The 57,671-nt window shown below is 59.7% G+C and carries 47 protein-coding genes, 2 tRNA genes and 1 pseudogene (1 of these 50 running past the window's edge); 18 read left to right on the forward strand and 32 right to left on the reverse strand.

Annotated features, from left to right (window positions below):
- On the reverse strand, positions 1 to 79 hold the start of the coding sequence (locus ACSQ2W_RS17470) for an invasion associated locus B family protein (RefSeq protein WP_113003845.1). Its footprint begins 554 nt before the window's first position; the window shows 79 of its 633 coding nt (coding positions 1-79); it begins with the start codon at positions 77 to 79; its stop codon lies beyond the left edge, outside the window.
- A gap of 294 nt (positions 80 to 373) precedes the next feature.
- On the opposite strand from ACSQ2W_RS17470, the gene ACSQ2W_RS17475 reads away from it, so the two are divergent.
- Positions 374 to 2,179 carry an extracellular solute-binding protein gene (locus tag ACSQ2W_RS17475; RefSeq protein WP_436087822.1) on the forward strand — a complete coding sequence of 602 codons (1,806 nt, stop codon included), beginning with the start codon at positions 374 to 376 and terminating at the stop codon, positions 2,177 to 2,179.
- A 100-nt stretch (positions 2,180 to 2,279) separates the two neighbouring features.
- Positions 2,280 to 2,945 (forward strand): DsbA family oxidoreductase, encoded by a 666-nt coding sequence (locus tag ACSQ2W_RS17480; RefSeq protein WP_436087391.1) that lies wholly within the window; start codon positions 2,280 to 2,282, stop codon positions 2,943 to 2,945.
- A gap of 63 nt (positions 2,946 to 3,008) precedes the next feature.
- Here ACSQ2W_RS17480 and mfd read toward each other — a convergent pair whose 3' ends face one another.
- Together mfd and ACSQ2W_RS17490 are read right to left on the reverse strand one after the other, a co-directional pair.
- The gene (mfd, locus tag ACSQ2W_RS17485) at positions 3,009 to 6,518 is read right to left on the reverse strand and encodes a transcription-repair coupling factor (RefSeq protein ID WP_436087392.1); all 3,510 of its coding nucleotides are present in this window, start codon (positions 6,516 to 6,518) and stop codon (positions 3,009 to 3,011) included.
- On the reverse strand, positions 6,515 to 6,832 hold the full coding sequence (locus ACSQ2W_RS17490) for a succinate dehydrogenase assembly factor 2 (protein WP_436087393.1): 318 nt from the start codon (positions 6,830 to 6,832) through the stop codon (positions 6,515 to 6,517). Before ACSQ2W_RS17490 ends, mfd begins: the two co-directional genes overlap by 4 nt.
- Positions 6,833 to 6,948: 116 nt before the next feature.
- Here ACSQ2W_RS17490 and recG point away from each other — a divergent pair, with 116 nt between their 5' ends.
- Positions 6,949 to 9,051, forward strand: a complete 2,103-nt coding sequence (recG, locus tag ACSQ2W_RS17495) for an ATP-dependent DNA helicase RecG (RefSeq protein WP_436087394.1) — start codon at positions 6,949 to 6,951, stop codon at positions 9,049 to 9,051.
- On the opposite strand, the gene ACSQ2W_RS17500 is transcribed toward recG, so the two are convergent.
- The 4 genes from ACSQ2W_RS17500 to glmU all read right to left on the reverse strand — a co-directional run bounded on the left by ACSQ2W_RS17500 (position 9,038) and on the right by glmU (position 13,609).
- Positions 9,038 to 9,754 carry a DUF502 domain-containing protein gene (locus tag ACSQ2W_RS17500; protein WP_436087395.1) on the reverse strand — a complete coding sequence of 239 codons (717 nt, stop codon included), beginning with the start codon at positions 9,752 to 9,754 and terminating at the stop codon, positions 9,038 to 9,040. The two genes, recG and ACSQ2W_RS17500, sit on opposite strands and share 14 nt — an antisense overlap.
- Before the next feature lie 10 nt (positions 9,755 to 9,764).
- Positions 9,765 to 10,271, reverse strand: coding sequence for a GNAT family N-acetyltransferase (locus tag ACSQ2W_RS17505; protein WP_436087396.1), 507 nt, complete (start codon positions 10,269 to 10,271; stop codon positions 9,765 to 9,767).
- Entirely contained in the window at positions 10,268 to 12,094 is a 1,827-nt protein-coding gene (glmS, locus tag ACSQ2W_RS17510) for a glutamine--fructose-6-phosphate transaminase (isomerizing) (protein WP_436087397.1), read from the reverse strand. Before glmS ends, ACSQ2W_RS17505 begins: the two co-directional genes overlap by 4 nt.
- 159 nt (positions 12,095 to 12,253) lie before the next feature.
- Entirely contained in the window at positions 12,254 to 13,609 is a 1,356-nt protein-coding gene (glmU, locus tag ACSQ2W_RS17515) for a bifunctional UDP-N-acetylglucosamine diphosphorylase/glucosamine-1-phosphate N-acetyltransferase GlmU (protein ID WP_436087398.1), read from the reverse strand.
- Between the two features lie 185 nt (positions 13,610 to 13,794).
- Between glmU and ACSQ2W_RS17520 the strand changes: the two genes are divergently transcribed.
- Complete coding sequence (locus tag ACSQ2W_RS17520) at positions 13,795 to 15,540, forward strand: hypothetical protein (RefSeq protein ID WP_436087399.1); 1,746 nt, start codon at positions 13,795 to 13,797, stop codon at positions 15,538 to 15,540.
- Between the two features lie 3 nt (positions 15,541 to 15,543).
- Here the strand turns inward: ACSQ2W_RS17520 and ACSQ2W_RS17525 are convergent, their stop codons facing one another.
- Positions 15,544 to 17,190, reverse strand: coding sequence for a Na/Pi cotransporter family protein (locus tag ACSQ2W_RS17525; protein ID WP_436087400.1), 1,647 nt, complete (start codon positions 17,188 to 17,190; stop codon positions 15,544 to 15,546).
- Positions 17,191 to 17,571: 381 nt separating this feature from the next.
- Here ACSQ2W_RS17525 and ACSQ2W_RS17530 point away from each other — a divergent pair, with 381 nt between their 5' ends.
- The 6 genes from ACSQ2W_RS17530 to ACSQ2W_RS17555 all read left to right on the forward strand — a co-directional run bounded on the left by ACSQ2W_RS17530 (position 17,572) and on the right by ACSQ2W_RS17555 (position 23,275).
- On the forward strand, positions 17,572 to 19,467 hold the full coding sequence (locus tag ACSQ2W_RS17530; RefSeq protein WP_436087401.1) for a SurA N-terminal domain-containing protein: 1,896 nt from the start codon (positions 17,572 to 17,574) through the stop codon (positions 19,465 to 19,467).
- 17 nt (positions 19,468 to 19,484) lie between these two features.
- On the forward strand, positions 19,485 to 20,498 hold the full coding sequence (trpD, locus tag ACSQ2W_RS17535) for an anthranilate phosphoribosyltransferase (RefSeq protein WP_436087402.1): 1,014 nt from the start codon (positions 19,485 to 19,487) through the stop codon (positions 20,496 to 20,498).
- 11 nt (positions 20,499 to 20,509) lie between these two features.
- Positions 20,510 to 21,325: an indole-3-glycerol phosphate synthase TrpC gene (trpC, locus tag ACSQ2W_RS17540; protein ID WP_436087403.1), complete on the forward strand. Its 816-nt coding sequence runs from the start codon at positions 20,510 to 20,512 to the stop codon at positions 21,323 to 21,325.
- Complete coding sequence (moaC, locus tag ACSQ2W_RS17545) at positions 21,325 to 21,813, forward strand: cyclic pyranopterin monophosphate synthase MoaC (protein ID WP_436087404.1); 489 nt, start codon at positions 21,325 to 21,327, stop codon at positions 21,811 to 21,813. The genes trpC and moaC overlap by 1 nt, the downstream gene beginning before the upstream one ends.
- Positions 21,813 to 23,036: a molybdopterin molybdotransferase MoeA gene (locus tag ACSQ2W_RS17550; protein WP_436087405.1), complete on the forward strand. Its 1,224-nt coding sequence runs from the start codon at positions 21,813 to 21,815 to the stop codon at positions 23,034 to 23,036. Before moaC ends, ACSQ2W_RS17550 begins: the two co-directional genes overlap by 1 nt.
- 92 nt (positions 23,037 to 23,128) lie before the next feature.
- Positions 23,129 to 23,275: a hypothetical protein gene (locus tag ACSQ2W_RS17555; RefSeq protein WP_436087406.1), complete on the forward strand. Its 147-nt coding sequence runs from the start codon at positions 23,129 to 23,131 to the stop codon at positions 23,273 to 23,275.
- Positions 23,276 to 23,454: 179 nt separating this feature from the next.
- Here ACSQ2W_RS17555 and ACSQ2W_RS17560 read toward each other — a convergent pair whose 3' ends face one another.
- From ACSQ2W_RS17560 to pcsA, 12 genes are all read right to left on the reverse strand, one after another.
- Positions 23,455 to 24,729 carry a hemolysin family protein gene (locus tag ACSQ2W_RS17560; RefSeq protein WP_436087407.1) on the reverse strand — a complete coding sequence of 425 codons (1,275 nt, stop codon included), beginning with the start codon at positions 24,727 to 24,729 and terminating at the stop codon, positions 23,455 to 23,457.
- Positions 24,730 to 24,912: 183 nt separating this feature from the next.
- Positions 24,913 to 25,677, reverse strand: coding sequence for a FadR/GntR family transcriptional regulator (locus ACSQ2W_RS17565; protein ID WP_436087408.1), 765 nt, complete (start codon positions 25,675 to 25,677; stop codon positions 24,913 to 24,915).
- A gap of 12 nt (positions 25,678 to 25,689) precedes the next feature.
- Positions 25,690 to 26,658 carry a galactofuranose ABC transporter, permease protein YjfF gene (gene yjfF, locus ACSQ2W_RS17570; protein ID WP_436087409.1) on the reverse strand — a complete coding sequence of 323 codons (969 nt, stop codon included), beginning with the start codon at positions 26,656 to 26,658 and terminating at the stop codon, positions 25,690 to 25,692.
- Positions 26,655 to 27,653, reverse strand: coding sequence for an ABC transporter permease (locus ACSQ2W_RS17575; protein WP_436087410.1), 999 nt, complete (start codon positions 27,651 to 27,653; stop codon positions 26,655 to 26,657). The genes yjfF and ACSQ2W_RS17575 overlap by 4 nt, the downstream gene beginning before the upstream one ends.
- Positions 27,650 to 29,173, reverse strand: a complete 1,524-nt coding sequence (gene ytfR, locus ACSQ2W_RS17580; protein WP_436087411.1) for a galactofuranose ABC transporter, ATP-binding protein YtfR — start codon at positions 29,171 to 29,173, stop codon at positions 27,650 to 27,652. Before ytfR ends, ACSQ2W_RS17575 begins: the two co-directional genes overlap by 4 nt.
- 210 nt (positions 29,174 to 29,383) lie before the next feature.
- Entirely contained in the window at positions 29,384 to 30,346 is a 963-nt protein-coding gene (gene ytfQ / locus ACSQ2W_RS17585) for a galactofuranose ABC transporter, galactofuranose-binding protein YtfQ (protein WP_436087412.1), read from the reverse strand.
- A gap of 168 nt (positions 30,347 to 30,514) precedes the next feature.
- Entirely contained in the window at positions 30,515 to 31,585 is a 1,071-nt protein-coding gene (locus tag ACSQ2W_RS17590) for a BMP family ABC transporter substrate-binding protein (protein WP_436087413.1), read from the reverse strand.
- Positions 31,586 to 31,625: 40 nt separating this feature from the next.
- On the reverse strand, positions 31,626 to 32,546 hold the full coding sequence (locus tag ACSQ2W_RS17595; protein ID WP_436087414.1) for an ABC transporter permease: 921 nt from the start codon (positions 32,544 to 32,546) through the stop codon (positions 31,626 to 31,628).
- Positions 32,546 to 33,640, reverse strand: a complete 1,095-nt coding sequence (locus tag ACSQ2W_RS17600) for an ABC transporter permease (protein WP_436087415.1) — start codon at positions 33,638 to 33,640, stop codon at positions 32,546 to 32,548. The genes ACSQ2W_RS17595 and ACSQ2W_RS17600 overlap by 1 nt, the downstream gene beginning before the upstream one ends.
- Positions 33,630 to 35,216, reverse strand: coding sequence for an ABC transporter ATP-binding protein (locus ACSQ2W_RS17605; protein ID WP_436087416.1), 1,587 nt, complete (start codon positions 35,214 to 35,216; stop codon positions 33,630 to 33,632). The genes ACSQ2W_RS17600 and ACSQ2W_RS17605 overlap by 11 nt, the downstream gene beginning before the upstream one ends.
- A gap of 42 nt (positions 35,217 to 35,258) precedes the next feature.
- Positions 35,259 to 36,236 carry a quinone oxidoreductase family protein gene (locus tag ACSQ2W_RS17610; RefSeq protein ID WP_436087417.1) on the reverse strand — a complete coding sequence of 326 codons (978 nt, stop codon included), beginning with the start codon at positions 36,234 to 36,236 and terminating at the stop codon, positions 35,259 to 35,261.
- Positions 36,237 to 36,245: 9 nt separating this feature from the next.
- Complete coding sequence (gene pcsA, locus ACSQ2W_RS17615; protein ID WP_436087418.1) at positions 36,246 to 36,971, reverse strand: phosphatidylcholine synthase; 726 nt, start codon at positions 36,969 to 36,971, stop codon at positions 36,246 to 36,248.
- A 281-nt stretch (positions 36,972 to 37,252) separates the two neighbouring features.
- Here pcsA and ACSQ2W_RS17620 point away from each other — a divergent pair, with 281 nt between their 5' ends.
- Positions 37,253 to 38,458: a UbiH/UbiF family hydroxylase gene (locus tag ACSQ2W_RS17620; RefSeq protein WP_436087419.1), complete on the forward strand. Its 1,206-nt coding sequence runs from the start codon at positions 37,253 to 37,255 to the stop codon at positions 38,456 to 38,458.
- Between the two features lie 11 nt (positions 38,459 to 38,469).
- Here ACSQ2W_RS17620 and ACSQ2W_RS17625 read toward each other — a convergent pair whose 3' ends face one another.
- Entirely contained in the window at positions 38,470 to 39,219 is a 750-nt protein-coding gene (locus ACSQ2W_RS17625; protein WP_436081471.1) for a cytochrome c biogenesis CcdA family protein, read from the reverse strand.
- A 196-nt stretch (positions 39,220 to 39,415) separates the two neighbouring features.
- Here ACSQ2W_RS17625 and ACSQ2W_RS17630 point away from each other — a divergent pair.
- Positions 39,416 to 39,491, forward strand: a tRNA-Lys gene (locus tag ACSQ2W_RS17630).
- Positions 39,492 to 39,918: 427 nt separating this feature from the next.
- Here ACSQ2W_RS17630 and ACSQ2W_RS17635 read toward each other — a convergent pair.
- The 6 genes from ACSQ2W_RS17635 to ACSQ2W_RS17660 all read right to left on the reverse strand — a co-directional run bounded on the left by ACSQ2W_RS17635 (position 39,919) and on the right by ACSQ2W_RS17660 (position 45,755).
- Positions 39,919 to 41,856, reverse strand: a complete 1,938-nt coding sequence (locus ACSQ2W_RS17635) for a M10 family metallopeptidase (protein ID WP_436087420.1) — start codon at positions 41,854 to 41,856, stop codon at positions 39,919 to 39,921.
- Between the two features lie 544 nt (positions 41,857 to 42,400).
- Positions 42,401 to 43,387: a GlxA family transcriptional regulator gene (locus tag ACSQ2W_RS17640; RefSeq protein WP_436087421.1), complete on the reverse strand. Its 987-nt coding sequence runs from the start codon at positions 43,385 to 43,387 to the stop codon at positions 42,401 to 42,403.
- Between the two features lie 180 nt (positions 43,388 to 43,567).
- Entirely contained in the window at positions 43,568 to 43,735 is a 168-nt protein-coding gene (locus tag ACSQ2W_RS17645) for a hypothetical protein (RefSeq protein WP_436087422.1), read from the reverse strand.
- Positions 43,736 to 43,891: 156 nt separating this feature from the next.
- Complete coding sequence (locus ACSQ2W_RS17650; protein WP_436087823.1) at positions 43,892 to 44,965, reverse strand: D-alanine--D-alanine ligase family protein; 1,074 nt, start codon at positions 44,963 to 44,965, stop codon at positions 43,892 to 43,894.
- Positions 44,966 to 45,330: 365 nt separating this feature from the next.
- Positions 45,331 to 45,407: transfer RNA gene (locus ACSQ2W_RS17655), tRNA-Arg, on the reverse strand.
- A gap of 42 nt (positions 45,408 to 45,449) precedes the next feature.
- A complete protein-coding gene (locus ACSQ2W_RS17660) occupies positions 45,450 to 45,755 on the reverse strand; it encodes an ETC complex I subunit (RefSeq protein WP_436087824.1) in 306 nt (101 codons plus the stop codon).
- Positions 45,756 to 45,980: 225 nt separating this feature from the next.
- Here ACSQ2W_RS17660 and ACSQ2W_RS17665 point away from each other — a divergent pair.
- Positions 45,981 to 46,118 (forward strand): annotated as a pseudogene (locus ACSQ2W_RS17665) (cold-shock protein); the annotation flags it as partial.
- A gap of 94 nt (positions 46,119 to 46,212) precedes the next feature.
- Here ACSQ2W_RS17665 and ACSQ2W_RS17670 read toward each other — a convergent pair.
- From ACSQ2W_RS17670 to ACSQ2W_RS17690, 5 genes are all read right to left on the reverse strand, one after another.
- The gene (locus ACSQ2W_RS17670) at positions 46,213 to 47,601 is read right to left on the reverse strand and encodes an enoyl ACP reductase FabMG family protein (protein WP_436087423.1); all 1,389 of its coding nucleotides are present in this window, start codon (positions 47,599 to 47,601) and stop codon (positions 46,213 to 46,215) included.
- 313 nt (positions 47,602 to 47,914) lie between these two features.
- Positions 47,915 to 48,184 carry a hypothetical protein gene (locus tag ACSQ2W_RS17675; protein ID WP_436087424.1) on the reverse strand — a complete coding sequence of 90 codons (270 nt, stop codon included), beginning with the start codon at positions 48,182 to 48,184 and terminating at the stop codon, positions 47,915 to 47,917.
- Between the two features lie 369 nt (positions 48,185 to 48,553).
- On the reverse strand, positions 48,554 to 50,773 hold the full coding sequence (locus ACSQ2W_RS17680; protein ID WP_436087425.1) for a tetratricopeptide repeat protein: 2,220 nt from the start codon (positions 50,771 to 50,773) through the stop codon (positions 48,554 to 48,556).
- Positions 50,774 to 51,167: 394 nt separating this feature from the next.
- Entirely contained in the window at positions 51,168 to 51,506 is a 339-nt protein-coding gene (locus tag ACSQ2W_RS17685) for a hypothetical protein (RefSeq protein WP_436087426.1), read from the reverse strand.
- A 145-nt stretch (positions 51,507 to 51,651) separates the two neighbouring features.
- On the reverse strand, positions 51,652 to 52,203 hold the full coding sequence (locus ACSQ2W_RS17690; RefSeq protein WP_436087825.1) for a tyrosine-type recombinase/integrase: 552 nt from the start codon (positions 52,201 to 52,203) through the stop codon (positions 51,652 to 51,654).
- A 280-nt stretch (positions 52,204 to 52,483) separates the two neighbouring features.
- Here ACSQ2W_RS17690 and ACSQ2W_RS17695 point away from each other — a divergent pair, with 280 nt between their 5' ends.
- From ACSQ2W_RS17695 to dinB, 5 genes are all read left to right on the forward strand, one after another.
- The gene (locus tag ACSQ2W_RS17695; RefSeq protein ID WP_436087427.1) at positions 52,484 to 52,732 is read left to right on the forward strand and encodes a hypothetical protein; all 249 of its coding nucleotides are present in this window, start codon (positions 52,484 to 52,486) and stop codon (positions 52,730 to 52,732) included.
- Between the two features lie 31 nt (positions 52,733 to 52,763).
- Positions 52,764 to 53,000: a hypothetical protein gene (locus ACSQ2W_RS17700; protein WP_436087826.1), complete on the forward strand. Its 237-nt coding sequence runs from the start codon at positions 52,764 to 52,766 to the stop codon at positions 52,998 to 53,000.
- 578 nt (positions 53,001 to 53,578) lie between these two features.
- On the forward strand, positions 53,579 to 54,166 hold the full coding sequence (locus tag ACSQ2W_RS17705) for a 3'-5' exonuclease (RefSeq protein WP_436087428.1): 588 nt from the start codon (positions 53,579 to 53,581) through the stop codon (positions 54,164 to 54,166).
- A 156-nt stretch (positions 54,167 to 54,322) separates the two neighbouring features.
- Positions 54,323 to 56,389, forward strand: coding sequence for an ATP-dependent helicase (locus ACSQ2W_RS17710; protein ID WP_436087429.1), 2,067 nt, complete (start codon positions 54,323 to 54,325; stop codon positions 56,387 to 56,389).
- A 97-nt stretch (positions 56,390 to 56,486) separates the two neighbouring features.
- Positions 56,487 to 57,554: a DNA polymerase IV gene (gene dinB / locus ACSQ2W_RS17715; RefSeq protein WP_436087827.1), complete on the forward strand. Its 1,068-nt coding sequence runs from the start codon at positions 56,487 to 56,489 to the stop codon at positions 57,552 to 57,554.
- Positions 57,555 to 57,671 lie beyond the last annotated feature (117 nt).

Genomic DNA, 57,671 nt, shown 5'->3' on the forward strand with positions numbered 1-57,671 from the left:
CAGGCATCGCGGCAACGGCGACAGCGCCGGCAAACGCCGAAAGTGCGGCCTTTTTGGTGAAGTTCGACTTGAAGATCATAACGATATCCGTCTCCTGAATTCCGGTGTCTCTAGCGGTCTCGCGCCGCGTGTCATCTATGGTCAGCCGCCCGCTCTCCTGTTGGGCAAATAAGGCAATTGCATGACCCTCGTCTCCGGCAACACCTGTTACAGTGAGCGGGCACGGATATCCAGTCTTTCCTCATTTTTTTTACGATCGGCCGTGGGGCTGCGCCAGCTTTTTTAAAGTATCTGGCGGTTGGAAATACCGGTCAACGTGCTAGTTTGCCGTGATTCATAGAGTAGACGACAGCAGGAGGCGGGCTTGCGCGCATTGTTCTTAGGGTTGATTTCGCTCATTGCCGCGTTCGGCACAGGCGTCGCGGCAAAGGCAGAACCGGTCCACGGCATCGCCATGCACGGGCAGCCCGCCCTGCCCGCCGATTTCAAGAGTTTCCCTTATGTCAAACCGGACGTGAAGAAGGGCGGCCGCGTGGCCTATGGCGTCGTCGGCACGTTCGACAATCTCAATCCCTTCATCCTGAAGAGCATGCGCACCACTGCGCGCGGCATGCTCGACCCGGAATACGGCAATCTCGTCTATGATTCGCTGATGCAACGTTCCCGCGACGAAGCCTTTTCGCTTTACGGTCTGCTTGCCGAAACCGTGGAGTGGGACGACGATCGTAGCTTCATCCAGTTCAACCTGAATCCGAAGGCCAAATGGGCCGATGGTCAGCCAGTGACGCCAGAAGACGTCATCTTCACCTTCGAACTGTTTCGCGACAAAGGCCGCGTGCCGTTCAGCACGCGGCTGGCGAAGGTCGAAAAAATGGAAAAGGTCGGCGACCGCAGTGTCCGTTTCACTTTCAACGACGAGGCCGACCGCGAATTTCCGTTGTTGATCGCCATGACGCCGATCCTGCCGAAGCACGCGACGGATGTGGCAACCTTCGGCCAGACGTCGCTCAAATTTCCCCTCGGCTCCGGACCATACCGTGTGGCGGAGGTCAAGCCCGGCGAGCGGATCGTCTACAAACGCAATCCAGACTACTGGGCAAAGGATCTGCCCAGCAAGGTCGGCTTCGACAACTATGACGAAATTTCCGTCGAATATTTTCTCCAGGACAATTCGCTGTTCGAGGCCTTCAAGAAGGGTGTAGTCGATATCTATCCGGAAGGTAGCCCGACCAAATGGACGCGCAGCTACAATTTCCCGGCGGTCCAGTCGGGCAACGTGATCAAGGATACGTTCACGCCGAAGACGCCATCCGGCATGCTCGGCTTCGTCTTCAACACCCGCCGGCCGATGTTCGAGAATATCAAGCTGCGTCAGGGGCTGGCCCTCGTCTTCGATTTCGAATGGGTCAACAAGAACCTGTTCGACAACGCCTATACCCGCACGCAGAGCTTCTGGCAGAACTCGACCCTGTCCTATCTCGGCGTCCCGGCGGATGATCGTGAACTCGGCCTGATGGGCGACATTCGCAACCGAATCAATCCGGCAATACTCGACGGGACTTACCGCCTGCCCGTTACCGATGCCTCCGGCCGCGATCGCAACGTGCTGCGCGAAGCCGTAACGCTGCTGCGCGAAGCCGGCTACAGCATCAAGGACGGCAAGATGATCAACGAGAAGGGCGAGCCGCTCGCCTTTGAGATCATGACCCAGAACGAGGGCCAGGAAAAACTGGCGCTTGCCTACCAGCGCTTCCTCGCAGCCCTCGGCATCACCGCGTCGGTGCGCACCGTCGACGATTCGCAGTACCAGCAGCGCAGCCAGTCGTTCGACTATGACGTGATCGTCAAGTCGTTCCCGTCGACGCTTTCGCCCGGTATCGAGCAGGTCGGCCGCTGGTCTTCCGAATCACGCGACCGCCAAGGCAGCGAAAACTTCGCGGGTGCCGCAGATAAGGATGTCGACCGGCTAATCAGCAATATCCTCCAGGCCAAGACGACCGAGGATTTCATCGCCGCCGTTCGGGCTCACGATCGGCTGCTGATCAACAATTCCTATCTCGTGCCACTGTACCATGTCGCCGCGCAATGGGTGGCGCGCGCCAAGCATATCGGCCGCCCGAGCGTTGTGCCGCTCTATGGCTACCAACTGCCGGCCTGGTGGGACGAAACTGTGCAGTGATGCGGATTTGAGCTCGGTATACTTTTGGTAACGCATTGAAACCGGAAAGGCCTGCGACTATGTCGCGGGCCAATGGTCTGCAACAGAAGGAACCGGCACCATGGATCTCGTAAATATCGACGTTGTCTCGGACGTCGTCTGCCCCTGGTGCTATCTCGGCAAGGCGCGGCTCGATCAGGCGATCGCCAATGTGGCCGACGATATTCATGTGACGGTGAATTGGCGTCCCTATCAGCTCAATCCCGACCTGCCGCCTGAAGGCGTCGATCACAAGGCGCATCTCGCTGCCAAGCTCGGCGGCCAAGCGGCCGTCGATCGCGCGCATCAGATGCTGACGGGGCTTGGCCAGCAGGACGGCATCGCATTTAAGTTCGACGCGGTGAAAATCAGCCCGAACACGCTCGATGCGCATCGGCTGATCCGCTGGGCGCTGACCGAGGGCCTGGAGATGCAGAGCAAGGTTGCCTCATTGCTGTTCAAGGCAAATTTCGAACAGGGCCGCAATGTCGGCGACCACGCTGTTCTGCTCGATATCGCCGCCGAAGCCGGCCTCGATCGCAACGTCATCGCCGCGCTACTCGCTTCGGATGCCGACAAGGACGCCGTGGGCGAGGAAATCGAGATGGCGCGCGGCATGGGCGTGACCGGTGTGCCCTGTTTCATCATCGACAGCAAATATGCGGTGATGGGCGCACAATCCGTTGACGTCCTGACCGATGCGCTGCGGGATATCGCCAAGACGAAGGACACGGCTCACATCAACTGATCGAGAGGCGTTTTGACTGTTTGAAAGCCGCGCGAAACCTTGCGCGGCTTTTTTGCTTGGCGCTCAGGTGCCCTTCGCCAGACCCGCTAACTGCGTCATGACAACGGCGGCACCCGCCAGCCGTTTTTCCGGCGTGGGAAAGTCGCGCTGGAAGAAGATGCTGTGGTCGGGGCGGATCTTCGCCATGATGCCCTGCTTGGCGATATAGCCGACGAGCGCGCCGGGATTGGGGAATTCCCGGTTTCGGAACTGCACCACGACACCCTTCGGCCCTGCATCGAGTTTTTCGACATTGGCCGTGCGGCAGAGCGACTTGATGTAGACGATCTTCAGTAGGTGCTGAACTTCAAGCGGCAGCGGGCCGAAGCGGTCGATCAGCTCCGCACCGAAGGTGTCGATCTCGGAAAGCTCGGTGATTTCGCCGAGACGGCGGTAGAGGCCAAGGCGCAGATGCAGGTCCGGCACGTAGTCGTCCGGGATCATCACCGGCGTTCCCACGGAAATCTGTGGCGACCAACCGCTGTCGGCGATCTCCTCGTCACCCTTCAGCTCGGCAACGGCTTCCTCCAGCATCTGCTGATAGAGCTCGAAGCCGACCTCCTTGATATGGCCGGACTGCTCGTCTCCGAGCAGGTTGCCGGCGCCGCGAATGTCGAGGTCGTGGCTTGCCAGCTGGAAGCCGGCGCCCAGCGTATCGAGCGACTGCAACACCTTGAGGCGGCGCTCGGCCGTGCCGGTCAGCGTCCGGTTGACCGGCAGCGTAAACAGAGCAAAAGCGCGCACCTTGGAGCGGCCGACGCGGCCTCTCAGCTGATAGAGCTGCGCCAGGCCGAACATGTCGGCGCGATGCACGATCAGCGTGTTGGCTGTCGGCACGTCGAGACCGGATTCGACGATCGTGGTCGAGAGCAGCACATCGTAACTGCCTTCGTAGAAGGCGTTCATGACGTCCTCGAGCTCCGTCGCCGGCATCTGGCCGTGGGCGACGGCAACCTTCAACTCCGGCACGTCGGATTTGAGAAAATCATGGATTTCCGCGAGATCGGCAAGGCGCGGGCAGACGTAAAAGCTCTGGCCGCCGCGATAATGCTCGCGCATCAATGTTTCGCGGATCACCAGCGCATCGAAGGGTGAGATGAAGGTGCGCACCGCCATGCGGTCGACCGGCGGCGTGGTGATCAGCGACAGCTCGCGCACGCCGGTCAGCGCCAGTTGCAGCGTGCGCGGGATTGGTGTTGCCGACAGCGTCAGCACATGCACGTCGGATTTCAGCTCCTTCAGCCGCTCCTTGTGCTTGACGCCGAAATGCTGTTCCTCATCGATGATCAACAGGCCGAGATTGGCGAAGTTGATCGAGGCGCCTAGAAGTGCATGCGTGCCGACGACGATGTCCGTCTTGCCCTCGGCGACTTCCTTCTTGGTCAGCGCCAGTTCCTTCGAACCGACGAGGCGCGAGGCCTGGGCGATGCGCACCGGCAGGCCGCGGAAACGATCGGTAAAGGACTTGAAATGCTGGCGAGCAAGCAGCGTCGTCGGCACGACGACGGCCACCTGAACGCCGTTCATCGCGGCCACGAAGGCGGCGCGCAACGCGACTTCGGTCTTCCCGAAGCCAACGTCGCCGCAGACGAGACGGTCCATCGGCCGGCCGGCACCGAGATCCTCGCGCACCGCTTCGATCGAGTTTAGCTGGTCTTCGGTCTCGTCATAGGGGAAGCGAGCGGCAAATTCGTCATAGAGCCCGTCCGGCGTGGTCAGCGCCGGCGCATGCCGGGTCAGCCGCTCGGCGGCGATGCGGATCAGACCGCCTGCCATGTCGAGCAGGCGTTTCTTGAGCTTCGCCTTGCGCGCCTGCCAGGCAACGCCACCGAGCTTGTCGAGGATCGCGTCAGAGCCTTCCGATCCGTAGCGTGACAAAAGCTCGATATTTTCAACAGGCAGGAAAAGTTTCGCGTCGTCGGCATAGACAAGCTCGAGACAGGCATGCGGCGCGCCTGCGGCTTCGATGGTACGCAAGCCAATGAAGCGGCCGATCCCGTGCTCGGCGTGGACGACGATGCTGCCTTCGTCAAGGCCAGCGACCTCGGCAATGAAATCGGCGCCGCGCTTGCGACGCTTTGAACGGCGCACCATTCGGTCGCCGAGAATATCCTGCTCGCCGATGACGACGAGATTGCCGATCTCGAACCCGCTCTCGAGGCTCAGAACGGCGGAGGCCGCCTCCCCCGGCTTCAGAGCTTTCAATTCCGAAAGCGCCTTCACGGGCTTGATGTTCGCAAGCCCGTGCTCGGCCAGCACCTGCAGCAGACGGTCGAGCGACCCTTCCGACCAGCCTGAAATCAGCACCTTGTCGCCTTTGGCGCGCCGGTCGGCGATATACTTGACGGTCTGGTCGAACACGTTGACCCGCTCGGCGTCGCTCGTCCCTTCGGTCGCATTCTTCGCCCATCGCACGCCCAGCCGCGCATCGACGGTCATAACCTGCCGCGCCTCGCCTTCATGCTCGCTGAATGGCGAGAGGCGAACGGCGTTGCGCGAGATCAGTGCAGCATTGAAGTCTTCAGCACCGAGGTAGAGCAACTCCGGCGGCACCGGCTTGTAGGGTGTGCCCTGCGATATCTGAGCCTTTCCCGGCGCAGCGGAGGATTGGCGGGCCTCGTAATAGTCCTTGACCAGCTTGACGCGCTCGGCGGCGGCTTCGCGAGCGACGTGATCGGTGACGATATGAAAGCCGGCAAGATAGTCGAACACGGTATCGAGCCGGTCGTAGAACAGCGGCAGCCAATGCTCCATGCCGGCATAGCGCCGACCTTCGGAAACCGCCTGATAGAGCGCATCATCGCGGGTCGCCGCGCCGAACATCGACAGGTATTGCTTGCGAAAATGGCTGATCGTATCGGGCGTCAGCGACACCTCGCTCATCGGGCTGAGGTCGAGCGACCGGGCCTGGCCGGTGGTGCGCTGGCTGGCGGGATCGAATGAACGGATCGATTCGAGCGTGTCGCCGAAGAAATCAAGGCGCACCGGTTCGTCGCTGCCGGGAACGAAGACATCGAGGATGCCGCCGCGCACGGCATATTCACCGACCTCGCGAACGGTGGCGACACGCTCGAAGCCGTTGCGTCCAAGCCGCGCGGCGACATCGTCCATTCGGATTGTGTTACCCGGCCGGGCGGAAAAGGCGAGGCTCTCGATGACCTCCTGCGGCGCCATCTTCTGAAGGGCTGCATTGACGGTGACGAGCACGATGGCCGGATGCGGCTTCTTCGCATGCGCGATCAGGCCGCTCAGCGTCGCCAGACGCCGGGCCGAGGTATCGGCGCTGGGCGATACGCGGTCATAGGGCAGGCAGTCCCATCCGGGCAATGTCAGCACCGGAATGTCCGGCGCGGCAAAGCCGACCATCTGCTCGAAGTCGGCAATGCGCTGGCCGTCCGACAGGATGTAAGCGACCGGTCCATTGGCGCGGGCAAGCTCGGCAAGGATCAGCGGCTCGACACCGGTCGGCACCGGGCCGATCGTCAGTTCGCGGGTCGCGCGCGCAACTTTATTGGGGTCAAATCCGGCAATCATCGATCGTCTTTATTCCCGTCGGCGGGAAGCTTGTCGAAATCCGGACGATACGAAGCAATGCGTTCAAACAAGGGGGTCCGGTAGTGTTGCGGCACCGGCCTCTCGCCGATGATCCACTTGACCAGATCGTTGTCCTCTTCCGCCATGATGGTTTCGAGCTCGTCAAGGTCCGTATCCGCGAGAGCTGCAAGTTCATTGTCGGCGAACTGACCGAAAACGAGATCCATTTCCCTGATGCCCCGATGCCAGGCACGAAAAAGGATGCGTCTGCGGCGCGGATCAAGATCGGCGCTCGTGCGTGTGATGCCCGTCATGAGAAGTCCTTCCTGCCGCCGCGTCGTTGTGAGCGCGCCTTGCAGTGGCTCTATAAACGCTGAAAAGACGATTGTCAGCCTTGCCAAAGACCTAATCCTCGTTTCACTCTGGCCGTATGCGCCCGGCCCTTCTCGATCCCCTGTTCTCCCCCCTGAATTCGCTTCCCGGCATCGGCCCGAAAGCGGGCGAGCTTTATGCGCGGTTGCTGGGGCGCGAAAGCATCGACGACTGCCGGGTGATCGATCTCGTTTTCCATGCGCCGCATTCGCTCATCGACCGGCGGCATCAGCCGGGTATCGCACGCGCCGCGCAGGGCGCTATCGTCACGATCACGGGCCGAGTCGACCGGCACCAGCCGGCGCCCCCCAGAACCAGCCAGCCCTACCGCGTGTTCCTGCACGACGACACGGGCGAACTGGCGCTAACCTTCTTCCGCGTCAAGGGAAACTGGCTGGAGAAGGCGCTACCGGTCGACGAGACCGTAACCGTCAGCGGCAAAATCGACTGGTTCAACGGCCGCCCCTCGATGGTGCATCCGGATTACATGGTGCGGGCGGCGGAAGCGGAAAACCTGCCGCTGGTCGAGCCGATCTATCCTCTGACCGCGGGCCTTTCGGCCCGTATGCTGCGCAAGTCGATCGAGGCGGCCCTGCCCTGTATCCCCGATTTTCCCGAGTGGATCGAAGACGCTCTTCTGGAGAAACAGAGCTTTGCCTCAGCCCGCGACTGTTTCCTTGCCCTTCACGAACCGCGCGACGAAACCGATATCGACCCGCAGGCGCCCGCCCGCCGTCGGCTTGCCTATGACGAGTTTCTGGCCGGGCAGCTATCCCTGTCGCTCGTCCGCCAAAGATTGCGCAAGCTCGCCGGCACGCCGGTGCATGCAACCGGGAAACTCAGCAAGCCGGTGCGCGACGCCCTGCCCTTTTCGCTGACCGCCAGCCAGGCGACAGCGATCGGCGAGGTCCTGAAGGACATGGCGGGAACGGATCGGATGCTGCGTCTGCTGCAGGGCGATGTCGGCTCGGGAAAGACGGCGGTGGCGCTGATGTCGATGCTGGCGGCCGTCGAGGCGGCTGGCCAGGCTGTTCTGATGGCGCCGACGGAAATCCTTACCCGGCAGCATTTCGTTACGCTCTCGAAAATGGCCGCACCGGCCGGTGTTACCATCGATGTCCTGACCGGCCGCACCAAGGGCCGCGAGCGCGACGCCATTCTGGAGCGCATCGCCTCGGGCGAAACGCAGCTTGTCATCGGCACCCACGCATTGTTTCAGGATACTGTCGTTTACAAAAATCTGCTGCTCGCCGTCGTCGACGAGCAGCACCGTTTCGGTGTCCATCAGCGGCTGCGGCTGACCGCCAAGGGGATTTCGCCGCATATGCTGGTCATGACCGCCACGCCGATCCCGCGCACGCTGGTGCTGGCCGCCTTCGGCGACATGGATGTTTCCAAGCTTACGGAAAAGCCGGCTGGTCGCAAGCCGATCCAGACGGTGACCGTATCGACCGAGCGAACGGGAGAAATCGTCTCGCGGCTGCATACGGCGCTCGCCGAGGGCAAGAAGGCCTATTGGATTTGTCCGCTGGTGGAGGAATCGGACGCCTCCGAGCTGATGTCGGTCGACGAGCGGTTCCAGACTCTGAAAAGCCATTTCGGCTCAGAGGTCGGCCTTGTCCACGGCCGCATGAACGGCGCAGACAAGGACGCGGTCATGCTCGCTTTCAAGAATGGCGAGATCCGGCTTCTGGTGGCGACGACCGTCGTCGAAGTCGGGGTCGACGTGCCCGATGCGACGATCATGGTGATCGAGCACGCCGAGCGATTCGGGCTGGCGCAGCTGCACCAGTTGCGCGGTCGCGTCGGGCGTGGTGACGAGGCGTCGACCTGCATTCTTCTCTACAAGGGACCTTTGAGCGAAAACGGCCGGGCGAGGCTGTCGATCCTGCGGGAAACCGAAGACGGCTTCCTGATTGCCGAGGAAGATTTGAAACTGCGGGGCGAAGGCGAATTGCTTGGGACACGTCAATCCGGCACGCCCGGCTTTCGCATTGCCAGCCTCGAGGCGCATGGCGATCTGCTCGAAATCGCCCGCAAGGATGCAGCCTATGTCATTGAGCGCGACCCGGAACTGACATCGGAACGTGGTGCCGCGTTGCGCACGCTGCTTTATCTCTACCGGCGTGACGAGGCGATCCGCTTTCTCAGAGCCGGCTGAAGAACTTGCCACGTTTGGTCGCCGCTGGCACCATCTCCTCCGGCACCTGCAATGCCTTCGGCAGATAGTCAGGCGCCACCAGTCCTCCGGAGAGCAGCAGCTTGGCGGCGTCCTCTGGGCTCATGTCGAGGGGCACGATCTTTTCGCGCGGCACGAAAATCAGAAATCCGGCCGTCGGCACGGGGGTTGGCGGCAGGAAAACCGTGACCATATCGAGACCGCGCTCCCTGAACTTGACGGCGATTTCACCCTTGGCATCCGTCGCAATGAAAACCAGCGACCAGAGACCGGGGCTTGGATATTCGATCAGGCCTGCCTTCTTGAACGAGTTCGACTGATCCTGCAGCACAGTCTGGAATATCTGCTTCAAACCCTTGTAGATCGAGCGCACCAGCGGTGTGCGAACCAGAAGCGATTCGCCGAAGCCGACGATGCTGCGGCCGATCAGGTTGGCGGTGAAGAAACCGACCAGCGTGATCAGTAGCAAGGCGGTCAGCAGTCCGAAACCGGGAACCGGATAGGGCAGGAAATTGTCCGGATTGTAGTCGAACGGCAGATAGGGCTTCACCCAGCTGTCGGCCCAGAGAATGAAGGACCAGGTGATCCAGACGGTAATGGCAAGCGGCGCACAGATGATCACCCCGGTCAGGAAATAATTCCTCAACCGTGTCGCGAAAAATCCACGTGCCTGTTTGTCCGTCATACCGCTCCGTTTATCCGTCTACGCCGCCATAAAAAGCCACATTATATGTCACCATGCCGGAGGCCGTCGTGGACGACAAGGGCTGCGCCAAAAAATATTGCGGCGCACAATCAGCGAATGTGATCTGCGGGTCGTTCTGAAATCCGAACTTGCGGTAAAGTTCGGGATTGCCCACCACGACACACCCTGCCGCTGCCCGTTCCCGCAACATTTCCAGCCCTCTGCGGATCAAGGCGCCGCCGATACCCTGCCTCTGATGCGACGGCAAGACCGACACGGGACCGAGCCCAAACCATCCCGCCGAACCGTCCGAAAATTCAACAGGTGAGAAGGCGATATGGCCGACCACCTCACCCTGAACCTCGGCAACAAGCGAAAGGCTGAGCGTGCCGGCATTGCGCAGGCGATCGACGATGAAATGCTCCGTGCCGTCACTGTAGGGATGATCCTTGAAGGCTTCCCGCGTCAGGGAATGGATCGCTCCGACGTCACCCGGATTTTCAGGCCGTATCATCACTCCACGGTGACCGATTTGGCGAGATTGCGCGGCTGATCGACGTCGGTGCCCATGAAGACGGCGGTGTGATAGGCGAGCAGTTGGATCGGCAGCGAGAAGATCATTGGAGCGATGATCTCATCGACGCTTGGCAGAATGATCGTGCTCATCGTCTCCAGCTTGGAGGCTGCGGCACCTTTCTCGTCGGTGATGAAGATGATGCGGCCGCCACGCGCCGCGACCTCCTGCATGTTCGACACCGTCTTTTCGAAGAACCGGTCATGCGGCGCTATGACGATGACGGGCATGTTTTCATCGATCAGGGCGATCGGGCCATGCTTCAATTCACCGGCGGCGTAGCCCTCGGCGTGGATATAGGAGATTTCCTTGAGCTTCAGCGCGCCTTCCATGGCCAGCGGATAGCTTGTGCCGCGGCCGAGATAGAGCACGTCCTTGCATTTCGACAGTTCACGCGACAGGCTCTCCATCGTCGGCTGAATGCTGTTCAGGACCTTGCCCATGATGCGCGGCATTTCGGCAAGGCTGCGGACGAGCACTTTTTCCTCGGCCTCCGACACGGTTCCGCGTACCCGGCCGGCGCCGATCGCGAGCGCTGCCAGCACGGAGAGCTGGCAGGTGAAGGCCTTGGTCGACGCGACGCCGATCTCCGGACCCGCCATGATCGGGAAGACCGCATCGGACTCCCGCGCAATCGTCGATTCCTTGACGTTGACGACGGCGCCGATCTTCAGGCCATGTTCCTTGCAGTATCGCAATGACGCCAACGTGTCGGCCGTCTCGCCCGACTGCGAGATGAACAGAGCGGCAGACTGCGGCGACAGCGGGATTTCGCGGTAGCGGAATTCCGAAGCGACATCGATTTCGACCGGCAGGCGGGCGTAACGCTCGAACCAGTATTTGCCGACGAGGCCGGCGAGATAGGCCGTGCCGCAGGCGGAAATGGCAAGGCTCGGAACCTTGGCGAAATCGATCGCCGAAGTCATCGGGTTCACCTTGTTCTCGATGAAGTCGATATAGTGGCCGAGCGCGTGCGAAATCACTTCCGGCTGTTCATAGATTTCCTTTTCCATGAAATGGCGGTGATTGCCTTTGTCGACCATGTAGGCCGCGGCAACGGAGACCTGGCGCGGGCGCGCGACCTGCTTGCCGTCATGGTCGAGGATCTCGACACCATCCGCAGTCAGGACCGCCCAGTCGCCGTCGACGAGATAGGTGATTTCATTGGTGAAGGGCGAGAGAGCGATCGCGTCTGAACCGAGGAACATTTCCCCCTTGCCGAAACCAACAGCCAGCGGCGGACCGCTGCGGGCGGCCATGATCGTGCCCGGCGCATCCTGAAAGATGACGGCGAGCGCATAGGCGCCGGTGACCCGGCGCAGCATGGTCCGCATCGCATCTTTCTGGCTCAGTCCGTCCCGGATCAGCTTGGCGAGCAGTTGCGCCACGACTTCGGTGTCGGTCTGCGTGCTGAAAGTCGCGCCTGCATGGGCAAGCTCGTCCTTCAACTCGGAGAAATTCTCGATGATGCCGTTGTGGACGACGGCGACGCCATCGGTGAAATGCGGATGGGCATTGCTTTCGGTCGGCGCGCCGTGCGTCGCCCAGCGCGTATGCGCAATGCCGGTCTTGCCAGCCAGCGGCTCGGCGCGCAGCTTCGTTTCGAGGTTGACCAGCTTGCCTTCGGCGCGGCGGCGATCGAGAACGCCGTCATGGATCGTTGCGACCCCGGCGGAATCATAGCCGCGATATTCGAGCCGCTTCAGGGCATCGACGAGGCGCTCGGAGACAGGCTGATTTCCAACGATACCGACGATGCCGCACATATCTGTTCTTCTCCGCAATTTCTTTCGTGAGACGGGCGCGTTGCATACGCCAGCCAAAGTGTCCATTTTGATATGCCGCTTGGTACCGAATTTAGCGAAATGCACAATCGGCCCGAACTCACTTTCGATTTCAGGTTTTAACCGTGGCGCGGCAACCTGTCATTTCTTTCTGGCAGCCTTTTCGGCCTGATAACGCTCGCGCAGGATTTTCGCCCGCCCCGGCTTAATCTCCTGACGCGCGCGCGCGAAAGCAACCGCATCGGCCGGGACATCCTCCGTCACCACACTGCCGGATGCGACCAGCGCGCCGTCGCCGACCGACACCGGTGCAACGAGAGAGGAATTCGAACCGATAAAGACGTTCGTGCCGATGCGGGTGACGTGCTTGTTGACGCCATCATAATTGCACGTGATCGTGCCCGCGCCGATATTGGTCTTCTCGCCGACGAAGGCGTCGCCGATATAGGTCAGGTGGTTGACCTTGGCGCCGGCGCCGATCTCTGCCTTCTTCACCTCGCAGAAATTGCCCACCTTGGAATCGCGCCCAAGATTGGCGCCAGGACGCAACCGCGCATAAGGACCAACCGTTGCGCCGGCGCTGACATGGGCGCCTTCCAGATGGGAGAAGGCGTGAATGACGGCACCGCTTTCAATGGTGACGCCGGGGCCGAAGACGACGTTCGGTTCGATCGTCACGTCCTGGCCGATCTCAGTGTCGAAGGCGAGGAACACGGTTTCGGGCGCGATCATCGAGACCCCGGAGACCATCAATTCGTGGCGGCGGCGTTTCTGCCAGACCGCCTCGATCAAGGCTAGTTCGGCGCGGTTGTTGCAGCCCATCAGTTCCGCCTCGGGGGCCTCTACCGCGATGGCCTTGCCTCCGCCGGCGCGAACGATCTCGACGATGTCGGTGAGGTAGTACTCGCCCTTGACGTTGACATTGCCGATCTTGTCAAGCAAGTCCAACGCCATCTCGCCATTGATCGCCATCAGACCGCCATTGCAATAGGTGATGCGCTTTTCCTCTTCGGACGCATCCTTCTGCTCGCGAATGGCCTGCAGCTCGCCGTTCTCGACGATCAACCTGCCATAGCCGGTCGGATCGGCTGTTTGGAAGCCGATGACGACGACGTCATTGCCCTCAGCCAGCGCCTTTCGGGCGGCCATCAGCGGTGCGGCCGTGATCAGCGGCGTGTCGCCGAAAACGACCAGGATGTCGTCATATCCCTTGGCGATCGCCTCCTTCGCCGCCAGAACGGCGTGCCCAGTTCCAAGGCGTTCGGTTTGGAGGAAGGCCGAAATCTCGATGTCACTGCGGTTCGCAGCCGACGTGACAGAGTCCGCGTCCCGCCCGACCACCAGCGCGACCGACGAAATGCCGGCATCGACAAGCGATTCGACCACATGCGCGATCATTGAGCGGCCGCCGACCGGGTGCAACACCTTGGACATGGACGATTTCATCCGGGTGCTTTCGCCCGCTGCCAAAATCACCGCCAGGCATGTTCGTGTCATCCCAAATTCTCCCGCTTTCATGGCTTTCGTCTTCGCAGCCGGCACGATTCTGCCCGTTACATAGCAGGAAGATATTGCAAGGAACATAATCCGGTACGGTACTGTTAACCGGGATAAAACCCGACGGTGTCATAAATGCACGACGATCGTGTTTGACGGCTAGATGGCCGGGAATGATACCAAAGATGCAGGCTTCCGACACAACATTCTCGAGCAAGCAATACGGGTTTCGCGCGACACTTGCCCGCCAGCCGCTGATCGTGTTGGCACTGGCGGTCGCCTGCTTGCCGATGGCACTGATCGGAACCCTCGTCATGCCGATCGGCCCGATGTACTGGGACCACTATATCTATCTCGATGCGGCAAACCGGATTTTTGATGGCCAGATCCCCTCCATCGACTTCTTTGCCCCGGTCGGCGGGCTCGGCTACCATCTCTTTGCCGGGTGGCTTTACCTGTTTCCAAACGGCCACGCGCTGCTGTTGTCCAGCTGGTCCATGATGACAGTGACCGTGCCGTTGATGGCGCTGGTTGTCCGGGACGTGCAGAAGCAATCGCCTGCCATCAGCTACGCGTTGCTTCTCCCCTTCCTGTTCTTTTCGCTGCTGCCCTTCAACACAGGGGAATTCTACCCCTATCCCGGTTCAGACGGTTTCGGCATCTATAACCGCCAGATTTGCCAGCTGCTCTACGTCCTTGCCGCGGCTCTCGTTTTCGCGCGCAGTTGGCAAATACTGGCGGCGATCACCGCGCTTTCAATGCTCGCCCTCCTCTTCACCAAGGTGACCGGGGTCGCTGCGGGAGGCGTTCTTTGCCTGATGGCGTTTCTGGCCGGGCGCTTGCCGTTGCGCGCGGCGCTCGTGGCCGCAACAGTATTTTTGGTAACGATAGGTCTCCTTGAAATCGCCAGCGGTGTCGTCTCCGCCTATGCCGCCGACATCCTGTCGCTGGTACTGATCAACGACGACAGCCTGTTGCCGCGTCTGCTGCAGGCTGCATCGATCAATTTCGGTGTGATGCTCGGTTGCGGCATCCTCGCTTTGGTCTTGTTCTTCAATGAGTTTGCCCCGTTCCTCGAGAAGGTCCGGGCCTTTGCCGCGAAACCAGGTTTTGCGTCGCTAGGCGATGTCGCCAACCAATCCTTTTTCTGGCTGGCAAGTTTCGTCGTCGCGGGCCTTCTCTTCGAAAGCCAGAATACCGGCAGCCAGGCCTTCATTTTCCTCTGGCCTCTGCTGCTCGCGATTCTGCTCGAAAGCTACCGGCGCAAAGGCCCCTCCGCCGCTTTTGCAGTGATTGCAGTCGTCGCATCGGGCGTCGCATTGGCGCCTGCGATCACGATTGCCCAAAAAGCGGCGCGCGCCTGGATTGGCGCGGTCAACACCGCGCCGCTCGAAAACCGGCACCTGAAAGGCATGGGCGCCGTCGGCGTTCGCGACATCGTCAGCCTGCGGGCGGAACGCCTACACACGCACTATGTTGACTACCGCGCAACCTACGAAGCACTAGCCACCGCCGGCGAATTTCCCTCTTTCCTGCTCCACAGCGACATGGATTTTCAGGCACTCTGGCTTCAGACGGTCGATGGCGCCATCTCGGCGATTGGCAACTACGAGACCGCTAACAAGATCCGGTTCGAGACAATCATGACGATCGATTTCACCAATCCCTTCCCCTGGCTGATGGACCGCCACGCGCCCAAACACATCGCCATCGGCGCCGATCCCTATCGCGCCGTACCGCCGCCGGATCAGCGCATGCGTGACTCCGTCGGCTCGGTCGATCTCGCCCTTTACCCGACCTGCCCGCCGACCGCGGCGCGGTTGAAGCTTTTGAAACTTTACCAGCCGGCCCTTGCCGCCGGTCACCGCCGCATCACGCTGACACCCTGTTTCGACGCCTTCGTGCGCAACGGGCTTGCCGCCCGACCTTGATCCTTATCGCGGCAGCCGCAGCCGGCTCTCCGTCAAAAGCCCGCCCTCGTCGAGAATCGGATGGGCGACGGAAACGATATGCGCATTGATACGCTTGAGGTCGCGCAGGATATCGAGATGCAGCGAACTCGTCTGCAGGCTATCGGCGCGACCGTCGCGCAGACGCTCCAGATGCCGCTCGGATGAGCGTTTCTCCATGTGGCGGACATCGACTTTCACCTCCATCAAATGGCGCGCGAGATCGGCATCCCGGGTGACGAAGATAGTCTGGGCAATACGCAGGTTATCGATCGTCAGGTTGAAGAGCGTCTTCAGTTCCTGATAGCCCTCCTCCGAAAACTTCAGCCCGTTGTCGATCTTCTTCCTCACCTGTACGGTCAGGCCTTTCTCGACGATATCGCCCATATGCTCAAGGTTGATCGCATAGTCGATGATGACGATGGAACGCCGGCCATGCTCGTCGTTCAAGCCGCCGCGTCCAAGCCGGGACAGGTAGAGTTTGACCTCCTGCTGCAACATATCCACCTGCTTCTCGAGTTTCCCAACGTCCTCAAGTTCTTTGAGGTCATTGTGATTAAAGGCGTTCATGGTTGCGATCAGCATGGTCTCTATCAGGTCGCCGACGCGCAACACCTCGCGGGTAGCCCCCGAGAGCGCGATAACTGGCGTCGTGAGCGCGCGGTCATCGAGGTAGAGTGGTCCCGTCTCCGCTTTGGGCTCGTCCGGAATGAGCCGGAGCATGGTGCCCGATAACAGCGACGAGAACGGCCAGGCGGCAATGGCGAGCGCGATGTTGAAAAGCAGGTGGATATCGACCGGCAGTTTTGCCGGAGAAAGAGAAAGCGTCTGAAGGACGTCCGCGGCGGGCGCGGCAAGCGGCAATGCTATGGCGCAGCCGATGGCGCGAACGGCCAGATTGCCGGCCGTTACGCGACGGGCGGATGCCGAGGCAGACAACGTGGCGATGAAAGGCGGGATTGCGCCGCCTAGATTCGCGCCAAGCACAAGCGCGATCGTCAAGCCCGAAGACAGAATGCCAGCGGACGAGAGCGACAGGATCAGAACGACCACGGCCAGGCTCGATGAGGAAATAAAAGCCAGAGCGGCGGCAAAAAGCAGCGCGACGGGCCAGGCCGTGTCGAGCATGGTGAGGAACGTGGCGAGTGCCGGCGATTGCCGCATCGGCTCCGTCGCAAGCCCGAGCAGATGCAACGACAACAGCATCAAACCGATGCCGACAAGTGCCGTTCCGGCTCCCTGCTTGGCGCTTGACCGCCCTGCCCGATACAGCATCACGCCTGCTAGAATAAGCAACGGCGAAAGCCAGTCGACACCGGTTGCGACGATCCAGGCAGTCACCGCCGTGCCGACATTGGCGCCGAGCAACACGATTTGGGCCATCCGTGCGCGCACCAGCCCCTTTTCGACGAATGAAGCGATCATCAGCGCCGTCGCAGTCGAACTCTGCAGTGCGATCGTCGCCACGAAGCCTGCCAGAAACGAGCGCGCCTGCCCACTTGTACCCTGGGCAAGCCCCGTCCTGAGCCTGATACCGAAGGCCCGTGTCGCTCCCTCCTTGACCTGGGAAAGGCCAAAGAGCAGCAGCGCGACTGCTCCGAACAGATTGATCATGATGACGGTCGATTCCATATCGGCACTCCGGCTTTCCCGCCAAGTCTGCTCCGCGACAAGGCGAGTCGGCATACTCTGGTGGATCAACATTAGCAGCTTCAGGCACACGATCACGCGTTCAAAGGCGGATTGTGACAGATATTTTTCAATTGCCGGCTAATAATTCCGACATCAAGGAGCCTTGCAACGGCAGGCAGCGCGAAAGCCAAGCGCCGGCTGGAAAGCGATCGATGCGCAGCCGCGAGCGCCGCCGTTGGCCCCACGCCATTTCTCGCTGACCGGAGTCCCGTTTTGCCGATTTTTTTGCTTGTTTCGACCCTTCAATTCCGCGCCGGATTGCTCTAAGGAACGAACCGGTAGCCGTCCGGCGGCCTGAATTGCGACGAGGTATGCAGTCCCATGCTTGAAATCCTGAGAAGAGGCGCCCAGACTTGGGTTGTCAAAGGGCTGATGGCCCTTCTTGTTGTGTCTTTCGGTGTCTGGGGTGTATCCACGTCGCTTGTCACCGGCACGTCCGATGCGGTGGTCACGGTCGGTGACGTCAAGGTGTCTCCGAGCGATTTCCGCCTCGCCTACGAACGCCAGGTCGCCCAACTTTCCCGGCAGTTCGGCACGCGCCTGAGCCGCGAGCAGGCCAAGGCATTCGGCGTCGAAGCGCAGGTCTATTCGCAGCTCGTGGCGGGCGCGACGCTCGACCAGCTTTCCAATGACATGAACCTCGGCCTGTCCCAGGACCGCCTGGCAACGCTGATCAGCGAAGACCCGGCCTTTCGCGGCGTCAACGGCCAGTTCGACCGCCTGACCTTCTCGAGCGTGCTGCGCAACGCCGGACTGCGCGAGAAAGATTACATCAACAATCGCAGCCAGGTTGCCGTGCGCTCGCAGATCGTCGAAGCGCTGTCCGACGGCTATACCCCGCCGAAGGTGCTGGGCGATGCGCTGCGCCAATACCGCAATCAGACACGCACGATCGACTATCTGCTGCTGTCGAATGCCAACATCGATCCGGTCAAGGCTCCATCCGACGAAGTCTTGAAGCCCTGGTTTGAAAGTCACAAGGCAGACTACCGCGCGCCGGAATTCCGCAAGATCAGCTATGTGAAACTGGAACCCTCCGACATCGCCGATCCTGCATCGGTGACCGAAGAAGAAATCCGCGCCGAATACGACAAACGCAAGGACAGCTTCCGGACGCCGGAAACACGCACCGTCGAGCAGCTCTCCTTCCCGTCACGTGCAGAAGCTGACGCTGCGGCAGTCAAACTGTCCACAGGCACCAGCTACGACCAATTGGTAACAGCAGCCGGAAAGACCGCCAGCGACGTCCTGCTCGGCGACTTCACCCGCGACCGCATGCCCGACACCAAGCTCGGTGATGCCGCCTTTGCTGTCAAAGCGGACGGCCAGACCACACCGGTCATCGATGGCGCCTTCGGCCCGGTCATCCTGCGCGTGACCAACATCAAGCCGGAAAGCCTTCGTGGTTTCGACGACGTGAAGGAAGAGTTGCGCAGGGAACTGGCGCTGGCCAACGCCGGCGACGAGATCATGGCCATTCATGACAAATTCGACGATGCCCGCGTTTCCGGCGCGTCCATGCAGGAGGCGGCCAGCCAGACCAACCTCAAGCTCGTCGTCCTCAACGCCGTCGACGCACGCGGCAATGATGCCGAAGGCGAGGAAATTGCCGGCATTCCCGAAGCGAAGACCCTGCTGAACGAAGCTTTCAAGGCGGAGGTCGGGGCGGAAACCCTGCCGGTCAATCTCGGCCGCGACGGTTATGTCTGGTTCGACGTGGAAGAGATCACGCCTGCGCGCGACCGGACGCTCGACGAAGCCCGTGAAAAGGTTGTCGCCGACTGGACGGCGGAACAGCAGCGCAAGGCTCTCGCCGCCAAGGCATCTGAACTGAAGAGCCGGGTCGAGAAGGGCGAGACGCTGGCGGCGATTGCCGCCGAACTTGGCATCGCTGTCGAAAGCAAATCGGGACTGCGTCGTTCCACAGAGGATGCGGCCTTGAGCCCCGCTGCCGTCACTGCCGCCTTCGGCGGCGCAAACGGTCTCGTTGCCAATGCCCCAGGCGTCGGTGGCGAGGGCCAGATCCTGCTGAAGGTCACGGAAGTGGACGACAGCAATCCCGGCGACGCACTCGACAATGACGACCGGCAGATCAACGCCATCGCCCAGGCCAGCGGCGACGACATCCTCGATCAGATGGTCAGCGAGCTTCAGAAGGGTTACGGTGTGACGATCAATCAGCAGCTCGCAGACCTCGCCCTGGCGCAGCAGCGGTAAAACAAAGGAATACCTGCATGCCGGATTTGAAGCCTTTTGTCGCCAAGGCCGCAGCGGGAGAAGCGCTCAACCGCGAGGAAGCACGCGCCGCATTCGAGATCATCATGTCGGGCGAAGCAACGCCTTCGCAGATCGGCGGCTTCCTGATGGCGCTGCGCGTGCGCGGCGAGACGGTGGACGAGATCGTCGGCGCGGTTGGCGCCATGCGGGCACGCATGCTGACCGTCAAGGCACCGGCCGACGCCATCGACATTGTTGGAACCGGCGGCGATGGCGCCGGGACCTTCAATATTTCCACCCTGGCGGCGCTGATCGTTGCCGGTGCCGGCGTGCCGGTGGCCAAGCATGGCAACCGTGCTCTGAGTTCCAAGTCCGGCACGGCGGACGCGCTGTCGTGCCTCGGTGTCAAACTCGATATTGGACCCGAGGCCATTTCGCGCTGCATCTCGGAAGCCGGCCTCGGCTTCATGTTCGCACAACAGCATCATTCGGCCATGCGCCATGTCGGCCCGACTCGCGTCGAACTCGGCACGCGGACGATCTTCAATCTGCTTGGGCCCCTGTCGAATCCGGCAGGCGTCACACAGCAGCTTGTTGGCGTCTTTGCGCCGCAATGGCTTATTCCGGTCGCCGAAGTGCTGCGCGATCTCGGTTCGAAAAGCGTCTGGGTCGTGCATGGCGAGGGCCTCGACGAAATAACCACGACCGGCGTGACGCAGGTCGCAGCGCTTGAAAACGGTGCTATTCGCACTTTCGAGTTGACGCCGAGTGACTTCGGGCTGGAGACAGTTCTGCTTGCCGATCTCAAGGGCGGCGACGGTGCACATAATGCCGCGGCGCTCAAGGGCGTGCTTGAGGGCGATGCCACGCCTTACCGGGATATTTCGCTTGCCAATGCAGCGGCCTCGCTGATGATTGCGGGACGCGCGTCGGATCTCAGCGAAGGCATGGCGCTCGCCCGCCAGTCACTGACAAGCGGCGCGGCGAAGGCAACGCTGGAACGGCTTATCCGCGTTTCGAACGCGGCGTGAGGGGACATTCGATGGCCGACATTCTGCAGAAGATCGAGATCTACAAGCGCGAGGAAATTGCTGCGGCCAAAGCCGTCGTCGCCCTTGCCGATCTGAAGGCGATAGCTGCGGGTCAGGAAGCGCCGCGGGGTTTCTTCAAGGCCCTCGCCGCAAAGCGTGCCCAGGGCTGCTTCGGGCTGATCGCCGAGATCAAGAAGGCAAGCCCCTCCAAAGGCCTCATCCGTGCGGATTTCGACCCGCCGGCTCTTGCGAAGGCCTACGAGGCTGGCGGCGCCGCCTGCCTTTCCGTGCTGACCGACAGTCCAAGCTTCCAGGGCGCGCCCGCGTTTCTGACGTCCGCGCGAAACGCCTGTTTGCTTCCGGCGCTGCGCAAAGACTTCATGTTCGACACCTATCAGGTTCATGAAGCCCGCGCCTGGGGTGCCGACTGCATCCTGCTCATCATGGCATCGCTCAACGACAGCGATGCACAAAGGCTTGAGGACGAGGCGTTTTCGCTCGGAATGGACGTGCTTGTCGAGGTCCACGACGAGGAGGAACTCGAGCGTGCGTTGAAACTCACCTCACCGCTCGTCGGCATCAACAATCGCAACCTGAAAACCTTCGAGGTCGATATCGCCCTCTCCGAGAAGCTGGCACCGCTGGTTCCCGCCGACCGGCTGCTGGTCGGCGAAAGCGGCATCTTCACGCATGATGACTGCACCCGGTTGGCAAAAAGCAGCATCTCCACCTTCCTCGTCGGCGAGAGCCTGATGCGCAAGGACGATGTCGCGGCCGCGACGCGTGCCCTTCTCACCGGTTCTGCCGGCACCCTGGCCGCCGAGTGATGCCCAAGCCCTCCCTTACCCATATCGGCGCCGGCGGCGAGGCCAATATGGTTGACGTCGGCGACAAGGAACAGACCGTCCGCATTGCCGTTGCCGAGGGATATGTCCGGATGCGGCCGGAAACGCTTGACCTCATTCTCAAGGGCAACGCCAAGAAAGGCGATGTGATCGCCACCGCGCGTCTCGCCGGCATCATGGCGGCCAAGCAGACGGCCAATCTCATTCCGCTCTGCCATCCCCTCATGCTCTCCAAGGTCTCCGTGGAGATTACCCCCGACGAAGCCCTGCCAGGCCTGCGGATCGAGACGATGGCCAAACTTACCGGCCGCACTGGCGTTGAAATGGAAGCGCTGACTGCCGCAAGCGTCGCCTGCCTGACGATCTACGACATGGCCAAGGCGGCCGATCGGGAGATGGAGATCGGCGGCATCCGGCTTGTGCAGAAATCCGGCGGACGCTCAGGTGATTATGTCCGCAAGGAGGGTTGATGGCTTTGCTACCTGTTTCGGATGCGCTGGGCAGGTTGCTTCGTGGAGTAACGCCTATACGGCGCTCTGAGATGATCGGGCTGCACGCCGCCGTAGGCCGCGTGCTGGCCGAGAATGTCGCCGCAAGGCTGACGCATCCGGCCTTCGACAACTCTGCCATGGACGGTTATGCCGGCCGCTACGAGGACTTTGCCGTCGTCGGCGCAGAGCTGACGGTTATCGGCCAGTCTGCTGCGGGACGCGGCTTCGCAGGGCATGTCGGCCCCGGCGAGGTCGTGCGCATCTTTACCGGTGCGCCGGTGCCGTCCGGCGCAGACACCGTGCTGATCCAAGAAGACGCGGAGATTATCGCGGACAAGCGCATCCGCACCACTTTCGATCCCGGAAAGGGCCGCCATATCCGGCCGAAGGGGCAGGATTTTCGTGCCGGCGACGTGGTGCTGCGGAAAGGCGAACTGCTGGATGCAGGGCGGCTGACCATTGCCGCCGGCATGAACCATCCCGAACTTCCGGTTTTCATGCGCCCGAAAGTCGCGATCCTAGCAACCGGCGACGAACTGCTGCCGCCCGGAAGCCTTCCGGGACCGGACCAGATCATCGCTTCCAATACATATGGCGTGGCTGCGATCGCGCGCGACAACGGTGCCGAGGTCATCGATCTCGGGATCGTTCGCGATGACAAGACCGCCATCTCCGCGGCCGTCGCCGAGGCGAAAGCCGCCGGTGCTGACGTGCTTGTCACCCTTGGGGGTGCTTCGGTCGGAGATCACGACCTCGTCCAATCGACGCTGGTCGCAAGTGGCATGACGCTCGATTTCTGGCAGATCGCCATGCGTCCCGGTAAGCCGCTGATGGTCGGAACGCTCGATGGCATCACCGTGCTCGGCCTCCCCGGAAACCCGGTCTCGAGCCTCGTCTGCGCCCTACTGTTCCTCGAACCGCTGCTGCGCCATCTCGGCTCCCTGCCCTTGCGCGACCGCAGCGGCAAGGCAATGACTGTGACCGCGCTTGCCGCCAACGACAAGCGCCAGGACTATGTTCGCGCGCGGCTATCCCGCGACAGCGACGGCGCACTGAAGGTAGAGAGGTTCTCGCGTCAGGATTCCTCGATGATGCAGGTCTTCGCCCAGTCCGATTGCCTGATCATTCGAGCACCGTTTGCGCCGGAAGCGAAAGCCGGAACCATCTGCGATATCCTGATACTGCGGCAACCGGCTCTCTAACCGCTTATTCCTCGACTTTCCGCCCTTCCCGAACGCCCGCGTGCGCCTATCTACTGTCGAGTAAATGACGGTTGCGGATGGAAGGAACCGCCGTGAGTCGCAACGCGCTCTACATGATCATCGGGGGTCTCGCCGTCCTCGTCGTGATCCTCGGGATCTATGTTTATGACAAGGAAACCCAGCCGGCCGGCATCGAATTGAAGATCGGCGAAGGTGGCGTTTCGATCCAGGAAAATTAAAAAAGCCTTCAAGGTTCTGTCACGAAATCGACAAAGCAATCATTTATTAACCAATGCAGTCGAATAATTCGTCCAGTTGACCTGACTACGGATGGACTAGCAGGTCATACGCAAGGCGAATTGGGGAAAGGTCGGGTTTGTCCCGGCCTTTTTGCTTTTCAAGGGCATGGGGTTCAGCTTCAATGGGCAGAACGCGAGACCAGGATCTTGTCGATGCGGCGGCCGTCCATATCGATGACCTCGAAGCGATATCCGAAGGCTTCCGTGACATCGCCCTCCTCCGGGTTCTTGCGCAACTGCTGCACCAGGAAACCGGAGATCGTTTCGTAATTTCCGTCTGAATCGATTTCATTGATGCCGATCGTCAGATGGATTTCATCGATCGGCGTGCGTCCGTCGACCAGATAGGAGCCGTCATCGCGTAAGCGGATCAGCGCGTGCTCGATGTCGTCGTAGTTGGACGGCAGGACGCCGACGATCGCCTCGAGAATATCGGCGATGGTGATGATGCCTTCGATGCTGCCATATTCATCGACGATCATCGCCATGTTGATGTGCGACGACTTGAAGGCCTCGAGGGCCTTCAAGCAGGAGGCCGTTTCCGGCAATGTATGAATATCCTTGATGAAGCTGCGAATATTGAAGCCCCTGCCCGGCGCATTCAGCACTTCCTTGACAAGGACCGCGCCCAGCACCTCACCGCTCGCATCCAGAACCGGATAGCGGGAATGCGAAGACTGCTCGATCTTGGCGCGGATCGATTCGAGAGAATCGGTGGCTTCAATGAAGCTCACTTCGGTGCGATGCGTCATGATCGATTTGACGTTGCGGTCGCCAAGCCGGATGATCCGCCGCAGCATCTCGTGTTCCGATTTCTCGATCGCGCCGCTTTCGACGCCCTCGGCCATGATCGCCTGCACCTCCTCTTCCGTCACTTGGTCGTTGTTGCTTGATATGCCGAATATCTGCATGAACAGCGAGGCAGACATCTCGAACAGATAAACGATGGGAGCCGCGAGCCGCGAGAGGAACGACATCGGCCGGGCGACGAACATCGCTACACCTTCCGAGTTCTTCAGGGCCAATTGCTTCGGGATAAGCTCCCCGATCACCACCGACATGTAGGTGATGAATGTGACGACGATCGCAACCGCGACGGTATGGCCGTAGGGATTGATCCAATTGATGGCGTTGAGCGCCGGCGCAATTTTTTCGGCGATGGTGGCGCCGCCATAGGTACCGGCCAGCGTGCCGACCAACGTGATTCCGACCTGGACCGTCGAGAGGAATTTCCCAGGCTCTTCTGCAAGCCGCAGCGCCAGTTCGGCACGGTAGTTCCCCTGTTTTGTCATCTGCCGCAGCAGAGGCCGGCTTGCCGATACGATTGCCATTTCCGAAAGCGCAAAGAACGCATTGATCAATAAGAGCACGAAAATGACAATCAGTTCGAACATAACCCTCAGACACCGTTGATGGAGATCTGCGTGCCGGATACGCGGCGCACACGCTGTAGCCCTATCAAATAGGCGGAAGATATAATCGCAGCAAGGCAGTAACGGTGGAATTGCCGTTCTTTTGCCAAAAGGTTCCAATTGTCAGAACGAACACGTCCGGGTTTTGCACGCGGACGCCATGTCCTATCGGCCGGGGGGTGTGGTTTCGGCAAGTTCCCGAAGCGACGCGCGAACGCGGTCCCGCCCGACGCGGATGACATTCTCCATCGCAGCGCGAGCGCCGGCCTCGTCGCGCCGGCTGATCTGCTCGACGATGCGGATATGGGTGCGCGCGACATCGTCGATGAGCTCCCGGCCGGATGCGGGCGAGCTCAATTTGAAGATACCGACGAGTGCTGCCTCGATCAGACTGCCGACGGTGCGCATGAACGGGTTGCCGGAAGCCTCGAGTATAGCCAGATGAAGGCGCAGATCGGCCATGGCCAGCGTCTCGGCGGTGTGCTCGGGGTCACCCATGGCGACAGCCAGCCGCATCATCCCGCTGATTTGCGCTTCGGTGGCATTGGCCGCAGCAAGGGCTGCCGCATGCGGCTCGAACGCCAGGCGGATCTCGCTTAGGTGATAGAGAAATTCCTCGTCGACGCCGCGGTGGAAGTGCCAGGTCAGCACATCGCCATCGAACAGATTCCATTGGTTTTTGGCGGTGACTCGTGTCCCTATCCGGGCACGCGGCACGATCAGGCCCTTTGCTGCCAAGGTCTTCATTGCTTCGCGCAAAACAGTGCGGGAAACCTTGAATCGCATCGCAAGCTCCGGGTCTCCGGGCAGGATGGAGCCGACGGGAAACTCTCCCGAGACAATCGCTTTGCCCAGTTCGTCCACCACCTGCGCGTGACTTGTGCGCGTTTTGGCACCGGTAATGACGGTTTCGAGCAGACCCTTACGCAAGTAACTCCCTCCTCAGGAATACCTCTTGTTCTGGCGCGACAACAACAGGATGACCTTTTGCATGAGTATGAATGCAAACAGCAAAGCACCGATCAGAATTTTCGTCCACCAACTCGATAGCGAGCCATCGAAAGTGATGTAGGTCTGGATCAATCCCTGGATCAAAACGCCGACGAGTGTTCCTCCAACAAACCCGGCGCCTCCTGTCAGAAGCGTTCCTCCGATTACCACCGCGGCAATCGCGTCCAACTCGACACCGACGGTTGCGAGCGAATAACCTGCTGATGTGTATAGGGAATAAACGATTCCCGAAAGTCCGGCGAGAAAGCCCGACAGGCCGTAGATCAAAATCGTCGTGCGTCCGACCGGAACGCCCATCAGGGCCGAGGTTTGCGCACCACCGCCGAGCGCGTAGACATTGGTGCCGAAGCGTGTCCGTTGGGCAAGCAGGATGCCTATTGCAAAGACCAGAAGCATCAATCCGCCGATCATCGTAATCCGTCCACCGCCCGGCAGTTTGTAGTAGAAGCTCTTCATCGTGGCATAGAACGGGTGTTTGATCGGGATGGAATCGATCGACAGCACGAAGGCCATGCCGCGCGCCAGGAACATGCCAGCGAGCGTGACGATGAAGGCCGGCATCTCCAGATAGTGGATAATCGCGCCCATGATCGCGCCGAACAGCGTGGTGATCACAAGAACAAGGGCGAACGCCGCGAGCGGGTGGATGCTGGTGCTCTCCAGTATGACCGCAAGGAAGATGCCGGTGAAGGCGATGACCGAGCCGATCGACAGGTCGATGCCGCCGGACAGGATAACGAAGGTCATGCCGACGGCGGCGATGCCGAGAAAGGCGTTGTCGGTCAGGAGGTTGCCGATCACACGCGTCGACAGGATGTTCGGATACTGCGCGGCACAGGCCGCATAGGAAACGATGAAAATGATGATGGTTGCAATCAGCGGAAGGTATTTCTGGTTCATCGGATGGATTTTCGGCTGAGAAAGGTCACGCCAGTCTGCACACGCGGCGACTGGATGACCAGGATGATGACAATGATGGCGGCCTTGATGATCAGGTTGAACTCGGGCGGGAAACCGGAGAGAAGGATGCCGGTGTTCACAGCCTGGATGATCATCGCGCCTGCCAGGGAAGCAATGATGCTGAAACGGCCACCGAGCAGAGACGTGCCTCCCACGACGACCGCGAGGATTGCGTCCAACTCGAGCCAAAGCCCCGCATTGTTGGCGTCCGCGCCCTTGATGTCGGCGGTCACGATCAGTCCGGCGATCGCCGCGCAGAGGCCCGAAAGCATATAGGCCGCCATCAGCAAAAGTGGTGTCTGGATGCCCGACAGCGTGCTGGCGCGGCGGTTGATGCCAACAGCCTCGATCAACATGCCGAGCGCCGTTCGCCGCACCAGAAGCGTAACTGCGATACCGAATGCCAGCCATATGACGACGGGCATCGGCAGACCTGCGAAAGCGCCGCTGCCGATGAAGATGAGGCCCGGATCATTGAAGGTAAGGATTGCGCCCTCGGTCACCAGCTGTGCGATGCCGCGTCCGGCGACCATGAGCACAAGCGTGGCGATGATCGGCTGGATGTTGAGAACCGAGACGAGAAAGCCATTCCAGACGCCGCAAGCAAGGCCCGTGCCGATGGCGAGCAACAAGGTGACAATCAGCGGATCCCCCCGCACGCTGGAGGCGGCGGCGACTGCGCCGCAAATCGCCATGACGGCACCAACGGACAGGTCGATCCCCTTGGTGGCGATGACGACGGTCATGCCGACCGCCAGAAGGGCGACGGGAGCACCGCGGTTGAGAATGTCGATAACGCTGCCGTAGAGTCGGCCATTCTGGATTTCCATCGAAAAGAAACCCGGAAAGACGAGCCAGATCAGCAGAAGGATGATTGTCAGCGCGACAAGCTGGGGAAGCAATCGGTGGCCGAGACGTGCTGCACTTTCGATCATGGAGTTTCTCCCACGCCGGGCGCGGCGGCGATGGCATTGACGATGTGTTCCGTGGTGATCTCGCTGCCCGTCAGTTCCGCCACATGCGCGCGGTCCCTGAGCACGATGACCCGCGAACTGTAGGCCACAAGTTCCTCAAGTTCCGACGAAATGACGATCAGCGACATGCCTTGCGCGCAGAGTTCGCCGATGAGCCGGATGATTTCGGCGTGGGCGCCGACATCGATGCCGCGCGTCGGTTCGTCGAGAATGAGAAATTCCGGGTTGGTTGCCAGCCAGCGCGCCAGGATGGCTTTCTGCTGGTTGCCGCCGGACAGAAGCCTGATCGGCTTTTCGCGGTCGCTGGTGCGGATATCGAGCGCCTTGATGTAGCGATCTGCAAGGGCGCTCTGTTCAGCCGCGGACAGCGGACGCGCCCAGCCTCGCCGCGCCTGCAGCGCAAGGGCGATGTTTTCGCGCACCGACAGTTCGCCGATAATGCCGTCGAATTTGCGGTCCTCGGGGCAGAAACCGAAACGCGCGGCGATCGCAGCCCGTGGCGATGAAAGGTTGATAGGCTTGCCGCCAACTTCGGCCGTGCCACTATCGGCCTTGTGGACACCGAACAGCAATTCTGCGGTTTCAGTGCGCCCCGAGCCCAACAGGCCGGCGATACCGACGACCTCGCCTTTGCGTACTTCGAGATCGAAAGGCTTGATCGTGCCGGTCTTTCCATAGTTGGAAAAACGAAACTGCACCGATCCGCTCGATGTTTCGGCTGCCGCCACCGCCTTTTCGGCGGACTGAAGCTCATGGCCGAGCATCATGGTCACAAGCTCCCGGCGCGGCAGAGACGCGGTCTCGCGTGTGCCGACCAGCTGGCCGTTGCGCAACACGGTGATTCGGTCTGAGAGTTCGTAGACCTGTTCGAGGAAATGCGTAATGAAGACGATCCCGAGCCCCCTCGCCTTCAGGTCGCGGACGATGCGAAACAGCATCTCCACTTCCTGCGCATCGAGACTGGCGGTCGGCTCGTCGAGGATCAGCACCTTGCCGGAGAGATCGACGGCCCGTGCAATCGCCACCACCTGCTGGATCGCCACCGAATAGCTGTCAAGCGCTGCAGAGACGTTGATGTCGATGCCGTATTGCGCCAGCAGCGCATTGGCGCGCTTTTTCATCTCACCGGTCTGGACGAGGCCGAAGCGGCGCGGCTGACGGCCGAGAAAGAGATTTTCGGCTACGCTCAGATTTCCGAGCAGGTTCACCTCCTGGTAAACCGTGCCAATCCCCAGCTTCTGGGCGTCGAGCGTGTCATGCGGATCGATCTCAGTGCCATCGAGCGTCAACGTGCCGGCATCGCGGCGGTAAGCGCCTGTCATGCATTTGATCAGTGTGGATTTGCCTGCCCCGTTCTCGCCGAGAAGGGCGTGCACTTCACCGCGGGCGAGCGAGAAATTGACTTTGTCGAGCGCAATTGCGCCCGGAAAAGTTTTCATGATCCCGGAAGCGGTCAGAATATCGTTGGTATTGTTGTGCATGAAAACCAGCGTCCTAGAGAAACGTAGGTCACCCGTAACTTACGGATTGCCGCAAACTGTGCCACCGTCCCGCTTCATATCGGGCGGGTGCCAAGCGTCAGGCATCTGCGGCGATCAGCGGCTTTAAAGGCGACTCTACCGGAATCGCGTCCCGGCCAATGCTTCCTGTCCGCAGACAGGAAGCATCACCGTCTCGCGATGACCGGTCAATCAGTAGCCGAGGCCCTTCTTCTCCTCGTAAACCTTCTGCGGATCGTCTGCCTGGGTATAGAGCTTCGATTCCGTCTGGATCCACTTGGCTGGCTTGGTACCGTCCTTCAGGAAGGCATCGAGCGCATCGAGCGCCGGACCGGCCATGTTCGGTGTCAGTTCGACCGTCGCATTCGCTTCGCCAGCCGCCATGGCCTGGAAGATGTCCGGAACGGCGTCGATCGACACAACGAGGATGTCCTTGCCCGGCTTCAGTCCGGCTTCCTTGATCGCCTGGATCGCACCGACGGCCATGTCGTCATTGTGAGCGTAAAGCGCGCAGATGTTCTTGCCGCCGTCTTCCGCTTTCAGGAAGCTTTCCATGACTTCCTTGCCCTTGGTGCGGGTGAAGTCACCGGTCTGGCTGCGGACGATCTTCAGATTGTCGTGGCCCTTCAACGCTTCCTCGAAACCCTTCTTGCGATCGATTGCCGGGGATGAACCGGTGGTGCCCTGAAGCTCGACGACATTGCACGGTTTGCCACCAGCGGTGTCGACCAGCCACTTGCCAGCGACATTACCTTCATGCACGAGATCAGACGTGACCGCCGTCAGGTAAAGGTCATCCGACGAATCGACCGTGCGGTCGAGCAGGATCACCGGAATTTCCGCATCCTTGGCTTCCGTCAACACTTCGTCCCAGCCGGTGGCCACAACCGGGGCGATCAGGATGGCATTGACGCCCTGCGCGATAAAGGAGCGCAGCGCCTTGATCTGATTCTCCTGCTTCTGCTGTGCGTCGGCGAATTTCAGGTCGATGCCGCGCTTTTCAGCCTGCTGCTTGGTCAGTGTGGTTTCAGCGGCACGCCAGCCGGATTCCGACCCGATCTGCGAAAAACCGATCGTCAGATCGGCGGCAGAGGCCGAACCGAACATGCAGGCAGCCAGAATCGTGGCACAGCTAAGTGCAGTCTTGATTTTCATGATGTCCTCCCAAAGAAAGCTGCTCCTCAGCAGCGAGGGTAAAAAATCATACTATATGATTTATGTAAACAGGACTTCGGGCAGTTTCGCAAATTTTCCCAAGCCGGAATCAAAAGAGGGCAGCCTTGCGGCCACCCTCCCTGATTGCACATGGAATGATGTCGGAAATTACTGCGGCAGCTTGTCGTCCACGCCTTCGACGTAGAAATTCATGCCGAGCAGCGTGCCGTCATCAGACGATTCGCCGGCCTTCAGCCATTCCGAACCGTCCTGCTTCTTCAACGGGCCAGTGAACGGCTTCAGCTCACCGGACCTGATCTTGGCTTCGGTCGCCTCAGCCATCGCCTTCACGTCTTCCGGCATGTTGGTGTAGGGCGCCATCGTCAGGATGCCGTCCTTCAGGCCGTCCCAGCTCGAGGTGGTTTCCCACTTGCCGTCGATGAAGGCCTGCGTGCGCTTGATGTAATAGGCGCCCCAGGTATCGACGATCGCCGTCAGCTGCGTTTGCGGACCTGCCTTGATCATGTCGGAGGCCTGGCCGAAGGCCTTGATGCCGCGCTCGGCGGCAACCTGCATCGGAGCCGTGGTGTCGGTATGCTGGGTGAGCACATCGACGCCCTGGTCGATCAGCGCCTTGGCGGCGTCTGCTTCCTTGCCGGGGTCGAACCAGGTGTTTGCCCAGACGACCTTGATCTTGAAGTCCGGGTTGATGGTGCGAGCGCCCGTGACGAAGGAGTTGATACCCATCACCACTTCCGGAATTGGGAAGGAAGCGATGTAACCCGCGACGCCCTTCTGCGAGATCTTGGCCGCAATCTGGCCCTGGATATAACGGCCTTCATAGAAGCGGCTGTTATAGGTCGCAAGGTTGGGAGCCGTCTTGTAGCCCGTCGCATGCTCGAACTTCACGTCCGGGAATTTCCCGGCGATCTTGACCGTCGCATCCATGAAGCCGAAGGACGTGGTGAAGATCAGGCCGCAGCCGGAGCGGGCCAGACGCTCGATGGCGCGTTCCGCGTCCGGGCCTTCCGGAACATTCTCGAGGAACTGCGTCTCGACCTTGTCGCCTAGCGCTTTTTCGAGTTCCTGACGGCCAAGGTCATGGGCCTGCGTCCAGCCGCCATCGGTCTTGGAACCGACATAGACGAAGCAGACCTTGGCCTTTTCCTGTGCGCTTGCCGCGGCGGAAAAACCGAGAACGGCCGCCGTGGTTGCGAGTGCGAAGAGAATTTTTTTCATTGTGACCCCTGTAGGTTTAGGTTTGCGTTGTTGTTCTTGTTTACCGGTCCGGCACAAACGGTTTACCGAGTGATGCCGGCGTGTTGATCAGCGTCGTGCGCCGATTGTGCGAGATGAGAATTAGGACGAAAATCGTCGCCAGATAGGGAAGAGCAGAAAGAAACTGCGAGGGAATCCCGATACCGAACGCCTGGGCGTGCAACTGGCTGATCGAAACCGCACCAAACAGATAGCCGCCGGCAACCACCCGCCACGGCCGCCACGAGGCAAAAACAACCAGTGCCAGCGCGATCCAGCCGCGCCCCGCCGACATGTTTTCCACCCATTGCGGCGTGTAGACCAAGGACAGCTGGGCTCCCGCCAGGCCTGCACAGGCGCCACCGAACATGACGGCGAGATAGCGCATGCGGATGACGTCGATGCCCAGCGCATGGGCCGACGCGTGGCTGTCGCCGACGGAACGCAGCTTCAGCCCGGCGCGGCTCCTGAACAGGAACCAGTGGACGCCGGCGACGACGGCGATCGAGAGGTAGAAGATCAGGTCCTGCCTGAACAGCAGACGGCCGAGGAACGGGATGTCCGACAGGACCGGAAAGACGATCTGGGGGAGTTTGATACCGGACTGGCCGACATAGGCTTCGCCGATCATGCCGGATACGCCGAGACCGAGGATGGTCAACGCCAGACCTGTCGCAACCTGATTGGCCACAAGCGTTAAAGTCAGGAAACCGAACAACATCGAGAACAAGGCGCCGGACGCGATGCCGGCGAGAATGCCGACATAGGGGGATCCCGTCATCTGCGTTGCCATGAAGGCGCAAGCCGCGCCCATGATCATCATGCCCTCGACGCCCAGATTGAGCACGCCGGACCGTTCCGTAACGAGTTCGCCGACCGCCGCCAGGACCAACGGCGTCGCTGCGGTGATGACCGTCAGGAGGATGGCTTCGAAAATACCCATCAATGGGCTCCTTCCGTGGCCGTTCCCGTCAGGTTCGACAAGACGAGCCTGATCTTGTAGCGGATCAGCGTGTCGCAGGAGAGCACGAAGAACAACAGAAGGCCCTGGAAGACACGGGTCACCTTGTCGGAGACGCCGAGCGACAATTGCGCCGCCTCGCCGCCGAGATAGGTCAGCGCCAGCACAAGGCCGGCGACGACGATGCCGAGCGGGTTAAGCCGTCCGAGGAAGGCGACGATGATGGCGGTGAAGCCGTAGCCTGGCGAAATGACCGGCCGTAACTGCTGGATCGCGCCACTGACCTCCGAGATGCCGGCAAGGCCGGCGAGCGCGCCGGAGAGAAGCATCGAAAACCAGATCATCTTGCGCGACGAGAACCCGGCAAAGCGCCCTGCCCGCTCGGACTGGCCGAGCACGGTGATTTCAAACCCCTTCAGCGTGTAGCGCATCATGAACCAGATGACGACTGCCGCGAGGATGGCAAAGCCGAAGCCCCAATGGGTTCGTCCGGAGGCGACTATCTCGGGCAAGACGGCAACCGGGTCAAAAGTCCGCGTCTCCGGGAAATTCAAACCGCCCGGATTGCGCCAGTACCCGCGTACCAGCCAGTCCAGAAACAGCTGCGCGACATAAACGAGCATCAGGCTGGTCAGGATTTCGTTGGTGTTGAGATGCGCCTTGAGAAGTGCCGGAATCCCGGCAAACAGCGCGCCGCCCAGCATGCCGAGCAGAAGCATCAGCGGCAGCACCAGCGGCGAATGCCATTCATAGAAGACCACCGGCAGGATCGAGCCGGCGATGGCGCCCGCAATGAACTGACCCTCTGCACCGATGTTCCAGTTGTTCGACCGGTAGCAGACCGATAGCCCGACGCCGATCAGGATCAACGGTGCCGCCTTGATGGCCAGTTCATGCAGCGACCAGACCTCCATCAGCGGCTCGATGAAGAAACTGTAGAGGGCAGTCACCGGGTTCTTGCCGAGCAGCATGAACATGATACCGCCGAAGATCATCGTCAGTGCCAGCGCGATGACCGGCGACAGGATCGAGAACAGCTTGGAGACCTCGGGGCGTCTTTCCAGTTCAATGCGCATGCGCTGTCTCCGCAGTCTCGGTCTCGCTATACATGCCGCCCATCAGCAGGCCGATCTTTTCACGCGAGAGCTCGGCCGCTGGATAGATATCCGAAAGCCTGCCTTCGCTGATCACGGCGATCTCGGTCGCAACTTCGAAAATCTCGTCCAGATCCTGGCTGATGACGAGTACGGCCGAGCCGGATTTGGCCAGATCGACGAGCGCCTGGCGGATGCGGCTCGCAGCGCCCGCATCGACGCCCCAGGTCGGTTGGTTGACGACCAGCACCGTCGGCTGGCGATCGAGTTCGCGGCCGACAATGAATTTCTGCAGATTGCCGCCGGATAGCGAGCCGGCAGGCGGATTCTCGCCGCTCTTGCGCACGTCCATGGCTTGCGAGATACGTTTGGTCGCCCTCTTGACCGCATCCTGGCGAATAAGGCCAAGCACGCCGCCGCCCAGAAAAGCCCTGCGGTCGGACTGGTTGCGGGCGAGCACGAGATTGTCGGATAAGGACAGGGCTGACACCGCCGCATGGCCATGGCGCTCTTCCGGCACGAAACCGGCGCCCATCAGCCGGCGGGCATTTATGCCGCGCGTCCCGACAGGTCTGTCGGCGATGCGCACGACATCGTCGCTGCCAGCCGGATATTCACCCGACAGCGCATCGAACAATTCACCCTGCCCGTTGCCCGCGACGCCGGCAATGGCCAGCACTTCGCCGGCATGCACCTTGAAGCAGATGTTTTTCAGCGAAACCGCAAACGGCGTCCTCGCGGACGCGGAAAGATGGCGGGCTTCCAGCTTTACCGCGCCCTTCGCGCTCGTTCCCTCCGCACTCACATGCGCAACATCACTGCCGACCATCATGCGCGCCAGCGAAGACGGCGTTTCCCTGCGCGGGTCGCAGGCGCCGGTGACCTTGCCGTGCCGCAAGACCGTTGCACGGTCACAGATGCGTTGAACCTCCTCCAGCCGATGGCTGATATAGAGGACTGATCGACCCTCGGCCTTGAGTTTGTTCAGCGTTTCAAACAGTCGATCCGCCTCCTGCGGCGTCAACACGGAGGTCGGTTCGTCGAGGATGATCAGCTTCGGATTCTGCAGCAACGCGCGAACGATCTCAATGCGCTGACGCTCGCCGACCGAGAGGTCTGCGACATGCGCATTCGGATCGAGCGGCAGGCCATAGCTGTGCGACAGCGCGGAGGCCTCCTGCGCAATACGGTTCAGCGAGATGCCCGGCGCCATCGACAGTGCGATATTCTCCGCCACCGTCAACGCCTCGAACAGCGAAAAATGCTGGAACACCATGCCGATGCCGAGCCTGCGCGCGGCACTTGGGCTGGTTATCCGGACCGGCTGTCCCTGCCAGACGATCTCGCCGCTGGTCGGCGCCAGAACACCGAACAGCATTTTGACGAGCGTCGATTTTCCCGCGCCGTTCTCACCGAGAAGGGCGTGAATTTCACCCGGTTTGATATCGAGATCGATGCCGTTGCAGGCAGCGAATGCGCCGAACAGTTTCGTCAGTTGGCCAACAGCCAGCAACGGACTGTTGGCGGGTTGTCGCTCAGCCGACACGCCATCCCTCATTTTCTTTATCTTGCTGCCTTGTCTGCCTTTTTTCGGCTTTTCTCAAGGAATCAGCAATGTTGTTCCACTCGTTTTTCTTGCTTCGAGATCTACATGCGCCTGGCTTGCATCGGCAAGCGCATAGGTCTGGTTGATATTGATACGCACTTTGTTGCTTTGCACAACATCAAACAGGGAGTTTGCACATACCTCCAGAGCGGGCCGCGTCGCGACGTAGCTGAACAGCGTCGGCCGCGTTGCAAACAATGATCCCTTTTGCGCGAGGATGCCGATATTGACCCCTTCGACCGGCCCGGAGGAATTGCCGAAGCTGACCCAGAGGCCGCGCGGCTTGATGCAGTCGAGCGACGCGGGGAAAGTGTCGCGACCGACGGAATCATAGACGACATCGACGCCCCTGCCGTTGGTGATCTCCTTGACCCGGGTGACGAAATTATCCGTGCGGTAGTTGATGACGTGGTCATAGCCATGGGCGAGCGCGAGATCGATCTTCTCCTGCGAACCGGCCGTGCCGATCACGGTCGCGCCGAGCGCTTTCGCCCATTGCCCGGCGATCAGGCCGACGCCGCCTGCGGCAGCATGGAACAACAGGGTCGTTTCCGGACCGACCTTGAAGGTCTGGTTGAGCAGATACTGTGCCGTCATTCCCTTCAGCATCATCGCCGCGGCCGTTTCCAGCGTGATATCGTCAGGCACTTTCACGAGCTGGGAAACCTCGACGTTGCGCTCGCTGCTATAGGCACCATCAGAGGAGGCATAGGCGACGCGGTCGCCGACCGCGAACGTGCTCACGCCATCGCCCACCGCCGTGACGATGCCTGCGCCCTCCTTGCCCGGGATGAAGGGAAGGCCTTCGGCGGATTTATAGAGGCCGGTGCGGAAGTAGACATCGATAAAGTTCACGCCGATGGCGACCTGGCGAATCTGGACTTCACCCGGGCCGGGCGGCGTCAGCGTGATCCCCTCGATTTTCAGAACGTCCGGGCCGCCAAGCGTGCGCACCATAATGGCCTGTGCCATGAAACCTCCTCAACCCCGCCCGAGACGGGGAAATATCTGCAGGATAAAGCCGATGACGTAGAGATATAGGCCGGCGCCGACCACGCCGCCGACGACCCATCCGGGTGTGTCGAAATGCAGCAGCAGCGCGTAGATGCCGAGCACGGACCAGATGGCAAAGACGGCAACATTGAGCGATCGCAACCGCTGGACGCGTACCGGATGAAGGAAATTGATCGGCATGAAGGTCAGGAAGACCGAGACGAAGACCACGACCGAAGCAGCGATCTCGCTGGCGTCGATGACGAACAGCGTGAACACCACCATGTTCCAGACGACGGGAAAGCCGGAGAAGAAATATTCGTCGGTCTTCATGCCCATGTCGGCGTAATAGATGGCGCTCGACATGACAATGGCGCCGGCGGCGACGAAGGACCAGGGCTCGCCGATCATGCCGCTCTGATAGAGCGCGAAGGCTGGCAGGAGCACATAGGTGACGTAGTCGATCACGTTGTCGAGCGTATCGCCGGACCAGTTCGGCAGCACTTCCTTGACCCGCACCTTGCGGGCGATCGGCCCATCGATGCCATCGACGGCCAGCGCAAGGCCGAGCCACCAGAACATATCGACGAACCGGTGCTCCGCCGCGGCAACAACGCCGAGAAAGGCCAGGAACGAGCCCGATGCGGTGAGGATATGGACGGAAAAGGCACGGATTTCGGCGTAGGGCACGCGCTTGTAATTGAAAAACTTCATCGGCAGCCGCACCCGTCCTTACTCTGCACTTCCCCCGAAGCGCAATGAACCGGCCAGTGCCGACAGCTCACGCTCCTCTGCCCGCCTTGTCGTGCGGCGTTGGCGGTAATATGCACCGTTTCAGTTTGGCTGCCAGCAAAAATCACTTACCCTTGAAAAAGCATGGGATTCAGCTGTGGACGCATCCCCGATCGCCTGCGCCACTTGACCCCATTTCCATCGGGAGCGGTGGCGGGTAAGATTGGGACAATATCGGCAAGCATTAGCAGGAAGCGGACGCCATGGAGCATTTTGAAATTGCGATCGTCGGTGCAGGGCTTGCCGGATCGCTCGCCGCCCTCGCCCTAGCCGATTCGGGACGAAGCGTCGTGCTGATTGCCCCGGCGTCTGGACGCGCCGACGGACGTACGACGGCGCTGATGGATCACTCCCTCGATCTTGTCCGGCGACTGGGCCTCTGGGATACGATCGAACCCTTGGCGGCACCGCTCGCCACCATGCGCATTGTCGACGGCACCAATCGGTTGCTGCGGGCACCGACAGTGACCTTTCACGCCGCCGAGGTGGGCCTCGACGCGTTTGGCTACAATATTCCCAATGCGCCCTTCCTCTCGCTGCTGGAAAAGGAGGCCGAAACCCGCCCGTCGCTCACGCGCATCGTCGCCAGCCTGGCACAGATTGAATTCGACGCCAAACGGGCGATCCTGACCCTTGACGATGGTCGTGCTGTCACCGCCGATCTCGTCGTCGGTGCCGACGGACGAAAATCCAGGGTACGCGAGGCGGCCGGTATCAACGTCCGCAACTGGTCCTATCCGCAAAGCGCCGTCGTGCTCAACTTCGCCCACCAACTGCCGCACCAGAACATCTCGACCGAGTTCCACACGCCGGACGGTCCGTTCACGCAAGTACCGCTACCCGGTCCGCGCTCGAGCCTCGTCTGGGTGCAAAAACCGGACGACGCCGCCGCAACGCTGGCGCTTTCACCCGAGGAACAGTCGCTCGCTGTTGAACGGCGGATGCAGTCTATCCTGGGAAAAGTGACTGTCGAAGGCACAGCGCAATCCTTTCCGCTCTCCGGCATGGCCGCCAAGACTTTCGGCAAGGATCGCGCCATTCTGATCGGCGAGGCGGCACATGCCTTCCCGCCGATCGGCGCGCAAGGGCTCAACCTCAGCCTTCGCGATATCGTGGCGGCGGCGTCCCTGCTTTCCGGCCTCCCAACCATTCCAGACGATTTTGGCGCGCGTTATGACCGCCGACGGCGAGCCGATGTACTGACCCGTACCGTCAGTGTCGATCTGCTCAACCGGTCCCTGCTGTCCGATTTCCTGCCGGTGCAGATGCTGCGCGCGGCTGGACTGCAGGCCCTTGCCAGCGTTCCGCTGCTGCGCAATCTGATGATGCACGAGGGGCTGAACCCCGGCAGCGCATTGCAAACGCTGCGCAGTTCACTACGGGAAAAGATCGGTTGGCAGCGCGCCTGAACCGATCTGGCTTAGCCGATTTGCATCAGCACCGGAAAGGTCTCCTGGAACCAGATCGCCATGGAACTGATGAAGCCGAACACGAAAGCAAGGCCCGCAAGGATCAGGAAAACGCCCATCAGCTTTTCCACCAGGCCAAGATGGCGGCGGAAGCGCGACAGGAACCTCATGAAGGCGCCGGAGAAACCCGCGGCGATCCAGAAGGGGATCGCTAAGCCCAGCGAATAAACCGCCAACAGGATCGCGCCATCGCCGACGGTGTCGCGTGCGGCTGCGACCCCGAGGATCGTACCAAGCACCGGCCCGATGCAGGGTGTCCAGCCGAAGGCGAAGGCAAGCCCCATGATATAGGCGCCGGACAGCGTCGCCGGCTTGCCGCCACCCTGGAAGCGGGCCTCCCTGCCGAGCAGGCCGATGCGCAAGATACCGAGGAAATGCAGGCCCATGACGATGATGATGATGCCGCCGATGCGCGACAGGATGTCGATATGCTGGCGCAGCACGAGGCCGATGGTCGACGCCCCTGCCCCGAGCGCCACGAAAACAGTGGCAAAGCCGAGCGTGAAGAAAAAGGCCGCGCTGAACACAGCGCGCCGCGTGCCGGCCAGGGCGGCCTCCCTTTCGCGGCCGCGGAACTGATCGACCGAAATGCCCGCCATGTAACAAAGATAAGGCGGCACCAAGGGTAGTACGCAGGGCGAGAGAAAGGACAGCGCCCCTGCCAAAATGGCGGTCCAGATGGAAATATCAGCGATCGACACCCGTTAAGAACTCCAGCCTGCAACACGCTCGTGCCGTCTTAACGCCGATGCCATCACCAAACCAATCACCTTTTGGCGATCTCCTTGCAAATCATCGAATTTACACTTGTCGTCTGTTTTTTTGGGTTGACCAAAACAAGCCCGCTGTGCATATGTCCGCCCACTTCCGCCGGGCACGAGACGCCCGGTCTTGAGGGAGCGCGTAGCTCAGCCGGTAGAGCAACTGACTTTTAATCAGTAGGTCCAGGGTTCGAATCCCTGCGCGCTCACCAAAAAAACCAAACAATATCAATTTGGTAACGATAGAAATTCCGGCAAAACATTACCGAGAATTACCTAGATTTACGGCACATGGCGGCCTTTTACGGCACATGAATGACACATGGCGCCTCATTGATCGCGCCGTTTTTAGGCATGACGCCTTCGAAGGCTGCGTGTCCGTCAGTCTTAATTGCGCGTGAAACCGCGGCGCTACCAAAGATGGCACTGCGTAGTTCAGCGAGATCCCGCCGGTGCTGTTGACAGGATATTGTGCCTTTACCAGAACAAATAAAGAACAAACTTCGAAGTCTGTTGTGGATGACTCGGTGCAAAGGGGCGTAAATAGGTCTCCCCTATGAGAAAAAAGGGGGCGCCCGATTTGGGCAGCCCCGGTGTGTGCGTGGTGGCTTCTCTCGCAGGATCGCAAAAACCCTGCAATTAGCCGAGCATTCCGTCGTCAGCGTAGCTTAGCCCTTGGTAGATACCGTAGGACAAATAGTGCTCAAGAGGGTTCATTCCTGCCGCAGCCACGTCTGGGTGAAGCTGGAGATATCCAGCGGTGTCGAATGTCTTTGAGGGATCACGCCCCTCGCGCCAGCCGTGTGAAATATAGTGCATGAGTGGGTTAATTCCGGCAGCCGCCACGTCGCCATATGCGGCCAAATATCCGGACGTATCGAAGAAGGCGTTTGGGTCACGCCCCTCACGCCATCCGAATTGATCGAAATGCTGCTCGGGGTCGATACGGCTCATCGCCACATCCGCATTATTCCTGAAATAGAACATGTCGTCGACGAGCGCTATCCCGCTATCGATCTTGTGGCCCTCGTAAACACCGTGCGAAAGATAATGACTGAGTGGGTTAATCCCGGCTTCCGTCACATCTGGATTTAATCGCAGATAATCGGAGGTGTCGAATAGACGCGATGGGTCTCGCCCCTCTTTCCAGCCGAACTGTGCATAATGCTCAAGCGGATTAACCCCCGCGGCAGCAACATCAGCATATGTTTCCAGGTATTCTGATGTATCAAAAAAGCTATTGGGATCACGCCCCTCGCGCCACCCATATTGAGAGTAATGTTGCTCCGCCTCCCCGAGGGCGTTAAAGACATCGTGATTTCGACTGTAATAGTACATGTCATCAACGAGAGAATTACTATCGTGCTGAAATACGGTGCGGTCGGAGAACTGCAGTTGTTCGATTGAGACGAGGCGGTCCCGCGAGCCGCTGTGTTCAATCAGCATCGCACGGTCGAAATATGTGAATGTCGCATACGTCAAACTGAAGTCGAAAAAGGCTGTATCAGATCCCGCCTGACCATCCAGTATGTCGGACCCGTCCGCTCCCATGATCCAGTCGTTGCCGCTCCCCCCGATCAGCGTATTGTCCTTGGCGTTGCCAATGATGGTGTCGCTACCAGATCCACCGATCGCGTTCTCCACAAGCGACCGCGTGTCGTTGTCGTGGAGAAGCGCATTGGCAATATTGCCGGCGGCCACCTTCGAGCCGTCATAGTGGAGTTTCGCCAGTTGCGAAGCGGACGTGGTCGTCCATTCGCCCGGCCGAAGATCGACCTTCACCGCGGTCGCGTAGTTAGAAAAATTATATGTATCGCTGCCACCGCCGTCCCAAACCGTAAGAAAGATTCGGTTGCCTCCCGGCGCTCCTTGGGGCGCCCCATTGATGAACATTTCGCCGGTTGTGGGGCTCCACGAATAGACCGTGTTGCCGCTGTGAGTGGTATAATCGGCGCCGTACATGTGCTGTAGGGCGGCGATGTCATACATCATCAGCGATTGAGCATAGCTCCAGCTCTCGTTCGTGTATCCGCCTCCCAGCGAGGACCCGACGTAGGATCGGTAACTCATCACGGTATATTCCATGGAGTCGCGGCCCGCCGGCATGACGTTGCCCTCATGAGCATGGTCAAGCCCGAGAGCGTGGCCAAGCTCGTGCAGGAATGTCGCGAAGGCATAGTTGCCCTTAGCGGGGGCGGTATAATATCCGGACGATCTGCTGAACCATGCATCCCCTCCTTCGGCAGCAGTAGACGGCATATAGGCCCACGCGGTGCTCGGCGCATCAGACAGCGCGAGCCGCAGATCCGCATGGTTGGCGGACGTTTCGGTTATCTCAGAGAAGGTCACATTTGCGACAGAAGAGATCTGATCGAACGCGGCCCGGGCAGCCACTTTCTGGACGGTAGTCAGGGTCCCGAAGCCAGTTGTAGGTTCGCCGGTTCCATAACCTGAGCCATAGAACGATGCGCTGGCCGGAAAACTGAAGGTGAAATCCCTTACCGCCCATTTCGAGTCCCCGAGGACTCCATCGATGTAGGCATTGCCGGTCAATGCGTAAGTGGCAGTTGCGGGCATACTTCTCTCTTCGGTAGCAGTGGTTCAGCGTCGTGGTTCGTTGCAGTCTGGCTCAATGAGGAAAACCATTGAATCGCCTGCGTGGCTATTGCGGAATATGCATTCTCCGTCCGTCATGATCTATTCGACCTGCTGGATGGGTTGAGGCCCCCATGTGGACTAGGCCATACGGGGAGGCATCTTAACCCTGCTCTTGAACAGTTAAATTTGTGCCAAAGTCCAACGTTCCTGCGGGAGGAAATACGGGAGTACGCCGGAGCTGGTGTTAATGGGCGCGCGCGCTCACGAAAAACTACAAAAAACAATTAGATACAAAAACGCAAGCGAAACGGTTGGCGTGTTTAGATTTTTGCGCAAATTTGGTGTTCGCGGTGCCTAAAACATGGCATCTTCCCTCCTATGTCGCCCAGCAAAAGCTCCCACTGAAGTCCCTGACCCGTACTTCAGCCGCGCCCGCCCGGCTGATTCGAGCAATCCTCGCAGGATCTCAGCCGTCATCAACATCCGCGAATCAGCGGTGACAACATTGGCCTCGCGCGGCGTACTAGATGCTGCAAAGGTCGCGGCGGCTGCCGTGCCGCAGTTTCAGCGGGCTTTCGCCGTACTGGCTCTTGAAGGCGCGGGAGAAGGACGACAGACTGTCGAAGCCGCAGCGAAGGGCGATGTCGCGGACACTCAATTCCGTATCACTGACCAGGCGATGTGCCGCCTGCAGGCGAAGCCGCAGATAATAGGTGCCGGGACCGATGCCGAGCGCCTTGACGAAACGCTTTTCGAGCTTGCGGCGGGATTGGCCGGCCCGCAGGGCGAGTGCCGCGATCGACAGCGGCCGGTCGAGCGTGCGCTCCATCAGCCGGATGGCGCGGGCAAGGTCCGGATCGAGCGCTTCCATGCGGCCAAGCGAGACCAGCGGCTGCGCATCCGATGCCGCATGCGTTTCGTCATAGACGAAGATGCTCGCCACATCGAGCGCAACGGCCGACCCGAATCGCTGCCTTATCATGTGCAGCATCATGTCGAAGGTCGGCGACGCCCCACCCGAGGTCCAGAATTTGCCGTCCGTGACGAAACGGTCGGCCTTGACCGACACGTCGGGAAAAGCCAGTGCGAAATCCTCCAGTTCCTCCCAATGCGCCGTTGCCGAGCGTCCATTGACGAGACCGGAGCGCGCCAGCAGCCAGCAGCCTGATTCGATACCGGCGACGACGGAAAAATGCCGTGCGCAGGCTTGAAGGCCGGTGATGAACGCCTTGCCCGCATGGCGCTCGAGATTAAAGCCGCCGATCACCAACAGAAGGTCTCCCACCGCCCCCGCCGAAAACATACCGTCGACGGCGATCGGGACACCGCAGGTCAGAAGAACCGGCTCACCATCAGGAGAGAGAATTTTCCAGCGGAAGAGCGCTTTGCCGGCCACGCGATTTGCAGCGCGCATCGGATCGAGCACCGAGGCGAGCGACATGATCGATGATTCGGGCAGGATCACGATGACGACGGCGACGCCGTGTTCGGAAAGAACTTTTTGCAGCATGGTCAAAATGTCAAATCTTCTGCGCTGTATGTCAAATAAAACATCGGCATTCGGGCATGATGAGGCGGTAAGAGACCTCCCATTCGCAGCGCCTGTCAGCCTGCGGATGTCCAGAAATTCCCCTATCCGACCTTTACCGGACGGGCCGAACGGCAGACATGCCTTCGGTCCGTTTTTTTATCACGACTTGGGCTGCCGGTTCCAGTCTTTGCCGTGCGCCGTCTTCAGTTCCGCAGGCGGCACCGATTTCGATTTATAGGCACTTTCAAGCTTTCCAACGGCATAGAGCACCGTCAGCCCGGCTGTGAGCGCAAAGGCGCGATCGCCAGCGGCCAAATCCGAGCGCAAGGCCGATCGCCCCAGCCAGCCACAGGCCAGCGCCGGTCGTCAGCCCCCCACTTCTTCTTGGGACAGAATGATCGATCCGAGGAAGCGATTCCCGGCTGTCACAGCCTCAACACCCGCAACGGATCGATGCGCACCGGCGCATCGATAAGCCGAGGATCAGACGGCCTGTTTGGCTCTTGCCAGTCCGTGCTCGATCAGCCGGTCAACGAGTTCAGGGTAAGACGTTCCCGTCGCCGCCATCGCTTTCGGATACATGCTGATATCGGTGAAGCCCGGCATCGTGTTGATTTCATTGACCACCGCGGTCATATCCGGCCGCACGAAAAAATCGACGCGGGCAAGCCCCTCGCAGCCCAGCGCGATAAACGCTCGTCTCGCCATGTCCTGAAGATGTTGCGCCGTCGGTTCAGGCAGCAAAGCCGGGATGTTGATGGTTGCTCCCTTTTCGTCGAGATACTTTGCTTCATAGGTATAGAAGCCGTGCCCCTCGCCCGTCACGATCTCGCCGGGGACGGAGACCACGATCGTTCCGTCGGGCTTCTCAAGAACCGCGCATTCAATCTCGCGAGCCTGGACGAACTCCTCCACGAGGACCTTCGTGTCAAACCTGAAGGCTTCGGCGAGTGCAGCATGAAATTCGGCGGCAGACCGTGCTTTGCCGACACCAACCGACGAGCCTTGTCGCGCGGGCTTGACGAAAATCGGCGATCCCAGCACCTTCGTAACCTCTTCGAACACGGCGTTCTCGCCAGTTCTAACGGTGATCGAACGGGCGACCGGCAGTCCCGCCTCCCGCAAAAGGCGTTTAGCCATGTCCTTGTCGATCGCTGTAGCCGATCCGAGGATACCGCAGCCGACCAGGGGAACACCCGCAATCTGGGCGAGCCCCTGCACAGACCCATCCTCGCCGTGCAACCCGTGCAAAACGGGAAACAGGATGTCTATCGCGGCCAATTCTCCGGAACCGGCAGGCCTGTCGAAGGCGAGCAGACGACCGCGGCCGCCAGGAAGCAGGCAAACCTTTGTCCCGGCATATTCTACGGGGTCCGGCAGGACACCATCAACCAGTTCGATCAACAACCATTGCCCGGCTCGATCAATAAGGATTGGCATGATCTCATATTTGGCGGCGTCGATTGCTTTGACCACATTGCGAGCGGAAAGAATGGAGACATCGTGCTCGGCGGATTGTCCGCCAAAGAGAACAGCAACTCGCAATTTCAGGGCCATGGCGTTTCCTTTTGTAAGATGGCATCGACAGGCGGATGCCAAGCTGTAACCGCCCAATTGCAACCAAATTGAGATGTCTTCTGCAGTTTGTGCCGGCCGATCGCTTTTCTCGCCACAGTTCAGCCAAGCCACGGAATATGGTGGGCTGCGAGTTGGAAAGGGATGTTTGATCAAGAAACCCGCTACTCGGGATCATCGACGATTAAACAGCGCACCGGCCTCCCGGCCTCATGGAACGCCACCGTCGAAACGCGCGATGAGATCGGACACAAGGTCGAGCTTCCGACACTTTCGCGACATGAAAAATTGCCTTTGGCCAGAAAGATGTCGGACCAAGTCCTATCATATCGTATTTATTGAATTTTTGGCGACCCCTGCAGGGCTCGAACCTGCGACAACCTGCTTAGAAGGCAGGTGCTCTATCCAGCTGAGCTAAGGGGCCGCTTGAAGGAGGCCGTGACCTCCGGAAACTGGCAGCCTGATGTCAATGGGTCCAGGGCTGCGTGCGGCTGAACCGGAAATTATCGCTGTAGGAAACGTTCTTGCGCGTCGCTTCCTTCGGCGCGATGACCCGGTAGTCGATGCCGTTGCGTTCAGCATAGGCAATCGCCTGCTCGGCGGTGTCGAAGGTCAGCTTGACCTGCTGGCGGGTGTCGGACGAACTCGTATAGCCCATGATCGGATCGATCGTGCGCGGTTTTTCCTGATCGAACTCAAGAACCCACAAATGCGTCTTGGCTTTGCCCGACTGCATGGCGGTTTTTGCGGGTCGATAGATTTTCGCGAACATGTCTTGAGCGGTCTCCACCTTGGTTCCGTCACGCCGGTCACTGCCGCCGGCTGCTGCGCACTGCAATAGCGCAGAATGGATTAAAACGGAATGACTTTCCGGCGATAAATCCGCCGATTTTACGGCCTTAGTGGTTTCGCGGCGCAAAGCTGTTCAAACCGCGGCGGACGATGTCAACAAACGCTTTTTCCCCGGTGAAACAAAGATTTTAAGGAACGTCAACACTGCGGAACCGAAATATTCGTCGATGTGTCTGCACTTCAGGGCGAAGGCTCGCTTCGCGAAGGGCAACAAGTGAGTTATGACGTCGGTCAGGATCGCAAGACTGGCAAATCGAAAGCTGAAAACGTCCGCACGATTTGACTGAGTGAGCTGTGATGCTCGATTTTGCATTTCACACCGCACTTCGGTGTCGACGTGCAGAAAACATCCGGCTCGACGAGAGCCATGAAAACAGTCAGGCAATCTCCAGCCGTGACGAAGCGCCATCAAGTGCCCCCGGTGTTACCGATCTCCACGCAGTCTCGGGTTCTTCGTGGGAAGCATTGAGGCGACGGGCTACGACATCGTGGTTGAGCCACCGCACCGGACCGCAAGGCGAAGAGGATTCACCGAAAATCAACTGCCCGGTCGCCTCCACTACAAGCGCGCTCAGGAGGTCGCTGATCATCACCTTAGTGTCACGGTGCATCCGTGTGATTTCGTTGGACGTGCCGATCGTCAGGTCGGCCTGTGCCTGGCTGTTGGGCATCGGCCATGCGGAGAAGTCATAGAACGGGATCATTACTTCGCTTGCCTGCAGGTCACTGATTTTGCGGATGACGTCATCCACTGTGAAACCGTCCGCCAGAAGCTCCTCGCATGCTCGCCATTGTTCGGCTGCCCATCGGCCGCCGTTCTCTTTCTTCAGCGCAAGCAGAAGAGGTATAAGAGGCAGCTCAATGCCCGTGAACACGTCGGAAGAGTTGGTCCGGATTTCGGGGCAGTTGTAGACGGTCGCCTTCACGCCCACCGCCCATGCATCCTCGGCGATGCCCTCGAGCCGCATCTTGGCGTAGCCCTGAGTGTAGTTCGTGTAGGTCTGCCAACGATATTCGTTGTCGATCAGGATTCCCGTGCCGTGGTAACCGTACGCCGTATATCTAACCTGGCCGCCCGACGCTTCGACGCGCTCGCGGATCGCCGCGCTGAAGTCGATGAGATGGCGGAAGGTGTTCGCCGAGACCTCGTCGAAATTCTGAAGGATCAGCTTGCCCATGTCGCTGTCAAGCAGGGCCTGTGACGACAAATGGCGGGACCCAGTTCCCTTGTAGATTCTGTTGGCAACGACCAGGAAAACTTTTGCCTTCGGGATACCCCCGGCCATCGTATGGGCGAAGAAGACATTGCGGCCGTCGGCGATCATGCCGTCTAGGATGGCCATGACCTGCGACAGCGCGTTCGTGAACCGTGCTATAGCGACGGCCTTACATCTTTCGATGTATTCCCAGTCGAGCTTGTCATGCTCCCAGCTCTCGAGCGTCATTCCGGCCAGGAGGTCGGTAGGGGTGGAACCCTTCGCGGGGGCGTCGAGATCAAAGCCAGCCATAAGAGGAACGTTGATGATCGTCCCGCCCAGCCGTGCTTCGGCAGCCGAAAGCTCATCGTCGGTAAGGGGCCGCAACGCATTGTTCTCGTCACGCCGTCCGACCGTGATACCCACGATGTGCATTCCGGTTTTCCGGGCTTGGTCGAGAAGGCCAGTCGCGTAGCCGCGTCCGAACAATTCGCCGAACAGAACGAAGACATCGCCTTTCCGAAATACTGTGTTTTCGGCAACGGTCTCTAACGCGATCGGGTTTTTCATACGTTCAGTTCTTCGAATCAGGGGTCGTCGGGCAATAGCGCCGACAGTCGTTGATGACTACTTGAACACATTCGCTCCGATTGGGAAGTCATTTAAAGTGACCGATTATATCGAAACGTGAAGCGCCGTAAGGACTTGTCGGCTCCAGTCGGGAGAACGCTTTGACTTTGCCAGCCGCTCAGGAGAACGGGGATTGGTAACTCCCCTGCGGAACACAGGTTTGTCGGAGGCGCGATCCTTCCGAAAGACTGATGGTAAAGGGAAGGCGCGTGGCCGCTTCAGAGGACGGCAAGACTGGTTCTGGCCTTTGCGGTCATTCGAGCATGTCCTCAAATGTGCGTTGAACTTTAGCGAGCTGATATTTGCTCCAATTTGACCAACGGCCGACGCCGATGACTTCTCTGCGGTGTAATCTCTGGTGGACCATCTCACCAACAGATAGGCGATTTAAAACGGCGGCAAAATCTGCATACCTCCCCATCGGGCGGTGCTTCGAACTCACTCTTACGGGGCTGATGACGAGGAAGAGGGCAGCTTGCTTGCGATGTTGCAAGCGTCGGAGTTCGATGGTGTCGCGTCTCATCGCATGCTGGGTTCCGCTAAAGCTGCGACGTGCGGTGCCGAGTTAATAACGGGTTTCAGCGACTTTTTAGAATTGCCGTGATTAGCATGCCCTGCGAGTTAGGATGCCGTGGGTAGCCGAACGTTCCGCCGTGACCTATAGTTTCCTTCGGCAATGGAGGTTGTCCCAAGGAGGATTTCATCATGAGCGATACCACTGTAGGGTTTCTAGTGGCGGCTGAGCTCGCTTGCCTATTCTGGGCCGCAGTGTTCATGGTGGGTTTTTAAACCTCGTGCATGCATCACTGCTCAACTCAGGTGCACGCCCCCTTTAGGCGCTTTTTCGTCGGCAGAGGACCAGGTTGCTTCCGTCGCAGTGGAGCGCGGTCCCTCAGTAGCCCCTTATTTCTTTCAGTGCATCCTTGGCGTAGCTGCCGATGAAACTCTCGCTCTCCATCGCCACTAGCGCGGGGACCGCAGGCTTGGCCCCAGGCCCGATCTTTCTCAACGATTGAACGACCTCCTCACGGACGCCGACGTCTTCGAGCAGTATAACCAGGGCTGGCACGGCTTCCGCTGCCGCCGGTCCAAACCAACCCAAACGCCTTGCGGCGTTCCGCCGGCTAGCGGGATCGCCCTGCTTCAGTTCAACTGTGAGGCTCGGTACGGCGACATCCAACGGCAGGGCGGCAGCACGGACACCGTCAAGCAAACGCTCCCGCACCGTTTTGTATTCAGGTGCCCATCGAATAGGGAACTGGTAATCGCGTGCCAGACCCTCGAGAGCTGCCTGATCTGTTGCTGGCCGCCAACTCAGGAGTTGCCGCCTTGCCTCATCCCGACGACCGAGCTTCGCAAGAACGGATGCGAACGGCGGCAGGAGTGCGGTTGCGTTCGGGTTCTGCTTGACCCCCTTGCCGAAGACCTCCGCCGCCTGCCCCAGATCGCTTGCTGCAAATAGCGCAACTCCGTGGGCAAGAACATAGTGGCCTGGGAAGCTCGGATTGAGGCGAAACGCTCTCTGGACGAAATCCAGGGCCTCATTCGGCTTTCCTGAGGTTGTCAAGGCCCAGGCCATGGCGATCTGCGCTTCGGGATCGTTGGGGTCGAGTTCAATCGCCTGGGCGGCTTCGCGGCGTGCATCTTCTGCCCGACCAAAATACAGGTCGACCATCGCGTCGGCCGTATATGCGAGAGCCGTAGGATATCTCCTGGCTTTTTCCAGGTATGTCCAGCCGTAGTACCCAGCTATTTGCCGCTGTACTCCGAATTCCTGGTTCCAACCCCATTCATCGACTTTGAAGCGGGCTTCCTGGTCCCAGGCGTAGTCCTGGACTCTGAAGTAGACCAAAGCGAGCGCGGCATAGGCGCGTCCATATTCGGGATCGAGTTCAATTGCTCTCTTGAGCGGCGCGACGGCCGCTGCATTGTCATTGGCATTGAAACGAAGATAAAGGCTCCAACCCTCGTCGAATGCCTCTTTCGCCGGGAGACTGTCAGTCTTGCCGCGGGCGATCTCCATTCTCTCGTTTCCCGTGAGATTAACTTTCAGCGCCTCGACAATCTTGGTTACGAATGCATCCTGAACGCCGAAAACATCGGCAACATTGCCGTCAAAGCGATCAGCCCACACATGGCCTCCCGAGAGCGCATCAATCAACTGGGCATTGACGCGAAGCCGATCTCCCGCACGTTGAACGCTGCCCTCCAGAACGTATCGCACACCCAGCTCCTCAGCGACCCGGTTGGCTGTCACAGGTTTGCCTTGATATGCGAATGTCGAGTTCCGAGCGACGACGAAGAGACCGGAAATCTTGGACAGATCGGTGATCAAGCTGTCTGTCATCCCGTCGATAAAATGTTGCGGCCCCGCTTCGCCGGACATGTTGGTGAACGGCATGACCGCAATGGACGGCCTGTCGGGTAACGGGAATTCCATCCGTGCCCTTGAGGCCAACTCGACCGACGGTGCGCGGGAACTGCTCCAGAAAACCATGCTTCCGACTGCGAGCGCCAGAACTCCTGCGGCGGTCGAAAGCCAGAACCATGAACGATAAGGCTTTCGCCGTGTCCAGGCGGCCGTGGTTCGGGGATGATCGCCAAGGCGAATTCGATAGAGGCGAACGGGCCTTTCGATGTTCTTGACCTGCTGCTCGCCCATGAAATCGAAGCCGTAGTCCAGCTTCCTTTCGACTTGATCGTACGCCGTTCCCGAAATCAGGACGCCTCCCGGATCAGCCAACCCCTCGAGTCTTGCCGCGACATTCACGCCGTCGCCATAGATATCCTGTCCTTCGACGATGACGTCGCCGAGGTTGACGCCAATGCGAAATTCGAGCCGTTTGTCAGCGGGTAGTTCCTCGTTGCACTCGTCCATCGCCTGCTGGATTTCGACGGCGCATCTTACAGCGTCAACCACACTGGGAAACTCGATTAGCGCGCCATCGCCCATGAGCTTGACCACCCGGCCATTGTGGGCGGCAATCTTCGGGTCGATGATGTTCCCGCGGGTGCTTCCCAGCCGCGCTACTGTGTCCGCCTCATCGATCTCCATGAGGCGGCTGTAACCAACGAGGTCAGCGGCCAGTATCGCCGCAAGCTTCCGTTGCATGAGATGCTCCGGTGTCGAACGGCATCTGTTGCAATTATAGGATAGTTAAGGTGCACATCCCAGTCTGCATTTGGTGGGAAACGGTCGTTGGTACTTCCTCCTGTTACTGACCCGACCTGCTGGGAGCGCGTAAGAGCCTGAAGGGCGTCGGCCCAACTCGTAGCAGCAACATACACCCGACACGGTGCGCGCGCACGAGCAAGCTTGCCCTCGCTCTTCTCCGTTGAAAGGCTAGCTATGGGTCGATTCCAGCCGGTGACCGGAAATCGTCCAGCGGCCGCTAATGGCGCAAAGCGGTCGTCAGGTTTTGGGGTAAATGCCCAAGGCAGCCGTTTGCCGCCTCTGCTCCCTCAGACGATGTAACCGTTGGCGGTCGATACCGATCGGAAGGACTTCAGGTCAAAAAGGGCATGATATCTACGCCGTCACCAGGAAACACGGTGATGTGCGGGTGGTCCTCGAACAGCCTTGCCGCGGCGTCGACGGTTTCCGCTTCGACGACAAGGTAACCGCAGAAAGGATTCACGGCATTGGCGACCCCGTCCTTGGTTATGCGCGTCGTCTTGCCCACCATGCCACCACGATCAAGGATGGATGCGGCGTTTCTGTTTTCCCACGCGGCCCACTGTTTCAGGCCGATGGCGTCGATAGCGTCCTGCTCGGCTTTGGGCAGGCTCCTAAAGGAGGCGAGGTCTTCGGGCTTCATGGTGTAAACGGCAAGAAATCGGGGCACTGCGTTCTCTTCTTGGTGTCAGATGGTTTGTCAGCTTACACTCGTCGCATCAGAATTCATCCGTGTTGCCGCACAAATGTTGTAGGAGATACTATGCCGTAATTGGCACGATGGCGACCACCGGCTTTTGCCGATGGCCGTCGTTTCAGAGCTCTATCTGTTCGGCAATTCGCAACGCGTCATCAATCTCGATCCCGAGGTACCGAACTGTGCTTTCCAATTTAGTGTGTCCAAGGAGGATTTGGACAGCGCGCAGGTTACCCGTCTTCTTGTATATCAAAGCTGCCTTGGTCCGTCGCATCGAATGGGTTCCATAGGCGGTCGGCTCAAGACCAATGCTGCGTACCCATCGATGGACGATGCGCGCGTACTGTCGAATCGATAGGTGAGCCGACTGACGGCGTCTGCCGGGGAACAGGTAGCTTCCTCCGGTCCTTTTGACCGACGGAAGCCATGCTGCCAGCGCGATTTTCGTCTGCTCCGTCACTTCAAACTGGACGGGGCGCTTTGTCTTCTTCTGGATGATGGTCGCGCGATCTCTGATGGAGCTTCCAGACCACAGGTCTTCGACCCTCAGCCTGACCAGATCACATGCACGTAGCTTGCTGTCGATGGCCAAATTGAAGAGCGCGAGTTCGCGTGTGGCCCCACTCATCTCGAGGCGGACAAGGATTGACCACACGTTTTTTGGCTGCAGCGGTCGCTTATCAGAATGTCAGGTGAGGACGCCTGCAGCGGCACGACCAACGAGCAAGGCCGAGATAAGTCATTCCCATCAGCGAAATTGCCCAGAAAGAAGTAAATCGGTCGCTTGCGACGGGTCTCGCCTAAAAGGCGTTTTCTTTCCTCGATCAGCCAAGCCTCAGTTTCTAGTCGACGCGCAAGGTAGTCGGATTTGCAACGCGCTCCGTTTGCACGAAAGCGATCAAGAATGCTCTCTGCATCATTGAAACGCGCCGTTTGGATGGAAAGTATGCGTGACCATCTCGGGCAAGCAATTCAAGGACATGGTGATTGCACCTACGTCGACCTTTTGTGACAACGGCTGCAAGCTAACGCCTATACTCAACCGACTCAATGACCGCAAACGTCGCGAAGTTGCCGTGGGGCCGATTGCCGTTGGTCTGCTTCTGATGCAGGATATTCGAAAGCGGACGCAATGTTCCAATCCGCCGCCCATTGACGTGGGCATTTTTCACCACAATAGGGTAAGGCCGAAAATGTGATAAGCGCCAGCCAAACAACATCAGGAATGTAATAGTGAGTGAACTGACCGTAGCAGATGCAACAAACCGCATTTATGAATCGCTCCAGGCGGACAATGCCGACATCGACGTGCATATCGCGACTCTCAAGGCAGCGCTGACGCGGGCGGGTTTGAAAGAGGCCGTATTCGACCCGGCAAGGCTCGTGCAGAACAACCGTTCTGGCAGGAAGCTAATGCAGGCCTACTTTCGGCAGCGCGGCGTGACGGTGAAATACTCGGCTTCGTGAAGCCTTCCTATTAAGTCAGACAGACTACAAAATAACGGCTGACCCGATCGTCCTCAAAAAAGCCCTGACACCAAGATTCGGCCTTCGGACGCGAATTAAAGTGCCGCGTCCGTTCCGGGACGCGACGCTGCCGAAGTAACTTGGCAACTTTCGGTCCATTGCGGCTATCGAAGGCGGCTTACCGAAAGACTGGTTTGCGCCTATTTGGGCCTTAGAGATCAGCCTTGTGGCTTTCCGAAAGCAGGCATCGGCGTTCGTCTCAACTGGGCGCTTTCCTACTAACCTGCGCAGACATGTAACAGTGGTGCTCCACCGCTTGGTCCGAGTTCTGCTAGTTGTTGCGGGGTCAACCCTAGTATTTCGGTTCACCAAAGGTCTACCGTAGGAGTTAGCTCCGCGTTGGACGATCATAGGAGTCCGTGAAGGTTTCAAGCGCGACCAATAAGCGACGGGACAAGGTCTTCTTTTGTGCCATCTGCACATCGTCAAAGTCAGCGAATCTGAGGGTCGGAGGCTGTCATTTTGCCGAATCGCTCGCGCACCGCTAGAAGCACAGCAAGACCAGCCGGGACGCCACCTTGAAAACCATAGCGATCGACTTCGAAACCGCCAACGAGCAGCGTGGCAGCGCCTGTTCCGTCGGTTTGGCCTGGATCGAGGATGGCCGGGTTGTCCGGGTAGAAGAGCGGCTGATCCGTCCGAAGCACATGCGTTTTTCCTCCTTCAATATCGCCATTCACGGCATCCGCCCGGAGCACGTGGAGGATGCCAGCGAGTTTCCCGAGGTGATGGACGAGTTCGCCGACGATTTTCGCTGTGCGACCATGATCGCCCACAATGCCTCCTTCGATTTCAGCGTCTGGCGCTCCTGTCTCGATCTCTACCGACAAAGTTACCCGGAACTGTCCTATCTCTGTTCGGTGAAGATGGCGCAAAAGGTCTGGCCGCACCTCGCTTCACACAAGCTCAACATCCTGGCCAGTCATCTCGGCCTGACTTTCAAGCATCACAATGCTGCCGAGGACGCGGCGATCTGTGCAGAGGCGGCTATCGCAATGGCCGAGTCTCTGCGCGTTTCGCATGTCCGCGACATTCCGATAACGATCGGCATGAGGGCCGGCAGGCTGTTTGACGGCGGCTACGACGCCTGCACCTGCCGAAAGTAATGACAGAGCGGCACGGCGTCGTTCCGAACACCTGCGGTCGCTTTCCACCATCGCAAAGACCTGCTAGTTCTTATTTTGTTCCAATGGCCGTTGGGAGGGCGTGCGCCGTTTGACGGTACCGAGCAAATGCAGATCTAAGGTATTGGGGAAATAGACGTGACTACGGCATATCTTGAGAAGTTGAACGAGCAGCAACGGCGGGCCGTGATCCACGGCGTTGAATCCGGCTCGAACCATATCGCATCCCCTCTCCTCATCATCGCCGGTGCGGGCTCGGGAAAGACCAATACGCTCGCCCACCGTGTCGCGCATCTCATCGTCAAGGGCGCGGACCCACGCCGTATTCTGCTCATGACGTTCTCCCGGCGAGCAGCCTCCGAAATGTCGAGACGTGTTGATCGCATCTGTCGGCAGGTACTTGGCACCAATGCCGGGATCATGACGGACGCGCTTTCATGGGCCGGAACGTTTCATGGCATCGGAGCCCGCCTGCTTCGCATCTACGCCGAACAGATCGGCCTCAATGTTGACTTCACGATCCACGATCGCGAGGACAGCGCCGACCTTCTGAACCTATCGCGCCACGAATTGGGGCTCTCGAAGACCGACACCCGGTTTCCGACGAAAGGAACCTGCCTTTCCATCTATTCGCGGACGGTGAACTCTGAAGTGCCCTTGAACGAGGTTCTGCGTAAACACTATCCGTGGGTATCGCGGTGGGAGGCGGAATTGAGGCAGTTGTTTGCCGCGTACGTCGAAGCAAAGCAGGCGCAGAGCGTTCTCGATTATGATGATCTGCTGCTCTACTGGGCGCAGATGGTCAGCGATCCCATCCTCGCCGACGATATCGGCAATCGTTTCGATCACGTCATGGTCGACGAGTACCAGGACACCAACCGCCTCCAGTCCTCCGTGCTTCTGGCGCTGAAACCCGGCGGCCGTGGTCTGACAGTGGTTGGTGATGATGCCCAATCGATCTACTCGTTCCGCGCGGCCACAGTTCGCAACATTCTGGACTTCCCGCAGGAATTTAACCCGGCTGCCGACGTCATCACGCTCGATCGCAACTATCGGTCGACGCAGCCGATCCTTGCGGCGGCAAATGGCGTGATCGATCTTGCCAAAGAACGGTTCACCAAGAACCTTTGGACCGACAGGGGGGCCGTAGAGCGTCCCAGATTAGTGACGGTGAAGGACGAGAACGGTCAGGCCAACTATGTGGTCGAACGTGTGCTTGAAAACCGCGAGAGCGGCATGACGCTGAAACAGCAGGCGGTTCTCGTTCGCGCATCAAGCCACAGCGGCCCGCTCGAAGTCGAACTGACGCGCCGAAACATCCCCTTCGTGAAGTTTGGTGGCCTGAAGTTCCTGGACAGCGCCCATGTGAAAGACATTCTGGCCATTTTGCGGTTCTCGCAGAACCCGCGGGACCGGGTGGCAGGGTTCCGTCTGCTGCAGTTCGTTCCAGGCGTCGGCTCGCAGACGGCCGCCCGGATCCTCGACGCGATCGCGATCGAGCCCGAACCACTTCTTGCGCTGATGGAAATCCCTACCCCGCCGCGTGCCGGCGACGAGTGGACGTCGCTGGTGACGCTTCTTGAAACTCTCCGTAGAGCCGACGCCGGCTGGCCAGCGGAGATTGGGCAGGCGCGGGAGTGGTACGAGCCGCATCTCGATCGGATCCATGAAGACGCGGAGACGCGAAAAGTCGACCTGCTCCAACTCGAGCAGATTGCCGCCGGGTACCCGAACCGTGAGCGGTTTCTCACCGAACTCACCCTGGACCCGCCTGATGCGACCAGCGATCAGGCAGGCGTGCCCCTGCTTGACGAGGACTACCTCATTCTTTCCACGATCCATTCTGCGAAAGGGCAGGAATGGCGATCCGTATTCATGCTGAATGTCGTCGATGGGTGTATCCCGTCCGATCTCGGCACTGGCACCACGGACGATATCGAGGAAGAACGGCGACTGCTCTATGTCGGCATGACGCGGGCAAAGGACAGTTTGACGCTGATCACGCCACAGCGGTTCTTCACGGGTGGCCAGAACGCGCAAGGCGACCGGCACGTCTACGCATCTCGGACGCGCTTCATACCCGCGACGCTGCTCCAGTTTTTCGAGACTGGAACCTGGCCACTCGTGAGCGCGGCTGCCTCCGAACGAAGCGCGCAGCAGATTCGCGTCGACGTCGCGGCGCGTATGCGCACGATGTGGAAGTAAGCAGATGGCGATTATCGCCCGGACATCCATTGAAGACGGGGAGCTTCAGGCGAAGCAAGCGGACGTGATCAGGCAGCGCAAGATCATCCATGTAGACATGGATGCATTCTACGCCTCCGTCGAGCAGCGGGACAATCCCGAACTCCGCGGAAAGCCGCTTGCCGTCGGCGGGTCGGCGGCGCGCGGCGTCGTAGCAGCCGCCAGCTATGAGGCTCGGGCGTTCGGCGTTCACTCGGCAATGGCATCGGTCACCGCGAAACGGAAGTGTCCCGACCTGATTTTCGTGTCACCGCGCTTCGACGTCTACCGTGCGGTATCCCAGCAGATCCGGGAAATCTTCGCAGAATATACGCCACTGATCGAACCGCTTTCGCTCGACGAGGCTTACCTCGACGTGACCGAAAACCTAAAGGGCATGGAAATCGCCACGGAGATTGCTAAAGAAATAAGGGCGAAGATCAAGGACGTCACTGGCCTGAATGCCTCCGCCGGCATCTCCTACAACAGGTTCCTTGCCAAGATGGCGAGTGATCTCAACAAACCGAACGGCCAGGCCGTCATCACCCCAAAAAACGGGCCGGGGTTCGTTGAGGCACTGCCCGTGAAGAAGTTCCATGGCGTCGGACCAGCGACAGCCGAACGGATGAAACGGCACGGCATCGAGACGGGCCTCGATCTGAAATCCAAGTCCCTCGAATTTCTTCAAGAGCATTTTGGAAAATCGGGATCCTATTTTTATGGCATCGCTCGCGGTATCGACGAGCGCCGGGTGAACCCTGACCGCATCCGGAAGTCAGTCGGAGCAGAAGACACCTTCGTCGAAGACATCCATGATTTCGAGCCGGCACAACAGGAGTTGGTGCCGCTTGTCGAAAAGGTGTGGCGCTACTGCGAGGCCAATGACATAAGCGCCAAGACGGTAACCGTGAAGATCAAGTATTCGGATTTCACCCAGGCAACCCGGAGCAGAACAGTCCCCAAACCGTTCTTGGGAACGACCGAAATTGCTGACGCCGCCGCGGATCTCCTTGCTTCTGTCTACCCATTCAAACTCGGAGTTCGGCTCCTAGGCATCAGCTTGTCTTCCTTGTCGGGCGGAGACGGATCGACAGAAGTGCCTCAACTCGATCTGTTCGGAGGCGTTAACAGAAGTCCTGAGCCGTAAGCGGCGCTGGTAGTCGCATCTGTTGGAACCTGGCAGCTTCTCGACCCGTGTTGGCTTTAGCCGTGCCTGGGGGTTTGATTGGCTAGCGGGTTCGCGACCCTTGATAGACAAGGCATA

This window comes from Pararhizobium sp. LjRoot255, from assembly GCF_964252905.1.
Classification (GTDB): domain Bacteria; phylum Pseudomonadota; class Alphaproteobacteria; order Rhizobiales; family Rhizobiaceae; genus Pararhizobium.

What these genes read in the sequence shown, in the direction of transcription:
- ACSQ2W_RS17480 (WP_436087391.1), top strand. Translation starts at nt 2,280, where the DNA reads ATGGATCTCGTAAATATCGACGTTGTCTCGGACGTCGTCTGCCCCTGG.
- mfd (WP_436087392.1), bottom strand. Translation starts at nt 6,518, where the DNA reads ATGATTGCCGGATTTGACCCCAATAAAGTTGCGCGCGCGACCCGCGAA.
- ACSQ2W_RS17490 (WP_436087393.1), bottom strand. Translation starts at nt 6,832, where the DNA reads ATGACGGGCATCACACGCACGAGCGCCGATCTTGATCCGCGCCGCAGA.
- recG (WP_436087394.1), top strand. Translation starts at nt 6,949, where the DNA reads ATGCGCCCGGCCCTTCTCGATCCCCTGTTCTCCCCCCTGAATTCGCTT.
- ACSQ2W_RS17500 (WP_436087395.1), bottom strand. Translation starts at nt 9,754, where the DNA reads ATGACGGACAAACAGGCACGTGGATTTTTCGCGACACGGTTGAGGAAT.
- glmS (WP_436087397.1), bottom strand. Translation starts at nt 12,094, where the DNA reads ATGTGCGGCATCGTCGGTATCGTTGGAAATCAGCCTGTCTCCGAGCGC.
- glmU (WP_436087398.1), bottom strand. Translation starts at nt 13,609, where the DNA reads ATGACACGAACATGCCTGGCGGTGATTTTGGCAGCGGGCGAAAGCACC.
- ACSQ2W_RS17520 (WP_436087399.1), top strand. Translation starts at nt 13,795, where the DNA reads ATGCAGGCTTCCGACACAACATTCTCGAGCAAGCAATACGGGTTTCGC.
- ACSQ2W_RS17525 (WP_436087400.1), bottom strand. Translation starts at nt 17,190, where the DNA reads ATGGAATCGACCGTCATCATGATCAATCTGTTCGGAGCAGTCGCGCTG.
- ACSQ2W_RS17530 (WP_436087401.1), top strand. Translation starts at nt 17,572, where the DNA reads ATGCTTGAAATCCTGAGAAGAGGCGCCCAGACTTGGGTTGTCAAAGGG.
- trpD (WP_436087402.1), top strand. Translation starts at nt 19,485, where the DNA reads ATGCCGGATTTGAAGCCTTTTGTCGCCAAGGCCGCAGCGGGAGAAGCG.
- trpC (WP_436087403.1), top strand. Translation starts at nt 20,510, where the DNA reads ATGGCCGACATTCTGCAGAAGATCGAGATCTACAAGCGCGAGGAAATT.
- moaC (WP_436087404.1), top strand. Translation starts at nt 21,325, where the DNA reads ATGCCCAAGCCCTCCCTTACCCATATCGGCGCCGGCGGCGAGGCCAAT.
- ACSQ2W_RS17550 (WP_436087405.1), top strand. Translation starts at nt 21,813, where the DNA reads ATGGCTTTGCTACCTGTTTCGGATGCGCTGGGCAGGTTGCTTCGTGGA.
- ACSQ2W_RS17560 (WP_436087407.1), bottom strand. Translation starts at nt 24,729, where the DNA reads ATGTTCGAACTGATTGTCATTTTCGTGCTCTTATTGATCAATGCGTTC.
- yjfF (WP_436087409.1), bottom strand. Translation starts at nt 26,658, where the DNA reads ATGAACCAGAAATACCTTCCGCTGATTGCAACCATCATCATTTTCATC.
- ACSQ2W_RS17575 (WP_436087410.1), bottom strand. Translation starts at nt 27,653, where the DNA reads ATGATCGAAAGTGCAGCACGTCTCGGCCACCGATTGCTTCCCCAGCTT.
- ytfR (WP_436087411.1), bottom strand. Translation starts at nt 29,173, where the DNA reads ATGCACAACAATACCAACGATATTCTGACCGCTTCCGGGATCATGAAA.
- ytfQ (WP_436087412.1), bottom strand. Translation starts at nt 30,346, where the DNA reads ATGAAAATCAAGACTGCACTTAGCTGTGCCACGATTCTGGCTGCCTGC.
- ACSQ2W_RS17590 (WP_436087413.1), bottom strand. Translation starts at nt 31,585, where the DNA reads ATGAAAAAAATTCTCTTCGCACTCGCAACCACGGCGGCCGTTCTCGGT.
- ACSQ2W_RS17595 (WP_436087414.1), bottom strand. Translation starts at nt 32,546, where the DNA reads ATGGGTATTTTCGAAGCCATCCTCCTGACGGTCATCACCGCAGCGACG.
- ACSQ2W_RS17600 (WP_436087415.1), bottom strand. Translation starts at nt 33,640, where the DNA reads ATGCGCATTGAACTGGAAAGACGCCCCGAGGTCTCCAAGCTGTTCTCG.
- ACSQ2W_RS17605 (WP_436087416.1), bottom strand. Translation starts at nt 35,216, where the DNA reads ATGAGGGATGGCGTGTCGGCTGAGCGACAACCCGCCAACAGTCCGTTG.
- ACSQ2W_RS17610 (WP_436087417.1), bottom strand. Translation starts at nt 36,236, where the DNA reads ATGGCACAGGCCATTATGGTGCGCACGCTTGGCGGCCCGGACGTTCTG.
- pcsA (WP_436087418.1), bottom strand. Translation starts at nt 36,971, where the DNA reads ATGAAGTTTTTCAATTACAAGCGCGTGCCCTACGCCGAAATCCGTGCC.
- ACSQ2W_RS17620 (WP_436087419.1), top strand. Translation starts at nt 37,253, where the DNA reads ATGGAGCATTTTGAAATTGCGATCGTCGGTGCAGGGCTTGCCGGATCG.
- ACSQ2W_RS17635 (WP_436087420.1), bottom strand. Translation starts at nt 41,856, where the DNA reads ATGCCCGCAACTGCCACTTACGCATTGACCGGCAATGCCTACATCGAT.
- ACSQ2W_RS17640 (WP_436087421.1), bottom strand. Translation starts at nt 43,387, where the DNA reads ATGCTGCAAAAAGTTCTTTCCGAACACGGCGTCGCCGTCGTCATCGTG.
- ACSQ2W_RS17650 (WP_436087823.1), bottom strand. Translation starts at nt 44,965, where the DNA reads ATGGCCCTGAAATTGCGAGTTGCTGTTCTCTTTGGCGGACAATCCGCC.
- ACSQ2W_RS17660 (WP_436087824.1), bottom strand. Translation starts at nt 45,755, where the DNA reads ATGTTCGCGAAAATCTATCGACCCGCAAAAACCGCCATGCAGTCGGGC.
- ACSQ2W_RS17670 (WP_436087423.1), bottom strand. Translation starts at nt 47,601, where the DNA reads ATGAAAAACCCGATCGCGTTAGAGACCGTTGCCGAAAACACAGTATTT.
- ACSQ2W_RS17675 (WP_436087424.1), bottom strand. Translation starts at nt 48,184, where the DNA reads ATGAGACGCGACACCATCGAACTCCGACGCTTGCAACATCGCAAGCAA.
- ACSQ2W_RS17680 (WP_436087425.1), bottom strand. Translation starts at nt 50,773, where the DNA reads ATGCAACGGAAGCTTGCGGCGATACTGGCCGCTGACCTCGTTGGTTAC.
- dinB (WP_436087827.1), top strand. Translation starts at nt 56,487, where the DNA reads ATGGATGCATTCTACGCCTCCGTCGAGCAGCGGGACAATCCCGAACTC.